Consider the following 57,243-nt stretch of genomic DNA (forward strand, 5'->3'; position numbering starts at 1 on the left):
TGACGTCCTGGGCCTCATGATGGCCGGCGTCCCGCTGGACGAGGCCCGCGCCCAGTCAGCCGAGCACCGCACGGCCCTCGCCGCGGTGGACCACACGAGTGAGGAGACCGCGCCGTGAGCGAGGAGCAGATCCGGCGTCGGGAGGACCACCCGGGCGACGTGGTCGCCCAGGCCGAGGAGTCACCCGCGTCGGAGAAGCAGGTCCCCGAGAAGGCCCCGGCCGGGAGGACCGCGCAGGTCGTCCGGGACATCCTCTCCGGCAGCTGGCTCGTCACGGTGCTGGCGATCGTCGTCGCGCTGGCCCTCAGCGCGGTGCTCATCGCCGCGGCCGACACCCGGGTCCAGGACTCGGCCGGCTACTTCTTCAGCCGGCCGGGTGACCTGCTCACGGCCGCCTGGGAGGCGATCTCCGCCTCCTACAACGCGCTGTTCCGCGGGGCGGTGTTCGACTACCAGGCAGAGACGTTCGCCCGCGCGATCCGGCCCCTGACGGAGACGATGGTCTTCTCCGTGCCCCTCGTCTTCACCGGCCTGGGCATCGCGATCGCCTTCCGCGCAGGCATGTTCAACATCGGTGGCCAGGGACAGATCATCTTCGGCGCCATCGTCGGCGGCTACGTGGGCTTCACCTTCACCCTCCCCGTCGTCCTGCACGTCGTCCTCGCGATCATCGGCGCCGCCCTCGGCGGGGCCTTCTACGGCGGGATCGCCGGCGTCCTCAAGGCCAGGACGGGCGCCAACGAGGTGATCGTCACGATCATGCTCAACAACATCGCCGTCTTCTTCATCGGCTGGCTGCTCACCCAGCCCGCCTTCCAGCAGGGTGGGTCCGCCCTGCCGCGGTCGCCCTACGTGAGGGACACCGCCCTCTACCCCCTGCTGCTCGGTGAGGGCTTCCGGCTCCACTTCGGTTTCATCCTCATGCTCGCCGTCACCGTGGCCGTGTGGTGGCTCGTGGAGCGCTCGACCTTCGGCTTCGAGCTGCGTGCAGTCGGCGCCAACCAGGAGGCCGCCCGCACCGCGGGGGTCTCGGTCGGCAAGGTCATCATCGTCGCGATGGTCGTCGCGGGTGCCCTGTCCGGCCTCGGCGGCTCCGCGCAGGTGCTGGGCACCGAGCAGCTACTCACCGCGGGGGTGGCGGCCAGCTACGGGTTCGACGCGATCACGGTCGCGCTGCTGGGCCGGGCGCGTGCGTGGGGGACGCTCGCCGCCGGGCTGCTCTTCGGGGCGCTCAAGGCCGGTGGCTTCCTCATGCAGTCGACCACGGAGACGCCGATCGACATCATCCTCGTCGTCCAGTCGATCATCGTGCTGCTCATCGCCGCACCCCCACTCGTCCGAGCGATCTTCCGCCTGCCGGCGCCCCAGCGGGCGCGGCGCAGCTCCTCGGTGCTCGTTGCGAAGGAGGTCGCGGCATGAGCCAGACGACGACGACCCGCGAGAAGTCGCAGGTGATCGTGCCCCCGGTGAAGTGGCGCGTGCCCGGCTTCATGATCGTGTTCACCCTCATCGCCCTCCTCGGCTTCGTGCTGTTCGCCGAGTCCGGGACGGTCACCACGTTCCGCACCGCCACGGGCGGGGAGGCCGCGGAGCTGCCCAACACCGCGGTGCCGACCGTGCCGGCGCTGTGGGTGCTCACGCTTCTCATGGCAGCCCTCGCGGCCTACGCCACGATGCGGGCCGTCCGCCGGGAGGACGTGGGCTGGTGGCCCCCGGCCGCCTTCGGCGCCGCCTTCGTCATCGCCTTCCTCACCTGGGTGGGGGCGGACGGGACGATCCCGCTGACCTCGCTGCTCATCGGCGGCCTGGCGCTGTCCGTGCCGCTCGTCTTCGGTGCGCTGTCCGGCGTCATGTGCGAGCGCTCCGGTGTCATCAACATCGCGATCGAGGGCCAGCTCCTCGCCGGAGCCTTCCTCGCCGCGGTCGTCGCCTCCGTGGCGGGCAACCCCTACGTGGGCGTGATCGCGGCGCCGATCGCCGGCGCGCTCGTCGGCGTGCTGCTCGTCTTCTTCAGCGTCAAGTACTGGGTCGACCAGATCATCGTCGGTGTCGTCCTCAACGTCCTGGTGCTGGGCCTGACGACGTTCTTCTTCTCCACGGTGCTCTCGGACAACCCCGGGCTCAACCAGCGGTTCCGGCTGCCCGACCTCCCGGTGCCGCTGCTGTCGGACATCCCGATCATCGGGCCCGTGCTGTTCAACCAGAACATCCTCGTCTACCTCATGTACGCGGCGATCATCCTGCTGCAGGTCATGCTGTTCCGCAGCAGGTGGGGCCTGCGGGTGCGCGCGGTCGGTGAGCACCCCAAGGCGGCGGACACCGTCGGCATCAACGTCATCCGCACCCGGTGGGTCACCCCCATCCTCGGCAGCGCGCTCGCCGGGCTCGGCGGGGCGTTCTTCACGGTCGGCTCCGGGCTCGCGTTCGGTCGGGACATGTCGGCGGGCAACGGCTTCATCGCCCTCGCGGCGATGATCCTCGGCCGCTGGAACCCCCTCGGGGCGATGGCGGCGGCCCTGCTGTTCGGCCTGTCCCGCAACCTCGCGAACATGCTGAGCACGATGGGCGGCTCCGGGATCCCCGGAGAGTTCCTGCTCATGCTGCCGTACGTCATCACGATCTTCGCGGTGGCCGGGTTCGTCGGTCGCGTCCGCGCCCCCGCCGCGGAGAACAAGCCCTACGTCAAGTAGCCCCGCCACGAGCTCCCGTCGGGCGCCGACAGCCGGGCCCCGAGGGAAGGAGACGCCATGATCGACGACGCCACCTGGGAGCGGCTGCGCGAGCTGGCACGCGGCATGCTCCCGAGTGCCTACGTCCCGTACTCCCACTACCCGGTGGGGGCGGCCGCGCTGGTCGACGACGGCCGCACCGTCGTCGGCTGCAACGTGGAGAACGCCTCCTACGGCATCGGGCTGTGCGCCGAGTGCGGCCTGGTCTCGGCGCTCCACGCCAGCGGTGGGGGGCGGCTGGTCGCCTTCACCTGCGTCGACGGCGAGGGCACCGTCATCGTGCCCTGCGGCCGGTGCCGTCAGCTCCTGTGGGAGCACGGGGGCCCGGACCTGCTCGTCGAGACACCGAGCGGGATCCACCCGATGACGGAAGTGCTCCCCGAGGCGTTCGGCCCCGACCACCTCGACGGCTGGGCGCGGCGCTGAGCCACGTCGTCGCCCCCGGCGGGCCGGCCGGGGCGAGCGCCCCTCACGACCGGTAGTCCCGGCGCGACCGCCCGGGCACGCGAGTCGTGCCCCGGTCCGGGAGCCGGGACACGCCTACAGTGGGGTCATGACAGAAGCCTTCGACGTCGTCGACCTCATCCGGACCAAGCGCGACGGCGGTGCCCTGGCCCCGGCCGAGATCGACTGGGTGATCGACGCCTACACCCGCGGCGCCGTCGCCGACGAGCAGATGTCGGCCCTGGCGATGGCCGTCTTCCTGCGCGGGATGGACCGGGACGAGATCGCCCGGTGGACCCGGGCGATGATCGCCTCCGGCAGTCGGATGGACTTCTCGGGCCTGAGCCGCCCCACGTCGGACAAGCACTCCACCGGGGGCGTCGGCGACAAGATCACCCTCCCGCTCGCCCCGCTCGTCGCCGTCTTCGACGTCGCCGTGCCCCAGCTGTCGGGACGCGGCCTGGGCCACACCGGCGGCACCCTCGACAAGCTCGAGGCGATCCCCGGCTGGCAGGCAGACCTGGGCAACGACGCCATCCTGCGCCAGCTCGAGGACGTCGGAGCCGTCATCTGCGCCGCCGGCAGCGGGCTCGCCCCTGCCGACAAGAAGCTCTACGCGCTGCGCGACACGACCGGGACGGTCGAGGCCATCCCCCTCATCGCCTCCTCGATCATGAGCAAGAAGATCGCCGAGGGCACCGACTCCCTCGTGCTGGACGTCAAGGTCGGCTCCGGCGCCTTCATGAAGGACCTCGACGCCGCGCGCGAGCTGGCGCGCACCATGGTGGCCCTCGGCAGCGACGCCGGCGTGCGCACGACGGCCCTGCTCACCGACATGTCCACGCCACTCGGCCTCACCGCCGGCAACGGGCTGGAGGTGCGCGAGTCGGTCGAGGTGCTGGCCGGCGGGGGACCGCAGGACGTCGTCGACCTCACCGTCGCCCTCGCACGGGAGATGCTCGACGCCGCGGGCCGCACCGACGCCGACCCGCGCGCCGCGCTCGCCGACGGCCGGGCCATGGACGTGTGGCGGCGGATGATCAGCGCCCAGGGTGGTGACCCGGACGCCGAGCTGCCCACGGCCAAGGAGACCGAGACCGTCACGGCTCAGTCCGACGGTGTGCTCAGCCGGCTCGACGCCTACGCGGTCGGTGTGTGCGCGTGGCGGCTCGGGGCCGGGCGGGCGCGGCAGGGCGACGCCGTCCAGGCCGCCGCGGGCGTCGAGCTGCACGCCAAGCCGGGGGAGACCGTCCGGGCGGGCCAGCCGCTGCTCACCATGCACACCGACACGCCCGAGCGGTTCGAGCGGGCCCGGCAGGCCCTCGAGGGCGGCATCGACGTCGGCGGCGACGGCGTGGAGCGCGGTGACGTCGTGATCGAGAAGATTGCGGGCTGAGATGGCGACGTCCTCCTGGCACCGCTGGCAGCTGACGGCCCCGCTCGCGGCACTGAGCCGACCGGTGCGCGCCACCCGCGTCCGGTCCGCCACGGTCCCGACGGGCCCGGCTGCTGCGTCGGGCGCACCGGGGGTTGGACCAGCCACGGCGCACACCGCTCCGGGACCGAGTGCTGCGGCCGGGGCCGAGACGGCGGTCGGCGGCCCGACAGCGGTCGGGCGCCCCGGTGCGCAGCGCGACGACGGTCTCCCGGTGCTCCTCGGCGAGGCCCGGGCGCGCCAGGTCGACGGCACGACCTGCGGGTCCGCGGTGCTCGTCATGCTGGCGGCCACCGGGGACCCTGCGCTCGCGGAGTGGCTCGAGACCGGCCGGCTGCCCGAGGGGCACCGCCCTCCCGAGGTGCCCGCCGGGGAGGTCGGTGCCGAGGCGGCGGACCGCTTCGCGGCGGCGCAGCGCGAGGTCAAGCGCGCGACCGGCCGCCGTGCCCTCGGCCCCCTGCCGTGGCCCGCTGCCCTCGGGACGCCCCCGTGGACCGCCGCCCGGGCGGCTCGCTTCCCCGGCGTGCGGTACCGCGTCCGCCCGGTCGACGACTCGGCCGCCGACGCGCCTGCGATCCTCGGCCTGGTCGAGTCCGCGAACCGACGAGGACTGCCCGTCCCGCTGTACGTGGGCGGGGACCTGCGCGGAGGAGTGGCGCACGCCGTCCCCCGACACGTCGTCCTCGCGGTGCCACCCGCGCCCGGCGCGGCGCTCCCCGGCACCCTGCACCTGTACGAGCCGGCCGCCGGCTCGGTCTACTCGGTGCCGACCGCGGACCTCCTGAACCGCACGACCCCGCACCCCGCGCTCGGCGGCTGGACGCACGTCATGGCAGCACTGCTGCCGGTGCCCGCCTGACCTGCACCCGGGCCGGGAACGGGCCACACTGGGTAGGCCCGGACAGCCGACTGGACAGGACGTGACCATGAGCATCCCGCCCGACTCGACGAGTGCACGCGAGACCGATGTGCCGGAGGACCCCGAGGAGGCCGTCGCGGCCCTCGACCCGGGAACCGGCGAGGACTACGGGCCGCCGGAGGTCGTCGACCCGGACCGTGAGGCGAACGAGGCCGACCAGGCCGAGCAGGTCATCGAGGTGCCGCTGGTCGACGATCCCGAGGACGACGGCGACGAGCTCCCGCCCCGATAGGCTCGAGCCACCGACCCCAGGAGGACAGCCCCATGACCGCACGTCACGACGTCGCCCAGCTCATCGACCACACCCTGCTCAAGCCCGAGGCGACGAGGGAGCAGGTCGCGGCTCTCGTGGCCGAGGCGCAGGAGCTGGGGGTCCTCGCGGTCTGCGTCTCACCCTCCGTGCTTCCGCTGGACGACGCCGAGGGGCTCGTCGTCGCCACCGTGTGCGGCTTCCCCTCGGGTGCGCACCACAGCGACGTCAAGGCCGCCGAGGCCGCGCAGGCGGTGCGTGACGGGGCCGCCGAGGTCGACATGGTCATCAACCTGGGAGCGGCCCGCGAGGGGAACTGGGCGGCCGTCGAGGCCGACATCGCGGCCGTGCGTGCGGCTGCCCCCTCGCCCACCGTCCTCAAGGTCATCATCGAGTCCGCCGCCCTGGACGACGAGCAGATCATCGCCGCGTGCCGCGCCTCCGAGGCCGCCGGCGCCGACTTCGTCAAGACGTCCACCGGCTTCCACCCGACGGGCGGGGCGAGCGTGCACGCCGTCGAGATCATGGCGCGCACCGTCGGCGGGCGCCTGGGCGTCAAGGCCTCGGGCGGCATCCGCGACGCCGCGGCAGCGCAGGCGATGATCGACGCCGGCGCCACCCGGCTGGGCCTGTCCGGCTCCGCGAGCGTCCTCGACGGCTTCGGGGAGTCCTGAGCCACCGCCCCGCAACAACTCCGCTCTCGGCGACGAACGCCCCGCAACAACTCCGCTCTCGGCGACGAAGGGGGACCTGCGGTCAGCTGCGGCGGACGGCCGCGAGGAGGCCGGCGCCGCTGGGCAGCAGCGCACTGGTGAGCCGCTCGTCGGCCCGCACCGACTTGCCGAGCTCGCGCATCGCCACGGTCGACTCGTCGCGCCGCGCGGGGTCGGCGACGCGGTCGTACCAGAGCGTGTTGGTCACGGCGACCACCCCACCCACGCGAAGCATGCGGACGGCCTGCTGGACGTAGTCCGCGGCCTCCGCCGGGTCGGCGTCGACGAGCACGAGGTCGTAGGCGCCGTCGGCCATCCGCGGCAGCACGTCCATGGCACGGCCGGAGATGAGGCGGGTACGGGCGGACTTCACGCCGGCGGCGGTGAAGGCCTCCCGGGCGGCGCGCTGGTAGTCGGTGTCGACGTCGATCGTCGTCAGGACGCCGTCCGGGCTCATGCCGCCCAGCAGCCAGAGCCCGCTCACGCCGGTCCCGGTCCCGATCTCGACGACGGCGCGCGCCCGGACCGCGGCGGCGAGCAGACGGAGCGCGGCGCCGGTCCCGGCACTCACGGCCGTGGCGCCGAGCTCCTCGCTCCGGCGGCGAGCGGCGACGACGACGTCGTCCTCGGGGATGAACTCCTCGGTGTACGCCCAGCTGAGGGCCTTCTCGGCAGCGATGGTGGTGCCTCCCGTTGCTCGGCGCCCGCGTGGACGGCGGTGGACTGCCCCTGATCGTAGCGGTGCGACGGGATCGCGGCTCCCAGGTCGTCCTCAGGTTCGCCTCGTATCCTGGGAGCACCACCGCAGGGGAGACGGCCTCATGACGACGCACGACGAGACCACCTGGACGGCGCCGTCCTGGGAGGAGATCGTGCGCGACCACTCCGGGCGGGTCTACCGGCTCGCCTACCGGCTCACCGGCAACAAGGCCGACGCGGAGGACCTCACCCAGGAGACCTTCATCCGGGTGTTCCGCTCGCTGAACTCCTACCGCCCGGGCTCCTTCGAGGGCTGGATCCACCGCATCACCACCAACCTCTTCCTCGACGGTGCGCGCAAGCGTTCCCGGGTGCGCCTCACCCACCTCGGGGAGCACGCCGAGCAGCTGCCCGCCCCGCACGAGCAGCACGACCTCCACCGCCGGTTCGAGCACGAGAACCTCGACTCCGACATCCAGGCGGCGCTGGACGCGCTGCCGCCCCGCTACCGCGTCGCCGTCGTCCTGTGCGACGTCGAGGGGCTGTCCTACGAGGAGATCGCCGCGACGCTGGGGATCAAGATGGGCACGGTGCGCTCCCGAATCCACCGCGGACGGGCGATGCTGCGCGACCGGCTGGGGCACCTGCGCCCGGCGAGCGAGGTGGTCCGGTGAGCCACCTCGGGTCACGGGTCGCCGCCCTCGTCGACGGGCAGCTGCCGGCAGCCGAGGCCGAGGTCCTGCTCGCCCACACGGCCACCTGCTCGCGGTGCGCGTGGCTGCTGGCACAGGAGCGCAGGTCCCGGACGGTGCTCAGCGGCGCCGGGGACGTCCACCCCGACCCCCAGCTGACCGCCCGCCTGCTCGCCCTGTCGCCGCCACCGGAGGAGCGACCGAGCGGTCGACGGTGGGCGCTCCTCGCCGGCGCAGGCGTGGGCGCAGCGGCCGGGGCCGCCGCCATCGGGCTCGTCGTCGTCGGCAGCGCGGCGGAGCCGAGCACCGACCCGCACGCGATCCTCGACGCCGTCAGCGGCCAGGCCGGTGAGCGCCCGGCCGGGCTGCCCGAGGGACTGGGGACCGAGGAGGCGAGCGCCGACATCGTCGCCTGGCTGGCCGCCGAGGGGTGGAGCACGCCGGAGGCGCTGCCGCACGGGATGCGGGTGGTCGACGTGGAGGTCTACGACACCGAGTCCGGCGAGGTGCTCGAGGTGGAGGTCGCCGGGGCGATGGCCCACGTGCGGATGCTCCAGCAGCGCGGCGTGATGACGTCCGAGGTCGGCACGGAGCTGCGGACCGAGCTGGCGTCGACCCGACCGGACGCCATGGCGATGTCCACGGGTGTGCACGACGTCGCGCTGCAGAGCGAGGACTGCGTCGTCGTCGTGCTGGCCGCACCGGACGACGCGCCGTACAGTGACGCGATCCTCGACGCGCTGCCGGCCGGGGAGTTCGACACGTCCGTGGCCGCGCGCCTGGCGCGCGGCTGGCACGCCGTGACGGAGTGGTCGCAGGGCTGAGCCTGCCGGCCACCCTGGACCTGGAGGAGACTGTGGTCATGAACGAGCGACCCGGCGAGCACGAGCCCGGCTACCCGCCCTCACCCGCACCCCGGACCGAGCCCTACAGCAGCGACGACCCGCTCGCGACTGCGGCCGCGGAGGGCGCGGACGCGCCGGGCACGCCGTCCGGGGCCACCGGGGGCGCGACCCGGCCGCTCCCGGGCACCGCGACGCCACCCGGGGCCGCCGACGACGCGACCCGTCCGCTCCCGGCCACCGCGACGGCCGACGGGGCCGCCGACGGCGTCACCCGGCCGTTCTCGGGCACCCGTACGTCATGGGGGCAGCAGGACGGCCCCGCGGTGCCCGGGGGACGGGACGACGTCCCCTCCGGCCCGCTGGCCCGGGCCGGCGGCTCAGCGCCCGGGCAGGCCTGGTACGGGGGCTCGGGCCGGGACGGCGGGCTCACGGCGCAGCAGGGCCGGGACGCTCCCGCGCGGCACGGCCAGCACGCGACCGACGCGTCACGTCCGGCAGCGGCCGGCCTGCCGTGGTCGTCGCCCGGTCCGTCCGGTGACGGGACCCCGCACTACCCGCCGTCCTCCCCGCCCGCGGAGTTCACGACGAGCGGTGGCTCGGCGGCCTCGCCGGCCGCCGAGCCGTACGCATGGCGCGACCCCGCGGCGCGGCCGTGGCAGAGCCCGGCCGGCTACCCGCCGCCCCCGGAGGACCGGGCCGTTCGGGACCGGCGCACGCGGCGCCGCACGGTGGGCCTCGGCGTCGTCGTCCTCCTCGTCCTCGTCTCCCTCCTCGGAGGGGTCGTCCTCGGCGCGCTGGGGGCACGCGCCCTGTGGCCGACCACGACATCGGGTGCGCTGCCGGCCCCGGCCAACCCCGCGTCGACGGTGCGGGCGCCGGACTCCGTCGCCGGGATCGCTGCCGCCGCCCTGGACAGCACCGTGTTCATCGAGGTGCGGGGCGGGGGGAGCGGGTCCAGCGGCAGCGGGATGGTGCTGCGCGAGGACGGGTACGTCGTCACCAACAACCACGTCATCGACGCTGCCGGTGACGGTGACGGCGAGGTGAGCGTCACCTTCGCCGACGGTGCGCAGGAGCGTGCCGACATCGTCGGCCGCACCGCGGACTACGACCTCGCCGTCCTCAAGGTCGACCGCGACGGCCTCACACCGCTTCCGCTCGCCGACTCCGACGCCGTCGTCGTCGGGGACCCGGTCGTCGCCGTCGGCGCCCCGCTGGGTCTGGAGGGCACGGTCACGAGCGGGATCATCTCCGCGCTCAACCGGCCCGTGCAGGCCGGCGGCTCGAGCGAGGGCACCTCGTTCATCAACGCGATCCAGACCGACGCGGCGATCAACCCCGGCAACTCCGGCGGGCCGCTCATCAACACGGCCGGGGAGGTCATCGGCATCAACACGGCGATCGCCCAGGCCGGCGGCCAGCCGACGGGCAGCATCGGGCTCGGGTTCGCGATCCCGTCCAACCAGGTGCGCCGGACCGCGGAGCAGCTCATCGAGACGGGACGCGCCACCTACCCGGTCATCGGCGTCGCGCTCGACACGCGCTACCAGGGCGAGGGCGTCCAGGTGCTCGAGGACGGCGCCGCGGACACCCCGGCCGTCACGCCCGACGGGCCGGGGGCCGAGGCCGGGATCGAGCCGGGGGACGTCATCACGCACTTCGACGGGCAGCCGGTGACGTCGCCCTCCGAGCTCATCGTCGCCGTGCGGTCACGGGCGCCGGGGGACACGGTCGTGCTCACCGTCCGCTCCGACGACGGGCAGGAGCGTGAGGTCGAGGTCGTCCTCGACGAGGCCGGCAGCGAGTAGCGCTCGGCCTATCCTGGGAGCGTGCCGATCAACGGGTCCGAGCTTGCGGTCATCGCCCTGCTGGCGATCGTCCTCATCGGTCCCGAGCGCCTGCCGCAGTACGCCGAGCAGCTCGGGAGACTGGTGCGGAACCTGCGCCGGTTGTCCACGGACACCTCCGAGCGGGTCCGCGCGGAGCTCGGGCCGGAGCTCGACGACCTCGACCTCAAGTCCCTCGACCCGCGCCAGTACGACCCGCGCCGGATCGTGCGCGACGCGCTGCGCGAGGAGCCCGGGACGCGGCCGAGGTCGGCGCCCCGGGCACCGGCCGGGCGGGCGCCCTTCGACGACGAGGCGACGTGAGGTCCCGCGTCAGAGCGGGCTGATCCCCAGCGAGCGACCGGCCAGCCCACGTGCTCGGCGGCTGAGACCGGCGGCGATGTCGCGCAGCACCTGCGCAGCGGCGGAGGAGTCGGTCCGCACGAACGGCACGCCGGAGTCCCCGCCCTCGCGGAGCTTGATGTCCAGCGGCACCTGCCCGAGCAGCGGGACGTCGTAGCCGAGACCGGCGCTGAGGTTGTCCGCGACCATCTGGCCGCCGCCGGAGCCGAACAGCTCCACCCGCTGGCCGTCCGGCTGCTCCAGCCACGACATGTTCTCGATGACGCCGACGACGTGCTGGTTGGTCTGCCCGGCCAGCGACCCGGCGCGCTCGGCGACCTCGGCCGCCGCCGTCTGCGGAGTCGTGACGACGAGCAGCTCGGCGTTCGGGAGCAGCTGGCCGACCGAGATCGCGATGTCACCGGTCCCGGGCGGGAGGTCGAGGAGCAGGACGTCGAGGTCGCCCCAGAACACGTCGGCGAGGAACTGCTGCAGGGCCCGGTGCAGCATGGGGCCGCGCCACACGATCGGGCGGCCGGGAGGGGCGAACATGCCGATCGAGATGACCTTCACGTCACCGGCGACCGGCGGCAGAATCATGTCGTCGACCTTGGTGGGGGAGTGCTCCACCCCGAGCATGCGGGGGATGGAGAAACCGTAGATGTCGGCGTCGACGACCCCGACCTTGAGGCCGTCGGCAGCCATGGCCGCCGCGAGGTTGGCGGTCACCGAGGACTTGCCCACGCCGCCCTTGCCGGAGGTCACGGCGTACACACGGGTGAGGTTGCCGGGCTCGGAGAAGGGGATGGTGGGCTCGGCGACGCCGCCGCGCAGCTGGGAGCGCAGCGCCTTGCGCTGCTCCTCGCTCATGACCCCCATGTCGACGCGGACGTCGGCGACGCCCTCGACGCGCTGGGCGGCCGCGGTGACGTCCTTGGTGATGGTCGAGCGCAGCGGGCACCCGGCGGTGGTGAGGTCGATCCCGACGACGACGTCACCGGCGCCGGCGACCTCCACGGAGCGGACCATCCCGAGCTCGGTGATGGGGCGGCGGATCTCGGGGTCGAGGACCTTCTCCAGCTCGCTGCGGATCGCTTCGACGGTAGGGGCACTCATGCCTCCCATGGTAGGTGGCCGGTGCGCCGGGTCCCAGCGGCCCTAGGTCCGTGTGACCGGAGCCACCACGGGCTAGCGCCGGCTGCGCTCCTCGTCCTCGTCGCGCAGCTCCTCGAGCACGCTGCGCAGCTCGGAGCGGACGAAGTCGCGGGTGGCCACGTCCCCCAGGGCCAGGCGCAGCGCCGCCAGCTCGCGGGCGAGGTACTCGGTGTCGGCGAGGTTGCGCTCGGCCCGCTGACGGTCCTGCTCGGCGGTCACCCGGTCCCGGTCGTCCTGCCGGTTCTGCGCGAGCAGGATGAGGGGCGCGGCGTAGGACGCCTGGAGGGAGAGCATGAGCGTGAGAGCGGTGAAGCCGAGCGCCGCGGAGTCGAAGCGCAGGCTCTCCGGGGCCCAGGTGTTCCACGCGAGCCACACGATGACGAACGCCGAGAGGTAGACGAGGAAGCGCGGCGTGCCCGTGAACCGGGCGATGCCCTCGGCGGCGCTGCCGACGACCTCGGAGTCGACCTGCGGCCGGCGCAGCCAACGCCGGCGGGTGGGCAGGGGGGTGTCGAGCCGCTCAGCCATGGGCACTCCTCGTCATCGCGATGTCGGTCGCCTCGTTGTCGGCGTCGCGCCAGTCCTCGGGAAGCAGGTGGTCGAGGACGTCGTCGACGCTGATGGCCCCCAGGAGGCGGCGCTCCTCGTCGACGACGGGGAGCGCGGTGAGGTTGTAGGTCGCCAGCAGGCGGGTGATCTTGCCGATGTCCGCGTGCGGTCCCACGGTCTCGATGTCGGTGTCGAGCATCGAGCCGAGCTGGGCGCTGGGTGGCTCGCGCAGCGCGCGCTGGATGTGGACGACGCCGAGCAGGCGGCCCGAGGGCGTCTCCAGCGGGGGCCGGACGACGAAGATCATCGTCGCCAGCGCGGGTGTGACGTCCACCCGGCGGGCGCTGGCCAGGGCGACGGCGACCGTCGACTCGGGGGGCAGGATGAGCGGCTCGGTCGTCATGAGGCCGCCGGCCGCTCGTTCGTCGTAGGCGATGAGGCGACGCACGTCCTCGGCCTCCTCCGGCTCCATGAGCTCGAGGAGGGAGCGGGCGACGTCGGGCGGCAGCTCGTTGACGAGGTCGGCGGCGTCGTCGGGCTGCATGACGTCCAGGACGGCGGCGGCCCGGTCGGCGTCGAGCCCGGACACGATGGCGACCCGGTCGTCCTCGCTCAGCTCCTCCAGGACGTCGGCCAGTCGGTCGTCGCCCAGCTCGGCCGCGACCTCGATCTGCCGGTCCGGGGGCAGGTCGTGCAGGACGTCGGCGACGTCGGCGGGCTTGAGGTCCTCCATGGTGGACAGCAGCGTGGTCGCGGGCTGCGGCCCTGCGTCACCGGCGAGGTCGACGACGTCCTGCACGTCGACGATGAGCTGCTCCCCCCGCCGGCGGCGCAGGCCGCGCCCAGCGGTGCTCCGCTCGACGAAGAGCTGGGTGACCAGCCAGTCGCGGTTGCGCTGCTGCTCGATGGCGACGTCGGTGATGAGGACCCGCCCGCTCCCGTCGGCCAGCGGGACCTTCCGGTCGACGAGCTGGCCGATGACCAGCGTCTCGCTCGCCCGCTGGGTGAAGCGGCGGATGTTGAGGAGTCCGGTGGTGATGACGGCACCGGTGGCGATGCTCACGACCCGGGTGATCGGCAGGAACACCCGACGCTTGCCGGGGACCTCGACGACGAACCCGACGGCGCGGGGAGGGGCGGACGTGCGCAGCAGGACGACGACGTCGTGTACTTTGCCGACCTGGTCACCGAGGGGGTCGAAGACGTTCGTCCCCGCCAGTCGGCCCACGAAGACCCTGCTGATCGCGCTCCTGCTCACCGGTGTGCTCACGTCGGCAAGCCTATGAGCAACGGTGCGCCCCCGCCGGAGCCGGGGACCGAATGGCCGCACCGGTTTCGCGAGAACCGCACGACCGCGCAGGGTGAGGGGGGCGCGCGTAGCGGTTGCAGCGCCGAAGGGAGACAATCGGCCCATGGCCTTTTCGAGCAGCAGGGGCGGAGTGCCTCCGACACCCACCCTGCCCACCGGCGTCCAGATCGCCTCCTTCGACACCTACCTGGAGGCTCAGCGGGCGGTCGACCTCCTGTCCGACAAGGAGTTCGAGGTCCAGCACACGACCATCGTGGGCACGGACCTGCGGATGGTCGAGCGCATCACCGGGCGGCTGTCCTACCCGCGCGTGGCGCTCGCCGGAGCGATGTCGGGCGCCTGGTTCGGCCTGTTCGTCGGCCTCCTGTTCGGTCTGCTCTCCGAGGGGAGCATCCTCATCATGCTGCTGCCCGCGCTCGTCATCGGCGCCGCCTTCGGGATGCTCTTCGCGCTAGTCTCCTATGCTTTCACGGGCGGCAAGCGCGACTTCACCTCCTCCAGCCAGGTCGTGGCGAGCAGGTACGGCCTGCTCTGTGAGCAGAGCCGGGTCGGGGAGGCCCTGCGGCTGCTCAACGAGGCCGGCATCCGCGCCCGGGTCGGCGCCGACCTCCAGCCGGCCGGCGCGCCCGGCTGGCAGCCCCGGCAGCCGCCCGGCCCCTACGGCGCCCGGGACCAGCAGGGCGTGCCCGCTCCCCAGCCGCCGGACCGGCCCGGCGCGACGTCCGGCCCGGCACAGGAGCCGCGTCCGGCCGAGGCCCCACGCCCCTCCGCGACGCCGGACGAGCCCGAGGCCCCGGCGCGCGGGTTCACGCCCTGGGAGGACGAGCACGGCAACCCGAGGTACGGACGCCGCCGGCCGGACAGCCCGCAGGACGGCGGGGAGCCCACTCCGTGAGGGTCCCCCCGATCCTCCTGTCGACGTCCTCGTGCTACCCGGAGAGCACGGAGTCGTGCTTCGCCGACGCCGCGCGGCTCGGCTACGACGGCGTTGAGGTCATGGTCTGGAAGTGGCCGGAGACCCGTGACCCCGGGCGGCTCAACGCGCTGGCGGAGCAGTACGGCATGCCCGTGCTCGCGATCCACTCCCCGACGCTGCTGCTCACCCAGCGCGTGTGGGGCTCGGACGCCTGGGGCAAGATCGACCGTTCCGTCGAGCTCGCCGAGGCGGTGGGGGCGGAGGTCGTCGTCGTCCACCCGCCGTTCCGGTGGCAGCGGGAGTACGCGAGCGGCTTCGTCGAGGGCATCGCCCGCCGCCAGGCCGCCACCGACGTCAAGCTCAGCGTGGAGAACATGTTCCCGTGGAAGGCCCGTGCGAAGGACGCGAGCCGCACCAAGGAGCGCCACGCCTACCTCCCGCACTGGGACCCGGTCGAGCTCGGCTACGAGAACGTCACCCTCGACCTGTCGCACGCCGGCATCGCCGGGCAGGACTCCCTGGAGATGGCCGCACAGCTGGCCGGACGCCTCGCCCACGTCCACCTCACCGACTCGACCGGCTCGAACCGCGACGAGCACCTGACGCCGGGCCGCGGCACCCAGCCCTGCCGGGAGCTGCTCCAGGCCCTCCCCGGCCTCGGCTTCACCGGCTCGGTCGCCGTCGAGGTGACGACGCGCAAGATGGGACCCGCTGACCGCGAGGCCGCGCTGACCGAGTCGCTCGCCTTCGCCCGGGACCACCTGCCGAGCTTCGGCTAGCTGCGACGGGTCGCCGTCACCGAGTCCGCCGACGGGTCACGGAAGCGTCCCGTCACGGCGTAGAGCACCACGCCGAGCACCATCATCCCCGCCCCGAGGAGCCACACCTGCGCGGTCTGCTGACTCAGCAGCACCGCGCAGGTGAGCAGCGCGAGCACCGGGAGTGCCCGCGGGGTACGGAAGTGCTCGTGGTCGACCGCGTCCTTGCGCAGCACGAGGACGGCGAGGTTGGTGCTGACGAACACGAGCAGCAGGAGCAGGACGACCGTCTCGGCGAGCATCCCCAGGTCCCCGACGAGCGTGAGCCCGACCGCCACGAGGGTGGTGACGACGATCGAGACCCAGGGGGTGCGCCGCTCCGGCAGCACGCGGGTGAGCCCGGAGGGCAGCAGGCCCTCGTCCGCCATCCCGTAGGCCAACCGGCTGGACATGATCATCGTGAGCAGGGCGCCGTTGGCGACGGCGATGAGGGCGATGAGGGAGAACGCCCAGTCGGGGACCCCGACGCCGGACTGCTCGACGACGTCGAGCAGCGGGCTCGAGGACCCGGCGAGGTCGCCCGGCGGCATGATGAGCGCCGAGCCGACGCCGATGAGCGCGTAGACGACGCCCGCCACCGCCAGCGCGCCGAACAGGGCCCGCGGGTAGACGCGGCTGACGTCCTGCACCTCCTCGGCGACGTTGGCCGACACCTCGAAGCCGACGAAGGAGTAGAAGGCGAGGATCGCGCCGGCGAGGACCGCCGAGGCGGCGCCCGTCTCCGGCGGGAGCTCGACCAGCCGGCTCGCGTCGCCCGCCCCGCCCCCCACCGCGACGGCGACGACGACGATGACGAGCACCAGGCCCGAGACCTCGATGACGGTCATGACGACGTTCGACCGGACCGACTCCTTGATACCCCGCGCGTTGAGGAGCGCGAGGAGCACGAGGAAGACGGGCGCGGCGACGCTCGTGGGGACGTCGACGAAGGTGGACAGGTAGTCACCGGCGAAGGCGATGGACAGGCCCGCCGCGCTGGTGACACCGGCGGCGAGCATCGCGAAGCCGACGAGGAAGGAGATGACGGGGCGCCGGAAGGCGCGCTGGGCGAAGATCGCCGCTCCGCCGGCCTTCGGGTACTTCGTCACGAGCTCGGCGTAGCTCGCGGCGGTGAGCAGTGCCATGAGGAAGGCGAGCATGAGCGGCGCCCACATGGCCCCGCCGGACTCGCCGGCGAGCTCGCCGACCAGGGCGTAGATCCCCGCCCCGAGCACGTCACCGAGGATGAACAGGAAGAGCAGCCAGGGAGTGATCCGCCGCGCCAGGCGCGTGGTGTCCGCCGTCGCGGCGTCGGTCGTCATGGGCACAGGATCGGGGTCCCGCGACCACCCGGCAACCGCACGCTCCTCCACGTGCGGGCACCTGTGCCCGGTGCCACAGTGGCCCCATGAGCGAGCAGAGTGAGAACACGCCCACACCGTCCGAGCAGCCCTACGACCCCGCCGAGGACCCGGACGCCGACCCCGAGCAGCTCGAGCGTGAGGAGTCGTTCGACCAGCCGTCCCAGGCGGAGGGGAACGACACGTCCGGCGCCGAGCCCACGAGCTGACCGGTGCGGGCGCTCACGTGGCAGGGTCGGGAGGACGTCCGGGTCGAGGACGTCCCCGACCCCAGGATCCAGCTCCCGACGGACGCGATCATCCGGATCACCTCGACCGCGATCTGCGGCTCCGACCTCCACCTGTACAGCGTGCTGGGGCCGTTCCTCGAGCCCGGTGACGTCCTCGGCCACGAGCCGATGGGTGTCGTCGAGGAGGTCGGCAGCGAGGTGACGGGCCTCAAGGCCGGGGACCGCGTCGTCGTGCCCTTCGTCATCGCCTGCGGCAGCTGCTGGATGTGCTCCCGGGGGCTCCACTCCCAGTGCGAGACCACCCAGGTCACCGAGCACGGCAAGGGTGCCTCGCTGTTCGGGTACACCAAGCTCTACGGGCAGGTCCCCGGCGGCCAGGCCGAGTACCTGCGGGTGCCGCACGCGGACGTCGGTCCCGTCGTCGTGCCCGACGACGGCGAGCCCGACGAGCGGTACCTCTACCTCTCCGACGTCGTGCCCACCGCGTGGCAGGCCGTCGACTACGCGCAGGTGCCACCCGGCGGGACCGTCGTCGTCCTCGGTCTGGGGCCCATCGGCCAGCTCAGCGCCCGGATCGCCCGCCACCGCGGCGCGGAGCAGGTCATCGGCGCCGACCTCGTGCCCGAGCGGCTGGACATGGCACGGCGCCACGGCGTCACCACCATCGACATGCGCGGGGTCAAGGACCTCGCCGGCGCCGTCCGGGAGATCACCGGCGGCCGGGGCGCGGACTCCGTCATCGACGCCGTCGGCATGGAGGCGCACGGCTCGCCCATCGCCGCCGGGATCCAGGCCGGGGCGGGCCTGCTGCCCGACTTCCTGGCGCGGCCGCTGTTCACCAAGGCGGGCGTCGACCGGCTCGCCGCGCTGCACACCGCGATCGAGGTCGTCCGGCGCGGCGGCACGATCTCGCTGTCCGGTGTCTACGGCGGGGCGCAGGACCCGATGCCCATGCTCGACCTGTTCGACAAGCAGGTGACGCTGCGCATGGGGCAGGCCAACGTCCACCACTGGATCGACGAGGTGCTGCCGCTCGTGAGCGATCCCGCAGACCCGCTCGGCGTGCTCGACCTGCGCACCCACCGGATGTCCCTCGAGGACGCCGCACACGGGTACGACATCTTCCAGAAGAAGGAGGACGGCGCGATCAAGGTCGTCCTCGACCCGGCGATGGCGTCGACCCGAGGGGACGCCCGGCCATGAGGGTCGTCGTCGTCGGGGCCTCCGGTCACACCGGGACGCTCCTGCTGGAGGCGCTCGCCACGGAGCCGGAGGTCACCGACGTCGTCGGGGTGGCGCGGCGCGCCCCCGAGGCGGTGCCGCCCTACGACACGGCCCGGTGGGAGCAGGTCGACATCGCCGTGCCCGCACTCCGGGACCGGTCGGAGGAGATCATCCTCGACCGGCTCACCGACGTGGTGCGCGGCGCGGACGTCGTCGTGCACCTTGCCTGGCTCATCCAGCCGAACCGCCAGCGGGACCTGCTGCGCCGGGCCAACGTCGAGGGCACGCGGCGCATCGTGCAGGCGTGCCTGCACGCCGGGGTGCCCCACCTCGTCGCTGCGTCGTCGGTCGGGAGCTACTCCGCCGTCGACGACGACGACCCACGCGACGAGTCGTGGCCCACCGGCGGGATCCCGACGTCGCACTACTCGGTCGACAAGGTCGCGCAGGAGAAGATCCTCGACGAGGCCCAGTCGGCCGGCCTGTCCGTGGCCCGTGTCCGGCCGGCGCTCATCTTCGACACGGACGCCGGCGCCGAGGTCATGCGCCTGTTCCTCGGCGGCGTCGTCCCGCCCGGCCTGCTCCGCCCCGGCGCGCTGCCCGTGCTCCCACTCCCGGCCGGCCTGCGCCTCCAGGCGGTGCACGGCCGCGACCTCGCGGACGCCTACCGCCGGATCGTCGTCCAGCGGGCGACCGGAGCCTTCAACATCGCGGCCGACCCGGTCCTCCACGGACGTGACCTCGCCGAGGTGCTCGACCACGGACGCGTCGTCGAGGTGCCGTCCCGCGCGTTGCGGCCACTCGTCTCCCTCGGCTGGCAGGCCCACCTGGTGGCCAGCGACGCCGGGTGGCTCGACATGGGGATGAGCGTGCCGGTCATGGACACCACCCGCGCACGGACCGAGCTCGGCTGGGCGCCCGAGCGCGACGCCCGTGAGGCGCTGCGCGACATCCTCACCGGGATGGCCGAGGGGGTGGGCCGCCCGAGCGCGCAGATGCGCCCGCGCCGCACGTGGCCGCAGGACCAGCTCCCGCCCGGAGGCATCCACCCCGACGGCGTCGTCGGCCTCGACGACGACTCGCCGGCGCACCGGGTCCCGCCCGGCCTCCAGCGCGACATCCTCGGGCTCTACCTGTCCGACCACCTCACCGGGTCCACCGCCGGCCTCGAGCGGGCGCAGCGGATGGCCGAGGTGTACGCGGACACCGACCTGGGCCCCGACCTCGCGAACGTCGCAGCCGAGATCGAGGACGAGCGCACCTTCCTCAAGCAGCTGATCGACTCCCTCGAGCTGCGGCGGCGCCCGTACCGGCAGGCCGCTGCGTGGGTGGGGGAGAAGGTCGGCCGGCTCAAGCTCAACGAGCGGGTGACCGGCTCACCGATGACCCCGCTGCTCGAGACCGAGCTCATGCGCAGCGCCGTCATGGGCAAGCTGGGCATCTGGCAGACCCTCACCGAGCTCGCCCCCGACCTCGCGCTGCCGCCGAAGCTGTTCGAGGCGCTCGCCGACCAGGCACGGCAGCAGGCCAGCACCTTCGAGCGGCTCCACCAGCACATCATCGGTGAGACCTTCCGCGAGGGCCACGTCGACTGAGCGCGGCGAGGTGCGGGCGTCCCGCGCAGGCCCGGGCTCAGCCCTCCCGCAGGCCGGCCATCCACGCCTCGACGTCCTCGGCGCGGCGAGGCAGGGCCGCACTGAGGTTCTCCACGCTGCCGTCCTGTCGCACGAGCACGTCGTCCTCGATCCGCACCCCGATGCCACGCAGCTCCTCGGGCACCGTGAGGTCGTCGGCGCGGAAGTACAGTCCCGGCTCGATCGTGAACACCATCCCGGGACGGAGCTCGGCGTCGAGGTACATCTCCCGGCGCGCCTGGGCGCAGTCGTGGACGTCGATGCCCAGGTGGTGGCTGGTGCCGTGCACCATCCACCGGCGGTGGAACTGCCCCTCGGGGGCGAGTGACTCCTCCGCGGTGCCGGGCAGCAGGCCCCACTCGGCGAGCCGGTGCGCGAGCACGTCCATCGCCGCGGCGTGGACGTCGCGGAAGCGCACGCCCGGCTCGGCGGCGCGGGCGAAGGCGGCGTCGGCGGCCTCGAGCACGGCGTCGTAGACCGTGCGCTGCGGGGCGGTGAAGACGCCGTCGACCGGCAGGGTCCGGGTGACGTCAGCGGTGTAGAGGGAGTCGACCTCGACGCCGGCGTCCACGAGCACGAGGTCCCCGGGCCGCACGGCGCCGTCGTTGCGGATCCAGTGCAGGGTGTTCGCGTGGTTCCCCGACGCGGCGATCGTGTCGTACCCGACGGCGTTGCCCTCCTCGCGCGCCCGCGCGCCGAAGACGCCCTCGATGACCCGCTCGCCCCGGGGGTGGCTGACGGCGCGCGGGAGGGCGCGGACGATGTCGGCGAAGCCCTCGACCGTGGCCGCCACGGCCTGGCGCAGCTGGTCGACCTCGAAGTCGTCCTTGACGAGGCGCAGCTCGGACAACGCCTCGGCGAGCGCCGCGTCGGCCTCCTCGGGCTGTGCCTGGCCGGTGCGTGCGGTGCTCACCTGGGCCTCGACGGCGGCGTCGACGCCCCGCACGACGCGCAGCTGGACGCCGCCCGCCCCGGCGTCCTTGGCGAGCTCGTCGGCGAGGGAGTCGATGTGGGCGGTGCGCAGCCCGGTGAGGGCGGCCACCTCCTCCAGGCTCGGGCGTTCACCGACCCACAGCTCGCCGTAGCGCGAGTCGGCGTAGAACTCCTCGCTGTCCTTGCCGGCGCGGGGACGGAAGTACAGGACCGCCTCGTGGGTCGTGCCCTCGTCACCGGCTCCGACGGGGTGCAGGACGAGCACGGCGTCGGGCTCGTCGTCGGTGCCCAGGCCGGTGAGGTGGGCGAAGGCCGAGTGCGGCCGGAACCGGTAGTCCGTGTCGTTCGAGCGGGTGACCAGCGTCCCCGCCGGGAGCACGAGCCGCTCGCCCGGGAACAGCGCCCCGATGCGCTCGCGGCGGGCGGCCGCGAACGGCGCCGCGGGGCTCTGGTCCGGCAGCGACTCCTGCGACCCGGCCCACCCGGAGGCGATGAACGCGCGGAAGGCGGGTGAGGAGGGGCGCTGGGACCGGTTCGATCCGCGCTCGCTCAGCGGTTGGGTCTCCGTGCGGTCCGTCTCGCTCATGTGCCCATGGTCGCACGCGGCGCACGTCCACGGCCCGTGCGGCAGGCCTTACGCTGGGCCTCGTGCCCGCCCGCCCCGTCGTCGACCTCCACACCCACTCGAGTCTCTCCGACGGCACGGAGCTCCCTGCCGAGCTCATGTCCGCGGCGCGCACGGCCGGGCTCGACGTCGTCGCCCTCACCGACCACGACACCTGGGACGGGTGGGCCGAGGCCGCCGACGCCGTCGGACGAACGGGGGTCGCCCTCGTGCGCGGCGCGGAGCTCTCCACCTCCGCCGGGGGCGTGAGCGTCCACCTCCTGTCCTACCTGCACGACCCCGCCGCGCGCGGACTCAACGCCGCCGTCGCGCGCGCACGTGACTCGCGGCTCGGGCGGGCGCGCCGCATGGTCGACCGCATCGCCATGGACTTCGACCTCACGTGGGAGGAGGTCGAGGCGCGGCTCGAGCCCGGCGGGACGGTGGGACGGCCGCACATCGCCGACGCGCTCGTCGACCGCGGGTACGTCACCGACCGGTCGGCCGCCTTCCTCGAGATCCTCCACACGGGCGGCCCGTACTACGTGCGGTACGACGCCCCGGACGTCGTCGAGGCCGTCGAGCTCGTCCGTCGGGCGGGTGGGGTGCCCGTCATGGCCCACCCGCGCGCCGCCACCCGTGGCAGGGTCGTCGCGGACCACGTCATCGAGGAGATGACGGCCGCGGGACTGGCCGGCCTCGAGGTGGACCACCGGGACCACGACGAGGGCGCCCGCGCCCAGCTCCGTGACCTCGCGGCGTCGCTCGGGCTGTTCGTCACCGGGTCGAGCGACTACCACGGTGCCGGGAAGCCGAACCGGCTCGGTGAGCACGTCACCGACCCGGCGGTGCTCGAGCAGATCGAGAGCGAGGGCTACCTGCCGGTGGTCCGCCCGTGAGCGATGTCCTCGACGTCTCCCTGCTGGCGACGAGCTTCTTCACCCTGTTCGTCATCATGGACCCGCCCGGCACGGTCCCGATCTTCCTCGCGCTGACGTCGACGAACACGGCCAGGGAGCGCAAGCGGGCCGCTCGGCAGGCGACCGCCGTGGCGCTGGGCGTCATCACGGTCTTCACCGTGCTCGGCCCCTACATCCTGGACTTCCTCGGCATCTCGGTGCCGGCGCTCCAGCTCTCGGGAGGGCTGCTGCTCCTCCTCGTGGCGATGGAGCTGCTCACCGGCAAGGCCGAGGAGCCCCGGCCCGCCGGCGGCGGGAAGGTCAACGTCGCCCTGGTCCCGCTCGGCACGCCGCTGCTCGCCGGCCCAGGCGCGATCGTCGCCGCGATGCTGGCCGTGCAGGACGCCGACGGACCACCCGGCTGGCTCGCGATCGCGCTGGCGATCCTCGGGGTCCACGTCTGCCTGTGGCTGGCCATGCGGTTCTCCCTCGTCATCCACCGGGTGCTCGGGGACGGCGGGACGACGCTGGTCACGCGGCTCGCCGGTCTCCTGCTCGCGGCGATCGCCGTCCAGCTCATGTCCGACGCCGTCTTCGCCTTCATCGCCGCCCACGCCTGAGCCGGCTCCACCCACCCGCCGGTACGGGCGCCGAGCGGCGAGTGCGCCTCGACCGTCGGACGAGCAACGCCCCCGCCCGTGGTGGGCGAGGGCGAGTGGCTCGGCTGGCGAGACCTCAGCTGTCGGACGCGGCGCCCTCGCTCGGCTTGCGGGTGCGACGCCGGCGCCGCGGCTTGGAGCTGCCGCCCTCGCGCGCCTGGCCGTTACCGCTCTCGCGCGGCTGGCTCGGACCGCCCTGGCGGCGGCCGCCGCGGCCCGAGTCGCCGCGGCCGGACCCGCCGGACCGGGCGGTACCCCGCCCGGCGCTCTTGCCGGTCTCCCCTAGGTCCTCGATCGCCTCGGCGTCGAGCCCGGCCCGGGTGCGGGCGCTGCGGGGCAGGCGGCCGGTGACCTCGGTGGAGATCCCGAGGTCGGTGTAGAGGTGCGGCGAGGTGTGGTAGGTCTCGACGGGATCGGGCTGGCCGAGGCCCAGGGCCTTGTTGATCAGCGTCCAGCGCGGGACGTCGTCCCAGTCGACGAAGGTGACCGCGGTTCCCTTCTGCCCGGCGCGGCCGGTGCGGCCGATCCGGTGGAGGTAGGTCTTCTCGTCCTCGGGGCACTGGTAGTTGACGACGTGGGTGACGTCGTCGACGTCGATCCCGCGGGCCGCGACGTCGGTGGCGACGAGGACGTCGACCTTGCCGGCGCGGAAGGCGCGCAGCGCCTGCTCGCGGGCGCCCTGGCCGAGGTCCCCGTGGATGGCGGCGGAGGCGAAGCCGCGCTCGGCGAGGTCGTCGGCGACCTTGGCCGCCGTGCGCTTGGTGCGCGTGAAGACGATGGTCAGGCCGCGGCCGTCCGCCTGGAGGATGCGGGAGAGCATCTCGACCTTGTTCATCGCGTGGGCGCGGTAGACGACCTGGCGGGTGGCCTTGACGGTCGCGCCGTCGTCGCCCGGGTCCTGCGCGCGGATGTGCGTCGGTCGCGTCATGTACCGCCGGGCGAGCGCGACGACGGCGCCGGGCATGGTGGCGGAGAAGAGCATGGTGTGCCGGCCGGCCGGGGTGCTGGCGAGGAGGGTCTCGACGTCGGGCAGGAAGCCGAGGTCGAGCATCTCGTCGGCCTCGTCGAGCACGACAGTGCGCACGCGGGACAGGTCGAGGATGCGCTGCTTGAGCAGGTCGATCATCCGGCCGGGCGTGCCGACGACGACCTCGGCGCCCCGCTGGAGCGCCTCGACCTGCGGCTCGTAGGCGCGCCCGCCGTAGACCTGGACGACGCGCAGCGAGGGGCGGTTGCGGGCGGCGGCGACGAGGTCACCGGCCACCTGGACGGCCAGCTCGCGGGTGGGGACGATGACGACCGCCTGCGGCTTGCCGGCGTCCGGGAGGCTGTCCCAGCCGTCCTCGCCGGGGGCGACGAGGTTCTGCAGGGCGGGGATGCCGAAGCCCAGGGTCTTCCCGGTGCCCGTCTTCGCCTGACCGATGATGTCGTGCCGGGACAGGGCGACGGGCAGCGTGAGCGCCTGGATGGGGAAGGGGTGGATGATCCCGGCGTCGGCCAGGGCCTCGACGATGGGCTGCTCGACGCCGAAGTCGGCGAAGGTCCGCTCCGGCGCCAGGGCCTCGTTGGACGTGTCGGTGACGTCGGTGTCGATGGTGTCGATGCCGGCGTCGCCGAGCGCAGCGGTGTCCGCGGCGGTGGAGATGTCGAGACGGCCGTCGTCGTCGGCGGAGGGCGTGATTACGCCCGAGTAGGTGTCAGTCACGTGGGTGGTACCAATCGGTGTGTGGCGGGGCAGCGAGATCTCGCCGGCGTTTCCCGCGTGGTCGTGGCAGCCGATCGTGGATGAGCAGCCGCGTCAGCGGCGGGGATCTGCGTGCGTACGTGACGACCGGTCAACCGTATGGACCTCGCCAGTGTAGCCCCATGGGCCCGGCATGCGCTGTGACATCGCCCGCAGGCCCGCCGACGGTCCCCCCGGAGCCGGGCGAACTACCCTGAGGCGCATGTCCAGCCCTGAGCCGTCCCTGCCCGTCCTCGAGCAGCCGGGGCAGGTGGTCACCGTGCTCGGGCTCGTGGCCGCGAGCCGGCTCACGGCCTTCGACTGGCTCGCCGAGGACACCGCGCACGCGCCGCGTGCGCAGACGCGCGAGGCGCTGGCCCTCCTCGCCACGCGGCAGCTCGGCCGGTACGCGGACCTTGCGGCGGCCGCCGAGGAGCACGACGCCGTGCTGGTCGCGGCCGCCGAGCCCTACCTCGAGATCATCGACGAGATCGGCCGACGGACGCGCTCGGGGGACTGGTGGGAGCGCGTGGTGCGCACGGTCGTGGCGGGCGGCATGGTCCGTGACCTCGCGCGGCTGGTCGCCGACCAGCTCCCCGACGGGCCGCGGGAGGTCGCCGAGGTGGCGCTCGCGGGGCAGGGCCTCACCGGTCTCGTCGCCGCGGAGGTCACGCGCGCGACGACGGCCGACGAGCGCCTCGACGCGCGCCTGGCCCTGTGGGGCCGGCGCGTCGCCGGGGAGGCGCTCGGTGCGGTCCAGCCGGTGCTCGGGGTGGTGGAGTCCGTCGGAGGCACCGACGTGTCCGGGCTGGCGGCGCCCGCCCTGGGGACGATCTCCGCCGGGCACGCGCGCCGGATGAACCGCCTGGGTCTGTCTGCCTAGACGCCGAAGCCCACGCGGCGAGGAGTCTCGGAGCCGAGCCGGACGTAGCCGAGCGCGCCGCCGGGGACCAGGACCTGCGTGCCGTTCTCGTCGGTGAGCTCGAGCGACGTGCCGGCGTCGACCGCGGCCTTGACGGTCTCCTTGAGCTCCTCGGCGGACAGCGGCGACTCGATCGTGATCTCGCGGGCGATGTCTCGCACGCCGATGGTGATCTCCAAGGTGGCTCCTTCGGGTGCGGCCTGGGGCCGCGGCTGGGACGGGCTGTCGCCCCATCGTAGGCGCGACCGGTGTGCGGGGCGGTCCGGTGTTCGCGGACGGCGTGACCGCGCCGGTGCACGGCGATGTCGGTGCTGCGTGGTTCCATCGTCGTGTGACACAGACGGCGGTTCGGCTCAGCGTGCCCGCGGCGCACGCCCAGGTCGCCCTGGACGCCGACCAGCAGCGCGTCGTCACGCGCCCTGCTGGCGGGGGACACCTGCTCGTCGTCGGGGCACCGGGGAGCGGGAAGACGACGACGGCGGTCGAGACCTTCCTCGCGCGGGCCCAGGTGGGCGCGGCCATGGGCACGCACCCACTGAGCAGCCCGGCGCTCCTCCTCACGCCCTCCCGGCGGTCCGCGGACCGCGTGCGTGACGCCGTCGGCACCCGCCTCGTGGCCGGTGGGGGCAGCACGCGCGGTCTCGTGCGCTCGGTCGCCTCCTTCGCCTACGCCGTCGTCCACGCGCGCGCGGCCGCCCTGCGCCAGCCGGCCCCCACCCTCGTCACCGGCCCGCAGCAGGACGCGATCCTCGCCGAGCTCCTCGCCGGGCACGCCGACGGCCTGGGCCGCGACCCCGGCTGGCCCGCGTCCATCGGCGCCGACACCCGGGCTCAGCACGCCTTCCGTGGACAGCTGCGCGACCTCCTCACCCGGGCCGTCGAGCTCGGGCTCAGCCCGGCCGACCTCGCCGCGCTCGGCCGCCGCGCCGGGCGCCCGGAGTGGGAGTCCGCCGCCGTCGTCCTTGAGGAGTACACCGACGTCACCGTCCTCGGTGAGAGCCCGGCCGACCGCGGGGCGCGGTACGACGTCGCCGCGATCGTCGACGTCGCCACCCAGGCCCTGCGCCGCTGGCGGACCGAGCTGCCCGACCTGTCCCCGCCCCGGTGGGGCACCGTCGTCGTCGACGACTACCAGGACGCTACGCTCGCCACCGCGCGGCTGCTGCACGCCCTCGCCGACGACGGCGCCGAGCTGGTCCTCCTCGGGGACCCCGACGCCGGGGTCCAGGGCTTCCGCGGCGGGACGCCCGCGCTCGTGGGCCGGGCGGTCACCGGTGACCCGATCGGCGGCTTCCGGGCCGAGCGTGAGGTGCTCGGCACCGTGTGGCGTGCGACCCCCGAGCTGCGCGAGGTCACCCGCAGGGTGACGAACGAGGTCTCGGTCGTCGGTGGAGCGCGGCACCGGACCGCGCCGCACGCCACGGAGCGCGCCGGCCTGCTCCCGTTCACCCCGCCGCACGAGGACGGGGCACCGCACGGCGTCGAGACCGCCGTGCTGCGCAGCACGAGCCAGCAGGCCGCGCACATCGCCCGCCGGCTCCGCGAGGAGCACCTCCACCACGGCACGCGGTGGTCGCAGATGGTCGTCGTCGTGCGGTCGACCGCGCAGGTCGCCGGCCTGCGCAGGCAGCTGCGGGACGCCGGCGTGCCCGTCGCCCAGGACGGCGCGCGGCAGGCGCTGCGCGACGAGCCCGCGGTCCGCCCCCTGCTCACCGCCCTGCACGCGGTGACGGCGGGGCTGGACGCCGAGGCTGCCGTCACCCTGCTGTGCTCCCCGGTCGGCGGGATGGACGCCGTCTCGCTGCGCGGGCTGCGCCGGTCCCTGCGGTCCTCCGTCGCCGCCGAGCTCCCGGACGCGAGCGCCCCGGCGGCCGTCCGCGCCGCCACCGACGAGCTGCTCCTCGAGCTCCTCGCCGAGCCGGCGCGCGCCGAGCACGTCCCCGGCCCCTACCGCGGCGGACCCCTGCGCGTCGCCCGGGTGCTCGCTGCCGGGCGGGCCGCAGCGGCGCGCGGCGGCGGGGCGACGGACGTGCTGTGGGCGGTGTGGGACGCCACCGGGCTCGCGGAGCCGTGGCGGCGCCGGGCGCTCGCCGGCGGCGCGGCGGGGGAGCGCGCGGACGCCGACCTCGACGCCCTCATGGCCCTGTTCCGTGCCGCCGAGCAGTTCGACGAGCGGCAGGCGGGCGCGGGGCCGGCGGGCTTCGTGGCCGACGTCCTGGCCCAGGACATCGCCGCGGACACCCTCGCCGCCCAGGCGCAGCGCCGGGAGACCGTCGCCATCCTCACCCCGGCCGGGACGGGAGGCGGGCAGTGGGAGGTCGTCGTCCTCGCCGGGCTCCAGGAGGACGTGTGGCCCGACCTCCGCCTGCGCGACACGCTCCTGGGGGCCGGTGAGCTCGCGGAGATCGCCTCCGGGCGCCGGGAGCCCGGCACGGCGGTCCCGCGCAGCCAGGCGCGTCGCGACGTCCTGGACGACGAGCTGCGGATGCTCGCCGTCGCCGTCTCCCGTGCCACGCGCCGGCTGGTCGCCACCGCGGTGCTCGACCTCGACGACCGCCCCTCCTCCTTCCTCGAGCTGCTCGGCGCCGACGACGCCGGGGAGGCCGTCGGCCACGTGCCCCCGGCCCTCGACCTGCGCGGCCTCGTCGCCGAGCTGCGCGCCGCGCTGGACGAGGAGCTGGCGGCGGACGCGCGCGGCGAGGCGCGGGTGGCGCGCCGGGAGGCCGCCGCCGCCCTGCTCGCGCACCTCTCGGCGGAGGACGTGCCCGGGGCCGACCCGGACGAGTGGCACGGGCTGGCGGCTCCCAGCAGCACGGCGCCGCTGCACGGGCCGGAGGCGCAGGTGCCGGTGACACCGTCCACGGTCGAGACGGCCGACCGCTGCCCGCTGCGGTGGGCGCTGCAGACCGCCGGCGGGCGCCGGGAGGACTCCCTGGACCAGTCGCTGGGCACCCTCGTCCACGAGATCGCCGCCGACCACCCGCACGGCACCCTCGAGGAGCTGCGCTCCGCCCTGGACGCCCGCTGGTCCTCCCTCGGACTCGGTGACGGCTGGGTCGGGCGGCGCTCGCGGGCAGAGGCGGAGCGCATGGTCGAGCGGCTGGCGCAGTACATCGCCGGGGTGCCGGGCGACGTCGACGTCGAGACCTCGTTCACCGCCGACGTCGGGCGCGCCCGCCTCGTCGGTCGGATCGACCGCGTCGAGCGCCTCGGCCCCGCGCCCGAGGACGACGGCGAGGGGGACACGCCACGCGAGCTCGTGCGCGTCGTCGACCTCAAGACCTCCAAGAGCCCGGTGAGCGAGGACGAGGCCCGCACCAACGCCCAGCTCGCCACCTACCAGGTCGCCGTCGAGGCGGACGGGCTGGACCGGCCCGCGACGTCGGCCGGCGCACGGCTCGTCTACCTCGGCGCGGGCCGGACCGCACCCACCGCCCGCCAGCAGGTGCCGCCGCGGGACGCCGAGGAGCCCGGCTGGGCGCACGACCTCGTCGCGCGGGTCGCCGACACCATGGCCGGGTCGTGCTTCGACGCCCGGCTCAACCCCGGCTGCACGCACTGCCCCGTGCGGCGCAGCTGCCCGCTCCAGTCCGAAGGGCGTCAGGTGACGCAGTGACCCAGGCACCCACGACGACGATCCGGCACAGCCCCGCGGACATCGCCCGGGCGCTGGGCCAGCACGTGCCCACCGAGGAGCAGCAGGCGGTCATCGAGGCGCCGCTCGCGCCCCAGCTCGTCGTCGCCGGAGCGGGCTCCGGCAAGACCGAGACGATGTCCGCGCGGGTGGTCTACCTCGTCGCGAACCGCCTGGTCCGCGCCGACGAGGTCCTCGGCCTGACCTTCACCCGAAAGGCCGCGGCCGAGCTGTCCGACCGCGTCCGCCTCCGCCTGCGCCAGCTGCGCCGCGCCGGGCTCCTCGACGACGCCGACGCCCCCCGCATGGACGTCGACCGGCCCACCATCGCCACGTACAACTCCTTCGCCGCGGACATCGCCAAGGAGCACGCGCTGCGGGTCGGGATGGACCCCGAGGCCCGGCTCGTCACCGAGGCCGGTGCCTGGCAGCTCGCCGACGGCGTCGTCCAGGGCTGGCACGCCGTGCTCGACGTCGACGCCTCACCCGCGTCGGTGACCGAGGCGGTGCTCTCGCTGTCCGGCGCGCTCGCCGAGCACCTCCTCACCACCGACGAGGCCCGTGAGCAGCTCGAGCACCTCGCCGGCTCGCTCACCGAGGCCGCGCCCGCCGGCCGCACGAAGGACCCCTACGCCGACACCCGCAAGGTCGTCGCGTCGCTGCGGGAGCGACTGGCCCTCCTCGACCTCGTCGACGCCTACGCCCGTACCAAGCGCGAGCACGGGGTGATGGACTTCGCCGACCAGGTCGCGATGGCCGCCCGCATCGCCGAGACCGTGCCCTCCGTCGGGCAGGCGCTGCGTGAGCAGTACCCCCTCGTCCTGCTCGACGAGTACCAGGACACCTCCGTGGCCCAGCTGCGGCTGCTGTCCACCGTCTTCGGCGGGGGGCACGCCGTCACCGCGGTCGGCGACCCCAACCAGGCCATCTACGGCTGGCGCGGCGCCGCGGCCGCCGCACTGGCCGACTTCCCCGGCCAGTTCCCCAGCCTCGGCCGCGCCGGCCAGGACCAGACCCCTACGCGCTACCTGCGCACCTCGTGGCGCAACGACGCCCGCATCCTCGCCGTCGCCAACCGGGTCTCGGGACCGCTGCGCGTCGCCGAGGACGGTGCACCCTCGCCGGTCGAGGTACCCGAGCTCGTCGCGCGGCCAGGGGTCGCGGACGGGCACGTGCTCGCCGCCTACGCCGAGTCCGTGGAGGAGGAGGTCGGCGAGATCGCCGCCTTCTTCGCCGAGCGCTGGGCACCGGAGGAGACGGCCGCGGTGCTGTGCCGCACGCGGTCCCAGTTCACCGCCGTCGTCGACGCCCTGCGTGGACGAGGTGTGCCGGTCGAGGTGCTCGGCCTGGGCGGCCTGCTCTCCGCGCCCGAGGTGGTCGACGTGCGCGCAGCCCTCGAGACCGCCCACGACGCCTCGCGCGGCGACTCCGCCATGCGGCTGCTCACCGGCGCCGGCCTGGGCGCCGCGGACCTCCACGTCCTCGGCGCCTGGGCACGCGCGCTCGCCGCCGGGGCCGGCGCCCGTGGAGAGGCCAGCGTCGTCGAGGCGGTCGACAGCCCTCCGCCGCCCGGGTGGCGCTCCCCGTCCGGCGCCACCCTCACCGGCGACGGGCTGCGCCGCGTCCAGCGAATCGGTGGGCTGCTGCGGCAGGTGCGCTCCCTGAGCTACCTGTCCCTCGCGGAGGTCGTCGCCCACACCATCACGCTCATGGGCCTGGACATCGAGGTCGCGGCCCGCGCGGGACGCGTCGCTGCCCACGCCCGCGGCAACCTCGACGCCTTCGTCGACGTCGCCGCCTCCTTCGCCGCCGACACCGGCGGGGCCGGGCTCGGGACCTTCCTCGGCTGGCTGGACGCCGCCGAGGAGCGCGAGCGCGGACTCGAGCCGGTCGACGCCGACCCCCAGCCCGGAGCGGTCCAGGTGCTCACCGTCCACGCCGCGAAGGGCCTGGAGTGGGACGTCGTCGCCGTGCCCGGCCTCGTCGAGTCCCAGTTCCCCAGCTACCGCGGGACGCCGGCCGCCGACGGCGCGGTGTCCGCCTCCGGCTGGCTCACCGACCGGTGCGCGCTGCCCTCCCCCCTGCGTGGGGACGCCGACAGCCTGCCGGCGCTCGACATCCCGCCCGCGCCCACGCACGCCGACGTCCGCGACGCCCTCACCCAGCTCAAGCGGGACGGCGGCCGGCACACCGTCGCCGAGGAGCGGCGGCTCGCCTACGTCGCCGTCACCCGGGCGCGCCACACCCTGCTGCTCACCGGCTCCTGGTTCCGTACCGGGAAGACGCCGCTGCCGCCCTCACGTTTCCTCGCCGAGCCCCGCGACGCCGGGCTGGTCGAGGACGGCCGGCTGGGCTGGGCGGCCGAGCCGGACGCCGAGGCCGTCAACCCGAGCCTCGAGCGGGTCGTCACGGCGAGCTGGCCGCTCGACCCCCTCGGTGAGCGCCGCGACCGGCTCGAGGCGGCGGCGGTCGCCGTCCGCACGGCCGCGGGACCGCCCGACCCCGCGACCCTGCCGGCCGGCACCACCGCCACGGCCGACGTCCACCGGTGGGTGCGGGACACCGGGCTGCTGCTGCGGGAGCGGGCGGAGTCGCGCACGGCGGGGCTCGAGGTGTCCCTCGGCAGCCACCTCTCGGCGTCCGGCGTCGTCGGTCTGGCCCACGACCCGCAGGGCTTCGCCCTCGACCGCCGTCGACCCATGCCCGGCGCCCCCAGCGAGCACGCGAGCGTCGGCACGCTCTTCCACGCCTGGGTGGAGGAGTACTACGGCGCACCGAGCCTCCTCGACGTCGACGGCGCGGAGGACCTCGCCGAGGAGGACGAGCCCCCGGGCGACGCCGGCCCGGAGGCCACGCGCGCGGCCCCGCCACGCCGGGCAGCGGGCACGCCGCCGGATCTCGGCGCCCTCAAGCGCGCCTTCACGGACTCCGCGTGGGCGACGCGTCGACCCGTCGCGGTGGAGGTCGACCTCGAGACCGCCGTCGCCGGGACGGTGGTCCGCTGCCGGATCGACGCGGTCTTCGACGACGAGCACGGCGTCGACGTCGTCGACTGGAAGACCGGCGCCCCACCGCGGGACGCGCAGACGCTGGCGGCGCGTGAGCTCCAGCTCGCGCTGTACCGGCTGGCGTGGGCCCGGCACACCGGGCGGCCGCTCGAGGAGATCGGGGCCTCGTTCTACTACGTGGCGGCCGACCGGACCGTCGCGGCGGGCCGGCTCACGGAGCGGGAGATCGAGCAGCGCGTCGCCGCCGCGCTGAGCGACGTCGGCTCCGCCGGCTGACCCCACCGACCGGAGCCGCCGGGCAGTGCCCGGTCTCACCCGCGCACGATGCGCGGTCGACGGGCCCGGTGGTGCACCATGGCGGACGTGTCAGACCTCGCCGCGCGGTCCCCGCGCCCCAGTGCGAAGTTCATCCTTCTCGTCGGGGTCATGGCCGCGCTGCCCGCGGTCACCACCGACATGTACCTCCCGTCGCTGCCCGTCGTGGTGACCGAGCTCGACACCACGCCCGCCCTCGTGCAGGGCACCATCACCGGGGTGCTCATCGGCGGTGCCGTGGGCCAGCTGCTCGCCGGCCCACTCTCCGACCGCTTCGGCCGGCGTCGGCCGGTGATGATCGGTGTCCTCCTGCACGTCGTCGCCTCGCTGCTGTGCATCGTCGCCGCCGGCATCGTCCCGCTGCTGGTGCTGCGGGTCATCCAGGGCGTCGGCAACGCCGCCGCGACGACGACGGCGATGGCCGTCATCCGCGACAGGTACAGCGGTGCCACCGCCTCGGCCATCCTGTCCCGGCTCATGCTCGTCATCGGCGTCGCGCCGCTGCTCGCACCGACCGCCGGGAGCCTGGTGGCCGACATCGCCGGATGGCGCGCGATCTTCGCGGTGCTCGCCGCCCTGGGTGTGGCGCTCATGCTCTTCATGTGGCGCTTCCTGCCCGAGACCCTCCCGCCCTCCCGGCGTCGCACCGAGGGGATCGGTGGAGCGCTGCGCAGCTACCGCGTGCTCCTCCGCGACCGGCAGTTCGTCGCTCTCGCCGTGCTCCCCGGGCTCGGCCTGGGGGCGCTGATGAGCTACGTCGCCGGCTCCCCGTTCGTCTTCCAGGAGCAGTACGGGCTGGGGGAGACGCAGTTCGCGCTGCTCTTCGCGGTCAACGGACTCGGCCTGGTGCTCGGCGCGCAGGTCAACGCCGCGATCGTGCGTCGCTTCGAGCCGCTGCACATCATGCGGGTCGCGGTGCCGATGGCCCTTGCGCTGGCCGTCGTGCTGTACGTCGTGGCCTCCCGGGAGATCGCCGGCCTGGCCGGCATCGTCGTGCCCCTGTGGTTGCTGCTCGCGGTGAACTCGGTGGTCCCGCCCAACGCGGGAGCACTCGCGCTGAGCCGGCACGGTGAGCGGGCCGGCGCCGCCGCGGCGCTCATCGGCTGCTCGCAGGCCGGTCTGGCCGGCGTCGTGAGCCCCCTCGTCGGGGTCTTCGGCGCGGACGGGGTGGCGATGGCTACGGTGATCATCGGGGTCATGGTGCTGGCCTTCTTCGTGCTGGCCCTGGGCACCCCGGCCTACCGACGGAAGGAGCGGAGATGAGTGACGACGTCCCACCCGAGCTGCGGGGGCCGGACGACGGCGTGGGGCACCGCCGGGTGCAGCCGCTGTGGTGGCGGGTGACCTCGGTGGTCATCGCGCTCCTGCTCATCGGCATGCTCGTCGTCGCCTACACGTTCTGACGCGCCCACCCGCCTGCTGGGCCACGGGGCGTTGACCCGCCGCGTCATCGCGTAGCCTGGGTGACCGTGGCAACCGACTTCCCGACCGAGATCCAGAACCTGCGCTCCACCTACCGGGCCATCAGCGCGGTGACGGACCCTGACGCGCTCCGGGCGCAGATCGCCGAGCTCTCCGAGAAGGCAGCCGCGCCGGACCTCTGGGACGACCCCGACCGCGCCCAGGAGGTCACCAGCCGCCTGTCCCACGCCCAGCACGAGCTGTCGCGGGTGGAGCGGATGGGGGAGCGGATCGCCGACCTCGAGGCGCTCGTCCAGCTGGGCGAGGAGGAGGACGGCGCCGACGCCGACGCCTTCCTCCAGGACGCCGAGGGCGAGCTGAACGCGATCCGCAAGGACCTCGCCGACCTCGAGGTGCGCACGCTCCTGTCGGGGGAGTACGACCAGCGGGAGGCCGTCGTAACGATCCGCGCCGGCGCCGGCGGCGTCGACGCCGCCGACTTCGCCGAGATGCTCATGCGGATGTACCTGCGCTGGGCCGAGCGGCACGGGTACCCGACCGCCGTCCTGGACACCTCCTACGCCGAGGAGGCCGGGCTCAAGAGCGTCACCTTCGAGGTGAAGGCGCCCTACGCCTTCGGGAACCTCTCGGTCGAGGCGGGCACCCACCGCCTCGTGCGGATCTCACCCTTCGACAACCAGGGCCGGCGCCAGACCTCCTTCGCCGCCGTCGAGGTCATCCCCCTGATCGAGCAGACCGACCACGTCGAGATCCCGGAGTCGGAGATCAAGGTCGACGTCTTCCGGTCCTCCGGCCCGGGCGGCCAGAGCGTCAACACGACCGACTCCGCGGTCCGGATGACGCACATCCCCACGGGGATCGTCGTCTCGATGCAGAACGAGAAGTCCCAGATCCAGAACCGGGCGGCCGCCCTCAGGGTGCTCCAGTCACGGCTCCTCCTCGTGCGGCAGCAGGAGGAGAACGCTGCGAAGAAGGCGCTCGCCGGTGACGTCAAGGCGAGCTGGGGCGACCAGATGCGCTCCTACGTCCTCCAGCCCTACCAGATGGTCAAGGACCTGCGCACCGAGCACGAGCAGGGCAACCCGCAGGCCGTCTTCGACGGCGAGATCGACGACTTCATCGAGGCCGGGATCCGCTGGCGCAAGCAGCAGGAGAGCGCCGACTGAGGCGCCGGCCCTCCTCGTCCGGCGTGTCGGCGCCGAGGCCGGGAGCCCGGGTGCCTACCCTCGACAAAGGCCAGAGTTCCGCCTTCCCCCACTTCCGAGACTGGCCGCAGAGCATGATTCGATTCGAGAACGTCTCCAAGGTCTACGCCAGGGGCGCACGGCCCGCGCTCGACCAGGTGACCCTGGAGGTCGAGCGCGGGGAGTTCGTCTTCCTCGTGGGCCAGTCCGGCTCCGGGAAGTCGACCTTCCTGCGCCTCGTGCTGCGTGAGGAGCGTGCGACGTCGGGGCAGGTCTTCGCGCTGGGCCGGGACCTGTCCAAGGTCAGCCAGTGGCGCGTCCCGCAGCTGCGCCGGCAGATCGGCATGGTCTTCCAGGACTTCCGGCTGCTGCCGAACAAGACCGTCTTCGACAACGTCGCGATCGCACTCCAGGTGATCGGCAAGCCACGGCACCACGTCCTCACGACCGTCCCCGAGGTGCTGGAGACGGTCGGCCTCGAGGGCAAGGAGAAGCGCATGCCGCACGAGCTGTCCGGCGGGGAGCAGCAGCGGGTCGCGATCGCCCGGGCCTTCGTCAACCGCCCGGCGATCCTGCTCGCGGACGAGCCGACCGGCAACCTCGACCCGACGACGTCCATCGGGATCATGCGGCTGCTGGACCGGATCAACCGCATCGGCACCACCGTGGTCATGGCCACCCACGACGACGAGATCGTCGACCAGATGCGCAAGCGCGTCGTCGAGCTCGAGGACGGCCGGACCGTGCGCGACCAGTCCCGCGGCGTCTACGGCGCGGCGAGGTAGGGGGCGGTCATGCGGCTACGGTTCGTCCTCTCCCAGCTCGCGTCGGGCCTGCGGCGCAACGTCTCGATGACCGTGTCGGTCGTCCTCGTCACCTTCATCTCCCTCGTCTTCGTCGGGGCCGCCGCCCTCCTGCAGATGCAGGTCGGGAACATGAAGGACGACTGGTACGACCGCGTCGAGGTCTCGGTGTTCATGTGCCCGCAGGACTCCGCGGTGCCCACGTGCGCGTCCGGGGAGGTGAGCGACGAGCAGCTGGCCGAGGTCGAGGACCTCCTGGCCTCGGACGCGCTCGCGCCCTACGTCGACGAGGTGTTCTTCGAGACCAAGGAGGAGGCCTACGAGGCCTTCCAGGAGCAGATGCCGGACACGGTGTGGACCCAGTCCCTCACCCCGGACCAGATGCAGGTCTCCTTCCGCATCAAGCTGGTCGACCCGGAGCAGTACCAGGTCGTCGCCGACGAGCTCACCGGCCGACCGGGGGTGGAGGACGTCGTCGACCAGCGGGCGCTCCTCGAGCCCCTCTTCCTCATCCTCGACCGCGCGACGCTCCTCGCCGTCGCGCTGGGCGGTGTCATGATCCTCACCGCCGTCCTGCTCATCACGACGACGATCCGGCTCTCCGCGATGAGCCGCCGCCGGGAGACCTCGATCATGCGGCTCGTCGGCGCCTCGAACCTCTTCATCCAGCTGCCGTTCATGCTCGAGGGGGCGCTGGCCGCGCTCGCCGGTGCCGCGCTCGCCGTCGGCGGGCTGTGGCTGGCTGGCCGCTACCTCATCGAGGGCTGGCTGGCGACGGAGTTCCAGTGGGTCCAGTTCGTCGACACGGGCGACGTGCTGCTCATCGCACCGCTGCTCGTGGCGGCCGCCATCCTGCTCGCCGGCATCAGCTCCCTGGTGTCCCTCAGCCGCTACACGAGGGTGTGACATGACGACGCCGAACCGCGCTCCCCGGAGCCCGCGCCACCTGGTCAGGGGGCTGCTCTCCGCCGCCACCGCGCTGGCCCTGCTCGCCGGGGGAAGCGCCGCCGTCGCCGACTACGACGACGAGATCCGCGAGTACGACCGGCAGCTGCAGCGCCAGCGCGAGCAGCGCGAGCAGAACGCCCAGGAGCGGGAGTCGCTGGAGTCCCGCCTCGAGGGCACCAACGCCAACCTCGCCGAGGCCTACCTCGCGCTGGAGGATGCCAACACCCGGCTGCCCGTCGCCGAGGCGGCCCTCGCCCAGGCGCAGGAGGACCTTGCGGCCGCCGAACGTGAGGAGCAGGCCGTCGCCGACCGGCTCGCCGTCGCCGAGACCGAGCTCGGCGACCTCGGCGAGGAGCTCGCCGAGGGGGACGCGCAGATCCAGTCCACCCGCTCCTCGATCGGGGAGCTGGCACGCAGCACCTACCGGGGCGGCGCCTCGCTCAACGGGCTCGCCGTCGTGATGAACGCGAGCTCGAGCGAGGAGTTCATCCGGCAGACCGCCATCGTCGACACGGCGGTGCGCACCCAGACCAAGGTCATCACCGACCTCGAGACCATCACCGCCGTCAACCGCAACCGTGAGCTGCGGCAGGAGGCGGTGCGCGACCGCATCGACCAGCTGCACGCCCAGGCCGAGGAGGCGGTGGCCGCCGCCGACGCTGCCCGCGCCGCCGCGGACGAGCACCGCCGGGAGATCGTCGCCATCCAGGCCGAGCAGACGGCGCTCGCCGCCGAGCTCGAGAGCCTGCGCGGACAGCTCAACGAGGACCTCGCCCAGAAGCAGGCCGACGACGACCGCCTCGCGGGGATCATCGCCGGCATCGAGGCGGAGCGCGCGGACACGGTGGCCGAGCGGGAGCGCGAGCGCCAGGAGCGGGAGCGCCGCGAGCGCGAGGAGCAGGAGCGCCGCGCACGCGAGGAGGCCTCACGCAACCGCGAGAACTCCGGTGGCGGCTCGAGCAGCGGCGGCGGTGGGTCGGGCAGCAGCGGCGGCGGCGCGAGCAGCGGTGGCGCGGGTGTCTCGTCCGGCATCTCCCCGCCGGTCCCCAACCCCCTCTACGTCACCTCCCCGTACGGCTACCGCATCCACCCGATCGCGGGCTACCGCTGGTGGCACGCGGGAGTGGACGTCCGGTCCGCCTGCGGGGATCCCCAGTACGCCGGCGCGAGCGGGACGGTCAAGGCCACGGTCCCCGCGCCCGGCAACGCCTCGCACGGCAACCAGGTGATCATCGACCACGGCGTCATCGGTGGCAGCGGCTACATCACCGTGACCAACCACCTCAGCCGCTTCAACGTGAGCGTCGGCCAGTGGGTGAACAAGGGCGACGTCATCGGCTTCACCGGCCAGACGGGCAACGTCACCGGCTGCCACGTCCACTACGAGGTGTGGCGCAACGGCGCGACGATCGACCCCATGAACCTCCCCGGCTGGTCCCGCCGCTGACACCCCACCCCTCGCCGAGCGCGGGATTGTTGCAGGAGCGCCTGTCGCCGGGAGAGGGGACCGGGGCGCGCGGTAGGTCTCTCCCACCCCTCGCCGAGCGCGGAGTTGTTGCAGGAGCGCGTCGACAACAACTCCGCTGTCGGCGGGGGGGAGGACCGGGGCGCGCGGTAGGTCTCTCCCACCCCTCGCCGAGCGCGGAGTTGTTGCAGGAGCGCGTCGACAACAACTCCGCTGTCGGCGGGGGGGAGGACCGGGGCGCGGCGCGCGCGGTGGGCCTCTCCCACCCTTTCTCGAGCGCGGGGTTGTTGCAGGAGCGCGTGGGCAACAACTCCGCTGTCGGCGGGGGAGAGGGCCGGGGCGCGGCGCGCGCGGTGGGCCTCTCCCACCCTTTGTCGAGCGCGGGGTTGTTGCAGGAGCGCGTGGGCAACAACTCCGCTGTCGGCGGGAGAGAGTACCGCGGCAGGGCAGGGCAGGGCAGGGCGGGGCGGGGCGGGGCGGGGCCGGGCTGGGGGTGTCAGGCGTGTTGGGGGAGGCCGAGCCAGTCGTGCCAGCCGTTGTGGAGCACCAGCCACGCGAGGAGGCCGTAACCCGCCTGCCCCGGGTGCAGGCCGTCGCCGGCGGCGACGTCGGCCAGCCACTGGTCGTGGGTGCGCAGCGGCGCGAACGTCTCCACGTACCGGACCTGGCGACGGTTTGAGACGTCGGCGAACGCGTCGGACAGCGCGCCCAGCGCGTCGGCGTCGACGTCGGGACGCGGTGGGGGTCCGACGACGAACACCTCGATCTGCTGCGACCGGGCGCTGTCGAGGATGTTGGCGAGGTTGAGCCTGCTCCGGGCGATCGACAGCCCGGCGGTGAGGTCGGCGGAGCCCAGCGCGACGACGAGCCGGTTGTCGTCACCGGGGGCGAAGCGCCGGTGGCACTCGCTCTCCCAGCGGCTCGACAACGCGGTCGAGGTCTCGTCCGGCACCGGTAGCGAGGCGACGAACAGCGGGTCCTCGCTCGCCGTCCGGGCGACCACCCGGCCCACCCAGCCGAGCCCGCGGGCATCTCCCATCCCCGCGGACAGCTCGTCGCCGACGACGCAGATCCGCATGTGCCGCTCGCTCACGCTCGCTCCCTTCTCGTGCCTGCCCGAAACCTACCGCGGGCCGGCCCCGAAGGACCGGCCCGCGTGTCGTCGTCCGATCAGCCGAAGGCCGCGTCGATGAGCGCGGCCGCCTGCTCCTTGTGCACCCTGCCCACGCCGGTGGCCGGCGACGCCGCAGCCGGCCGGGAGACGAGCCGCAGCTCGCGCCCCCCGAGGGCCTCGGACGACAGGTGGTCCGACAGGAACGTCCACGGCCCCTGGTTGGCGGGCTCGTCCTGGACCCAGACCAGCTCCGCTCCGGCGAAGCGGTCGAGCTCGGCGCGGATCGCGTCCTCGTCGAGCGGGTAGAGCTGCTCGAGGCGGACGATGGCGGTCGACGTCGCACCGGCCTTCTCGCGGTGTGCCGCGAGGTCGTAGTACACCCGTCCCGAGCACAGCAGCACCCGGCTGACGTCGCCCTGGGCGCCGTCGTCGCCGATGACCGGCTGGAAGGTGCCCTTGGTGAAGGCCTCGAGCGGGGAGGCCGCGGCCCGCAGCCGCAGGAGCTGCTTGGGGGTGAAGGCCACCAGCGGCACCCTGGGCCGGTTGTAGGCCTGCCTGCGGAGCATGTGGAAGTGGTTCGCCGGCGTGCTCGGCTGCGCCACGATCATGTTCTCCTCGGCGCACATCTGGAGGAAGCGCTCGATCCGAGCCGAGGAGTGGTCCGGGCCCTGGCCCTCGTAGCCGTGCGGCAGCAGGAGCACGAGCGAGGACCGCTGGCCCCACTTCTGCTCCGAGGAGGAGAGGAACTCGTCGATGACGATCTGCGCGCCGTTGACGAAGTCACCGAACTGGGCCTCCCACAGCACCAGGGCGTCCGGGCGCTCCACCGAGTAGCCGTACTCGAACGCCATCGCGGCGTACTCCGACAGCGAGGAGTCGTACACCCAGAACTTGGCCTGGTCCCCGGTGAGGTACATGAGCGGTGTCCACTCCGCGCCGGTCTCGGCGTCGTGCAGCACGGCATGGCGCTGGACGAACGTGCCGCGGCGGGAGTCCTGCCCGGCGAGCCGCACCGGCGTGCCCTCCATGAGGAGGGAGCCGAAGGCGAGCAGCTCACCGAAGCCCCAGTCGACGCCGCCCTCGCGGGACATGGCCTCGCGCCGCTCGAGGAGCTTGGCCAGCTTGGGGTGGACGCTGAAGCCCTCGGGGGGCCGCACGTGCGCCTTCCCGATCCGCTGGAGCACCGGCTCCGGCACGGCGGTCTGCCACCCGACCATCGTCCCCGCGTCGACCTGCTGGGACTCGGGCAGCTCGAGCCCGGCGACCTGCTCGTCGTCGCGGACCGGCGGGCGCCAGCCGACCTCACGGGTCTCGGTGAAGGCCTTCTCCAGCTCGGCCTGGTAGTCGTGCAGCGCCTCCTCGGCCTGCTCGGGCGTGATGTCCCCGCGCCCGACCAGCGCCTCGGTGAACAGCTTGCGGGTGCTGCGCTTGTTCTCGATGAGGGAGTACATCACCGGCTGGGTCATCGACGGGTCGTCGCCCTCGTTGTGGCCGCGGCGGCGGTAGCACACGAGGTCGATGATGACGTCCTTGTGGAACTCCTGCCGGTACGCGTAGGCCAGCTCGGCGACGCGGGCGACGGACTCGGGGTCGTCGCCGTTGACGTGGAAGATCGGGATCTGCAGGCCCTTGGCCACGTCGGTGGGGTAGTGCGTCGACCGGGAGCTCGCCGGACCGGTGGTGAAGCCGATCTGGTTGTTGACGAGGATGTGCACCGTCCCGCCCGTCCGGTACCCGCGCAGCTGGGACAGCTGCAGGGTCTCGGTGACCACTCCCTGCCCCGCGAAGGCGGCGTCGCCGTGGACGAGGATCGGCAGGACCGAGAAGCCCTGGGGGCCCAGGTCGATGCGGTCCTGCTTTGCGCGCGTGACACCCTCGAGGACGCCGTTGACGGCCTCGAGGTGCGAGGGGTTGGCGGCGAGGTAGACGCGGGTCTGCTCCCCGGTGGGGGCGGTGAACTCACCGACCGTCCCCAGGTGGTACTTGACGTCGCCGGAGCCCTGGATGGACCGCGGATCCTGGTTGCCCTCGAACTCCGAGAACACCTGCGCGTAGGACTTGCCCGCGATGTTGGCCAGCACGTTGAGCCGCCCGCGGTGGGCCATGCCGATCGCGACCTCGTCCAGACCGTCGCGGGCGGCACCCGTGAGGATGACGTCGAGCATCGGGATGAGCGACTCACCGCCCTCGAGGCTGAAGCGCTTCTGCCCGACGTACTTGGTCTGGAGGAAGGTCTCGAAGGCCTCGGCCTGCCCGAGCTTGTGCAGGATCTGCAGCTGCTCCTCGACGCTGGGCTTCTGGTAGGGCGTCTCGAGCCGCGCCTGCATCCACCGCCGCTCGACGGGGTCCTGCAGGTGCATGTACTCGATGCCGATGGTGCGGCAGTAGGTGTCCCGCAGGGTGCCGAGGATGTCGCGCAGCGGCAGCCGGCTGGCACCGGCGAAGCCGCCCGTGGGGAAGGTCCGGTCCAGGTCCCACAGCGTGAGGCCGTGGTTGGTGATGTCGAGGTCCGGGTGACGGCGCTGCCGGTAGGTCAGCGGGTCGGTGTCCGCCATGAGGTGGCCGCGTGAGCGGTAGGAGTGGATGACCTCGGCGATCCGGGCGGGCTTGCCCAGCTCGGTCTCGGGGTCGACGTGGACGTCACGCTGCCAGCGCACGGGCTCGTAGGGCACCCGGAGCGAGGCGAAGACGCGGTCGTAGAAGCCGTCCTGGCCGAGCAGCTTCTCCTCGAGCACCCGGAGGAACTCACCGGACGCGGCTCCCTGGATGATCCGGTGGTCGTAGGTGGACGTCAGGGTGAGGATCTTGGAGACGCCGGCCCGGGCCAGCGTCTCCTCCGAGGCACCCTTGTACTCGGCCGGGTAGTCCAGCGCACCGACGCCCACGATCGTGCCCTGGCCCACCATGAGGCGCGGCATCGAGTGCACGGTCCCGATGGTGCCGGGGTTGGTCAGCGTGATCGTCGTGCCGGAGAAGTCCTCGACGGTGAGCTTGCCGCCCCGCGCCTTGCGCACGAGGTCTTCGTAGGCGACGCGGAACTGGTTGAAGTCCATCTCGTCGGCCGCCTTGATGGACGGGACGAGCAGCTGGCGGGTGCCGTCCGGCTTCGGCAGGTCGATGGCCAGGCCGAAGTTCACGTGGGCCGGCTGCGTCACGGCGGGCTTGCCGTCCAGCTCGGCGTAGGTGGCGTTCATCTCGGGCAGCTTCGCCAGCGCCTCGACCACGGCGTAGCCGATGAGGTGGGTGAAGGAGATCTTCCCCCCGCGGCCACGGGCGAGGTGGTTGTTGATGACGATCCGGTTGTCCACGAGCAGCTTGGCGGGCACCGCACGCACGCTCGTCGCGGTCGGCACCTCCAGGCTGGCGTCCATGTTCTTCACGACGCGGGCGGCGGGGCCGCGCAGCTTGACCGTGCCGTCGCTCGGTGCGGGGCCGGTGGACTGACGCGCGGACGGCGTCGAGGTGTACCCGGCGACGGCGGGCTGGGCGGCAGCCTCCGGGGCGGGCGCCTCGCTCACCGCCTCGGCGGCCGTCTTCGCCTGGGGCGCCGGCGGGGGGTTGTCGGTGGTCGTGTCGGAACCGGGCCGGGAGGTCGGCGTCGCCTCCGCGCCGCCGCTCGTCGAGCGTGCCGACGGGGCGGGCGAGGGGTCGGCCTCCGGTGCGTCCTGGCTGTCGGTGGTCCCGGCCGAGGAGCGCTGCGGCGTCGCGGTCGGCTGCGTCGCCGGGGCCGGCTGCTTCGTCGCGGCGGGCGGCTGCTTCGCCGCGCGCCCCGCCGAGTCCCCGCCCTGCGCTGGGGGTGAGGACGTCGCTGCGCCGTTGGCCGGCTGGTAGTCCTTGAAGAAGTCCCACCACGCTGGGTCGACCAGTGCGGGGTCCTTCTTGTACTGCTCGAACAGCTCTTCGATGAGCCATTCGTTCGTGCCGAAGGCATCGGCGACGGGGTCAGGGAGCTCCTGAGTGGACACTTCGGGGATCGCCCTCTTCCGAGACGGTATGGGTGGAGGAGAAAGTGCTCTTCAAGCGTAGGCGATCGGGCCCGACGAGGCCGCGCCCAGCGGGCGAATCGGGCGGTATCAGCCGACCCGCCCGGTGCCTCGGGACGTCAGTCTCAACCGGCGGTCAAGGCAGCGTCAGGCGGGACCCTGCAACGTCCCCGGGGACCGTGGGACGCGTGGACCGCGGGCGGGCAGCCGCAGCCGGATGGTCGTCCCCTCACCCTCCTGGGAGTCGACGACCTGGATCGTGCCGCCGTGGATGGCCACCGCCCAGCGGGAGATCGCCAGCCCCAGACCGGTCCCGCCGGTGCTCACCCTCCCCGTCACCGAGGGGCTGTTCCCTCGCTGGAACCGCTCGAAGACGCGTTCCCGGTCGGCGACCGGGATGCCCGACCCGGAGTCGACGACGTCGATGACCACCTCGCCGCGCAGCACCGCGGAGAACGCCCGGACCGACACGAGCGTGCCCGGTGGTGTGTGACGCACCGCGTTGTCGAGCAGGTTCGCCAGCACCTGGGAGATCCGGACGGGGTCCACCCGCAGCCGCAGCTCCGCGGGCTCGACCCGTACCTCCCAGCGGACGTCGCGCCCCGCGGCCTGCGCCGCGGTGGCCGCCACGGTCACGGCCTCCTCGACGAGCTCGCGCACCGGGACGTCCTCCACCTCCAGGCCGACGACGCCGGCCTCCACCCGGGACAGGTCGAGCAGGTAGCCGACGAGCCGCCCGAGCCGCTGGGTCTGCCGGAGCGCACTCTCGAGGGACTCGGGGGTGGCCGGGACGACGCCGTCGGCCAGGTTCTCCAGCTGGGCCTGCAGTGCCGCCACCGGCGTGCGGAGCTCGTGGGACACGTTCGCGACGATCTCACGGTGCGCGGTGTCCACCGAGGCGAGGTCCTCCGCCATCTGGTTGAAGGCCTTGGCGAGCTCGCCCACCTCGTCGTTGCTCGTGGCGGTCACCCGCCGGGAGTAGTCGCCGCGCGCCATCGCCCGGGCAGCCGCGGTCATCTCCCGCAGCGGTGACGTCATGCCGTGGGCGAGCACCTGGGTGACGACGAGCGCCGAGATGATCGCGAGCGGGAAGGTGCGGGTGGGGCCGAGCTCGTAGCGGAGGCCGAGCCAGGTGATGAACGCCGCGGCCGTCACCGTCACGGCGACGAGCACGCCGAGCTTGATCTTCAGGGAGCGGAAGCGGTCGAGCGGCCGCGACATCCGCAGGCCGCCGCGGGCGTGCCGCGCGCTGCCGTCGCTCATCGCGTTCCCGTGGCGTCCCCGGTCGGTTCCAGCGCGTAGCCCACGCCGTGGACGGTGCGCACGAGGTCCGCGCCGAGCTTGCGCCGCAGCGCCTTGACGTGGGAGTCGACGGTCCGCGTGCCGGAGGCGTCTGCCCAGTCCCAGACCTCCGCGAGCAGCTTCTCCCGGGAGAAGACGGTGCGCGGGCTGGAGGCCAGGCACACGAGCAGGTCGAACTCGGTGGGGGTGAGGTGTGCCTCGCTCCCGGCCCGGCGGACCCGGCGCTGGCTGCGGTCGACCTCGAGGTCGCCGAGCTGGAGCGGCGGCTCCGCGGTCTCGGCGGTCTCCTCGACGGCGGTGCGCCGTGCCCGCTCAGCCCGCCGCAGCAGGGCCTTGAGCCGCGCGAGCAGCTCCCGCATGGAGAACGGCTTGGTCATGTAGTCGTCGGCGCCCACGCCGAGCCCCACGAGGATGTCGGTCTCGTCGTCACGGGCGGTGAGCATGAGCACCGGGACCTCCCGTTCGGCCTGGATCCGGCGGCACACCTCCAGACCGTCGATCCCCGGGAGCATGACGTCCAGCACGACGACGTCGGGCAGGAAGGTCCGCGCGGTCTCCACGCCGCCCAGACCGTCGCCGGCGATCTCCACCCGCCATCCCTCCGCGGCCAGGCGGTGGGCGATCTGCGCAGCGATGTCGGGCTCGTCCTCGACGACGAGCACACGGGTCTGGTCGTTGCTTCCGGGACCGGTGGGCGCCATGAGTGCACTGTGGCACACGAGCGCCCCGGGGTAGCCGTCCACGTGCCGTGTACCGGTATCGTGTGCCCACTATGCCCGAACGAACGACCCCACCGGCTCCCGCCGCGAGCACCGCCGCGCAGAAGCCCGACGCCGAGCCCCGAAGTCCCGGGGGCGAGGCGGACGCCGGTCGCCCCGGCGGCGAACCGGACGCCGAGCCCCGAAGTCCCGGCGGCCGTCCGGCCGCCTCCTCTCAGCCCGGGGCGTCCCGGTGCTGACCGAGTGGCTGATGGTCCTGCTGGGTGTGGTGCTCACCGCGGGGACCGCCGTCTTCGTGGCGGCCGAGTTCTCCCTCGTCGCCATGGACCCGGCCACCGTCGACCGGCGCGTCGCCGCCGGTGACCGTCGCGCGCTCGGGGTCCAGCGCGCGCTCCAGCACCTGTCCACCGAGCTCTCCGGGGCGCAGGTCGGCATCACGCTGACCACGGTGCTCCTCGGCTACACGGCCCAGTCGGCGCTCGTCACCCTGCTGAGCGGGCCGCTCGGGTCCACCGGCCTGGCGACGGCGGCCGCCGGGGCGACGGCCGTCGTCGTCTCCCTCGTCCTCGTCAACGGCTTCTCCATGCTCTTCGGGGAGCTCGTGCCCAAGAACCTGGCGTTGGCCGACCCGTTCGCGACCGCCGGTGTCGTCGCGCCCCTGCAGCGCGCCTTCACCCGGGTGCTGCGCCCCGTCATCTCCCTGCTCAACGGCAACGCGAACGCGATCCTGCGCACCTTCGGCGTCGAGCCGGTCGAGGAGCTCGCGGGCGGCCGGTCCGCCAGCGAGCTCGCTGCGCTCGTGCGCCGCTCGGCCGAGCAGGGCACGCTCGACATCGGGACCGCCACCCTGCTCACCCGGTCGATCGGTATCGGCTCGCTCACCGCCGTCGACGTCATGACCGACCGGGTGCGGATGACGGCGCTGCCCCGGACGGCGACGGCCGCGGACGTCGTCACGGCCGCGCGGACGACCGGCCACTCGCGCTTCCCCGTCGTCGGTGACGACCACGACGACGTGGTCGGGCTGGTCAACCTGCGGCGCGCGATCGCCGTGCCCTACGAGCGGCGCGGCGAGGTCCCGGTGACGTCGACGAGCCTGATGATCCCGGCCCCGCGCGTGCCCGAGACCCTCGGCCTGGCGGCCCTGCTCGTGTCCCTGCGTGACGACGGCATGCAGATGGCCGTCGTCGTCGACGAGTACGGCGGCACCTCCGGGATCGTCACGCTCGAGGACGTCGTCGAGGAGCTCGTCGGCGAGGTCTCCGACGAGCACGACCGGCGCCGGACCAGGGCACACACGACCGCGGACGGCAGCTGGATCGTCCCCGGGGTGCTGCGTCCCGACGAGCTCGCCCACGTCGCGGGCCTGGTCGTGCCCGACGACGGTCCCTACGAGACCCTCGGCGGTCTCGTCATGGCGCGGCTGGGTCGCATCGCGACCGTCGGGGACGAGGTCGAGCTGCCGGGCGTCGTCCTGCGGGTCGAGCAGATGGACGGACGGCGCATCGAGCGCCTGCGGGTGCGCGGTGTGGAGGTGGACGCGTGAGCTCGGGTACCGCACTCGGCGTCGGCCTCGTCCTGCTCCTCGCCAACGCCTTCTTCGTCGGCGCGGAGTTCGCGATCATGTCCGCCCGGCGCAGCCGTGTCGAGCCGCTCGCCGCGACGTCGCGGCGCGCCCGGACGGTGCTGTGGGCGATGGAGCACGCCACGCTCATGATGGCCTGCGCGCAGCTCGGGATCACGGTGTGCTCCACCGGGATCGGCGCGGTGGCCGAGCCGGCCATCGCCCGGCTGGTCGAGGGGCCGCTGACCGACCTCGGCCTTCCTGCGGCGTCCGCGCACGTCGTCGGCTTCGCCGTCGCGCTCGCGATCGTCATCTACCTGCACGTCGTCGTGGGGGAGATGGTCCCCAAGAACCTGGCCGTCACTAGCCCGGAGAAGGCGGCCATGTGGTTCGGGCCGCCGCTCGTGCTCATCGCGCGGGTGCTGTCCCCGCTCGTGCGCGCGCTCAACGAGCTCGCCAACCTCATCCTGCGTGCCGTCGGCGTGGAACCGAAGAACGAGGTGACCTCGGCGTTCACGGCGGAGGAGGTCGCCGCGATCATCGAGCGCTCGCAGCGGGAGGGGGTGCTGCACGACGAGCTCGGCCTGCTCTCCGGGGCACTGGAGTTCTCCGCCAAGGATGCCGCGGAGGTCATGGTCGCCGATGAGAGGCTCATCACGCTGGACGACGGTGCGACCCCCGAGACCTTCGAGTCGGCCGTCGCGCGGACGGGTTTCTCCCGTTTCCCGGTGCGCAACGCTGACCTGGTTGTGCACGGGTACCTCCACATCAAGGACGTGCTCTACGCGGACGGCCCGGCGCGTGAGCAGCCGATCCCGCACTGGCGGGTGCGTGCGCTGCCCGCAGTCGCGCCGTCGGACGAGATCGAGGACGTCCTGGCGGTCATGCAGCGGACGGGCACCCACCTCGCACGGGTCGTCGAGGCCGGTGGACGGACGGTCGGCGTGGTCTTCCTCGAGGACATCCTCGAGGAGCTCGTCGGCGAGGTCTCTGACTCGATGCAGCGACACAGCGCGCGGTCCTGAACCACTTGTGCACAGGGTTCGGCGCGATTATGGACGCCGGACACGCCGGTCGTTACTGTTTCGTGACAAGCGCCGGTCCTCCGGCCACCCCCCTCCGCTCCTTCGAAAGGTTCCCTATGCCCGTGCGCGCCTCGATGCCCACCACGGCACCGTTGACGCGACGGCAGATCCGGGAAGCCGAGCGCCTCGCCGAGCAGGCCGCGCTCCGCAGGTCCGCCACTCGCTTCAGCCGTGGCGCCCGCGTCGCCACCGTCCCGCTCGACGGCCGGATCGCCCGGGTCGAGGCACGCAGCGACGTCGGGGTCACCTCGGTGGCCGACGGTGCCGGCGAGACGCAGACCGCGGCAGCAGTGGCCGAGACGGCCACCGGCTCCTCGGAGCCGCAGCACGACAGCACGCCGGCCGACACCGGTGCGGTGTACCGCACCCGCGCGGAGCGGCGGGCGGCCGAGCAGGAGCGCGCCCGCGCCGAGCGCCGCACCGCCGGACGCCGCCCCGCCCGGGTGCAAGCACCTCGCTGGATGCCCCGCGCCGCGGTGGTCGGCGCCCTCGGTGCCGTCACGATCGTGGCACCGATCGCCGGCTTCGCCGGCCCCGCCGAGCAGGTCCCCGAGGCGGCACCGTCGGTGGCCACCGTCCCCGCCGGCGCCACCGTCCTCGACTCCCTCGACGCGGCCGCGACACAGTTCGACACCGACCGCGCCGGGAGCGTCTCCGCGCTGCTCGCCGACTCCGGTGCGGCGGCCCGGGCACTGGTGCAGAGCTCGCGCAGCAGCGACCGCAGCGCCGCGATGTGCCGGTCCGTCGCCGGCAGCGGGGCCAACGGCGCGGGAGCAGCTCTGGGCGGTGAGCGCGTCGTCATGCCGCTCGTCGTCGGCTCCTACTCGCAGAGCTCGCTGTACGGGAACCGGGTCCACCCGATCTTCGGCACCTACACGATGCACGCGGGCCTCGACTTCGCCGCCCCGCTCGGCACCGACATCCACGCCGTCGCCGACGGGGTCGTCGTCCACGCCGGTGAGGGTCTCGACGGCCGCTCGAGCATGCTCGTCATCATCGAGCACGAGGTCGAGGGCGAGACGTTCTACAGCTGGTACGTCCACATGTACCCCGACGGCGTGTTCGTCACCGAGGGGCAGCAGGTGCGCGCCGGCGAGGTCATCGGCGAGGTCGGCAACAACGGCAACTCCACGGGCCCGCACCTCCACCTCGAGATCCACCTCGACGAGCAGGGCACGACGACGGACCCGGGGGCGTTCCTCGCCGACCGCGGTGCCGTCCCGCTCGCGGCCGACTGCTGAGTCACCCCCGGCGGCGGGCCGGGTCACCCCCGCGACGGCCGACCGTCTCGCGAGACGGCACCCGGGGGCGATAGACCCGCCGTGTGAGCTCCGTTACTCTGGGGCGAGCCGCGCAGACGCGGCCGTGGAGTCGAGGGGACGTGCATGTCTGAGCCAGGGAAGCCGCCGGCGCCGAGCGCCGATGCCCCTGCGACGGACGCCCAGCCCGCGGGTGACCAGCTGCTGGGCGCGCGGCTGCGTCGCGCCGGCGTGGCCGGTTGTGCGGCCCTCCTCCTCGGTGCGACCGCGCTGACCGGCGTCGGGACCGCCGGCCCGAGCACCGCCAAGCTCACGGGCAGTGCCTTCGTCCAGGCGAGCCTCAGGCTCGAGGCGGACGTCACCGAGGAGCCGGAGTCCTTCGGGCTCGGCGGCGGCGTGGTCCTCGTCAGCGAGTCGGTCGCGACCCTCAAGGCCGCGACCGGTGACGTGATGTCCGGGACGACGATGTCCGGGACGACCACGCAGGCGGAGGCGCCGGTGTGCGCGAGCTCCCCCGTCGCCCCAGGGAGCTACCGCCTCACCTCCCCCTACGGGTTCCGGACGCACCCGATCTTCGGCACCTACACGATGCACACCGGCAACGACTACGCGGCGCCACTCGGCACGCCGATCCACGCGGTGACCGACGGCACCGTCGTCTACACCGGTGCCGGGCGCCTCGGACGGTCGAGCGAGCTCGTCATCATCGAGCACACGGTCGAGGACACGACGTTCTACAGCTGGTACGTCCACATGTACCCGGACGGTATCTTCGTCGAGCCGGGCCAGCAGGTGCGCGCCGGCGAGGTCATCGCCGAGGTGGGGAACAACGGCAACTCCACCGGACCCCACCTGCACTTCGAGATCCACACGTCCGACGCCGGGCTGGGCCTGAGGAAGAACGCCCCGGCGCGCACGCTGACGGCGCTCACCGGCGACGTCACACCGAGCCCGACGGACGAGCCGGGTGAGGAGCCGACCCCGGACCCGACGGAGCCAGGTGAGGAGCCGACCCCGGACCCGACGGAGCCGGGCGCGGAGCCCACCCCGGACCCGACCGAGCCGGGCGCGGAGCCCACCCCGGACCCGACCGAGCCGGGCGCGGAGCCCACCCCGGACCCCACCGAGCCGGGCGCGGAGCCGACCCCGGACCCGACCGAGCCGGGCGCGGAGCCGACCCCGGACCCGACCGAGCCGGGCGCGGAGCCCACCCCGGACCCGACCGAGCCGGGCGCGGAGCCGACCCCCGACCCGACCGAGCCGGGCGCGGAGCCCACCCCGGACCCGACCGAGCCGGGCGCGGAGCCCACCCCCGACCCGACGGAGCCCGCTGAGGAGCCCACCCCCGACCCGACCGAGCCGGGCGCGGAGCCCACCCCCGACCCGACCGAGCCGGGCGAGGAGTCCGAGGACTCCACCGACGACCCCGCCGACGAGACACCCCGGCCGCGTCACCCCTTCCCGACCCGCGCCTACGGCACGACCGTCGACCCGGTGGCCTTCCTCGCCTCGCTCGGCCTCACGATGGTCGCGCCCAGCCAGTGCACGGCCTCCTGACCGAGGACCGGTCGAGGGGCAGTGGCTACCTCGGCCTGCCCGGCCCGATCGCGCTGGCGCACCGCGGCGGGAGCGCGGAGGTGCCGGAGAACTCGCGGGCTGCCCTCGAGCACGCCGCCGGGCTCGGCTACCGCTACTTCGAGACCGACCTGCACCGCACCGCGGACGGCGTCGTCGTCCTGCTCCACGACCCCACGGTCGACCGCACCACCGACGGGCACGGCCCGCTCGCCGAGCTCAGCTGGGCGCAGGCGGCGCGGCTGCGCGACCGGTCGGGTGGGCGCCTCGTGCGTCTCGACGAGGCGCTGTCCGACTTCCCCCGGCTGAGGTTCAACCTCGACCTCAAGGAGGACTCGGTCGTCGGTCCCGCCCTGCGGGTCGTCGCGGAGGCCGGGGCCGGCGACAGGGTCTGCCTCGCCTCCTTCTCCGACCGGCGGCTGAGAGTCGCGCGCCGGGTCACCGACGGCCGGGTCGCGACGAGCCTGGGACGCCGGGAGACCGCACTCCTCCTGACGGCCGCCGGGGTCGGCGGTCCCGTGCGTGCGGTCCCCACTCCGTCGGGCGAGGGACCGCGCCGGGCTGTGTGTGTGCAGGTGCCGCCCAGCCATCGCGGCATCCCGGTCGTCACACCCGCCTTCGTCCGGCGCGCCCACGAGCTGGGCCTCGCCGTCCACGTGTGGACCATCGACGACGCGCCGACCATCCACCGCCTGCTCGACCTCGGGGTCGACGGGATCGTCACCGACCGCCCGACGGCGCTGCGTGACGTGCTCCGCGCGCGCGGCGAGTGGATCGCGGACGAGGGGTTCTAAGGCAGGACATTCGCCCTTCCAAGGGACGAGCCGTGGTGCACAATTGGGCGATGACCCTCCACGAGCCGCCGACGGACCCGCGCACGCGGCGGACTCTGTCGCTCCTCGAGCGCGCGATGGGCTCCCTGCTGGAGACCCAGTCGATCAGCGAGATCAACGTCTCCGAGCTCTGCCGGGTGGCCGGCATCCACCGGACCACCTTCTACAAGCACTTCTCCTCCGTCGCGGAGTTCGCTGCGTACACCTTCGCGCGGCTCGTCGACGAGCTCAGCAGCGTCACCGACGACGACGTCCCCGACGCCGCCGAGGACGTGCCCGAGCACTACCGGCGGGCGCTCGTGAGGATGCTCGACCACATCGCCGAGAACCGCTCCGTCTACCGGCGGCTGTTCGCCTCGGGCGGCGACCACCACTTCCAGCGGATCTCCGCGGACGTCCTCGCGCAGCAGGCGGTGGAGGCCAACAGCCGGCTCGGGGACCGGGGGAGGGGCATCGACGTCGACCACGAGACCGCGGCGCGGATGGTCGGGGCGGCCTGCGCCGCCGCGCTCGGGGTCTGGTCGGAGCAGGACGAGACCGACTCCGAGCGGCGGTCCCGCGAGATCATGTCGCTGCTGCCGTCGTGGTGGCACCCGCGCTGAGCCCCGCGACGCCTCGGCCGCGAGCTGTGGCCGGCGCCGACCCTCGAGCGACCACGCTCGTCCCGGCACCGACCTCGGTGCCCCCGACTGGATTCGAACCAGCGACCTTCTGCTCCGGAGGCAGACGCTCTATCCACTGAGCTACAGGGGCAATGACCCCGGCGATGCTATCACCGACGGTCGGTCGGTCCGGACACCGGCCGCCGTGGCGAGCGCCACGTCGGCGGCTCGCCGTGCGACAGGCGGGGCGACACGCCATAGTGTGGTCGCCGCAGGACCGGGTGTGTGCCGCGCCCGGTGCCGGACGCGTGAGGAGACGACATGAGCCAGCAGCCGCCGACGGGCCCCACGGGCACGCCGGGAGACGCCGACGGTCCCCGCACGCCGGGGACGCCGGACGAGGCCGGTGGCGAGGCGACAGAGAGCTTCGCCCGCTCGCCGTACGACGTGCCCGACACCCGGCCGGGGACTCCGGCCGAACCCACCTACGGCCAGGCCCCGGACCCGGGCCGCACGATCTACTCCGAGGCCAGCACGACGGAGCCCGAGCCCGACGCGGTGCCCGAGGAGGGCCGCCGCCGCTGGGTCGTGCCCGTCGTCGTCGCGGTCATCCTCCTGCTGATCGCCGGTGGGATCGCCGCCGCCCTGCTCCTGAACGACGACGACGGCGAGCAGGACCCGGTCGCCCCCGCGACGGTCGAGGCGACCACCGACGCCGAGCCCACGACCGCCCCGACCACCGAGGACACGGCGGCCCCCACCGACGAGCCCACCGAGGAGCCGACGACGCCGGCCGCGACCCCCGAGCCGACCGAGCCCAGCACCGAGCTGCGCGAGGACCTCGAGGAGACCGTCTCCGTGGAGGACCTCACCTTCGAGCTGAGCGAGGAGGGCTTCGTCCCCGACGAGGGCATCGAGGGGGCCGTCGAGGCGTGGCGCGGCGTCTACGTGGCGGGTGAGTACCGCATCGAGATGCTCGCGACGCTCTGGCCGGACAACGAGGCCGCGGACGCCTTCGCGACGCGGCTGGTGGAGCGCACCGACGGTGAGCAGGTGGACACGGGCTCCACCTACACCAACGACACCGGCACCTACTGGGCCTTCTTCCCGGTCGACGGGGACCGTGAGCGCGGACGGTACGTGTGGACGACCGACCGCGGGCACGTCCTGGAGATCACCGGGCACTCGGACTACATCAGCCCGTTCTACTCCAGCTTCCCGCTCTGACGGACCGCCGTGGGCGGCGGCGCCGCCCGGACGCGGGGTGAGCCGGGCAGCGCGGGTACGCTGGCCGGCGTGACTCCGACCGAACTCGCCGCGCTCATCCGCTCCTGCCTGCTCGACGCCGTCGCCGACGGCACGCTCTCGCTGCCCGCCGAGGAGATCGGCGCCGTCAAGGTCGAGCGGCCGCGCCAGCGCGAGCACGGGGACTGGGCGACGAACGTCGCCATGCAGCTGGCGAAGAAGGCCGGGACGGCGCCCCGGGCGCTCGCCGAGACCCTCGCCGAGCGGCTCGGCCGGGCCGCCGGGATCGCGGCGGCCGAGGTCGCCGGTCCCGGCTTCCTCAACATCCGGCTGGAGGCGGGTGCTGCCGGCGAGCTCGCCCGCAGCATCGTCGAGGCCGGTCCGGCCTACGGCCGCAGCGAGACCCGCCGCGGCACCCGGATCAACCTCGAGTTCGTCTCGGCCAACCCCACCGGCCCCATCCACATCGGTGGCGTGCGCTGGGCGGCGGTCGGTGACTCCCTGGCCCGGGTGCTCCAGGCCACCGGCGCCGAGGTCGCCCGCGAGTACTACTTCAACGACCACGGTGCGCAGATCGACCGCTTCGCGCGCTCGCTGCTCGCCCGGGCCCGGTTCCAGGAAGCCCCGGAGGACGGGTACGGCGGCCAGTACATCAGCGACATCGCCGCCGCCGTCGTGGCCGACGCCGAGGCGGACGGCGACCCCGACCCGCGGACCCTGCCCGACGCCGAGGCCCAGGAGGTCTTCCGGGCCCGCGGCGTCGCGCGCATGTTCGCGGAGATCAAGGCGGCGCTGCACGACTTCGGCGTCGACTTCGACGTCTACTTCCACGAGGACTCCCTGCACGCCTCCGGCGCCGTCGACCGCGCCGTCGAGCGCCTCCGGGAGGCCGGGCACGTCTACGAGGACGCCGGCGCGACGTGGCTGCGCACGACGACCTTCGGCGACGACAAGGACCGCGTCGTCATCAAGTCCGACGGTGAGGCCGCCTACATCGCCGGTGACATCGCCTACTACCTCGACAAGCGCGAGCGTGGATTCGACGAGGTCATCATCATGCTCGGTGCCGACCACCACGGGTACGTCGGCCGGATGATGGCGGTGTGCGCCGCGTTCGGCGACACCCCGGGCGTCAACCTGCAGATCCTCATCGGCCAGCTCGTCAACCTGCTGAAGAACGGTGAGCCGCTGCGGATGTCCAAGCGGGCCGGCACCGTGCTGACGATCGACGACCTCGTCGACGCGGTCGGCGTGGACGCCGCCCGGTACGCGCTCACCCGCTCGTCCACCGACTCGATGCTCGACATCGACCTCGACCTGCTCGTCCAGCACTCCAACGACAACCCGGTCTACTACGTCCAGTACGCGCACGCCCGCACCCGCAACGTCATGCGCAACGCCGCGGAGCACGGCGTGCGCCGCGAGGACGGCTTCGCGCCCGAGCTGCTCGACCACCCGGCCGACGGCGCGCTCCTCGGGGTGCTGGCGCAGCTGCCGGAGACCCTCGAGCAGGCCGCCACGCTACGGGAGCCGCACCGGGTGGCGCGCTACCTCGAGACCGTCGCCGCCACCTACCACAAGTGGTACGACCAGTGCCGGGTCACCCCCCGCGGGGACCAGCCCGTCGACGACACCCACCGCACCCGGCTGTGGCTCAACGACGCGACCACCCAGGTGCTCGCGACCGGCCTCGGCCTGCTCGGCGTCTCCGCCCCGGAGCGGATGTGAGCGCCCCGACGGCGGCCCCCGAGCCGGTGGCCGGCGACCCCCGCACCCCGTGGTCGGGCACCGTGCGCCGGACCGCGGAGGGCAGCATCGAGGTCGGCGGCCTCGATGTGCGGGACATCGCCGTCGAGCACGGCACGCCCGTGTACGTGCTCGACGAGGCCGACCTCCGCCGTCGGGCCCGGGCCTTCGTCACCGCCTTCACCTCGGCGTTCGCCGACCTCGCCGGAGCCGACGTCTACTTCGCGAGCAAGTCCTTCGCGTCGGTCGCCGTCGACAGGTGGGTGCACGAGGAGGGGATGCACGTCGACGTCTCCACCGGCGGAGAGCTCGCGGTCGCACTGCGGGCCGGGGTGCCGGGCGACGCGATCGCGCTCCACGGCAACAACAAGTCCACCGCCGAGCTGGAGCGGGCGCTGCGCGCCGGGGTTGGCCGCATCGTCGTGGACTCCCTCGGCGAGATCGAGCACCTCGCCCACCTCGCGGGCGCCCTGGGACTGCCGGCCCCGGTGATGATCCGCGTGACGACCGGTGTGCACGCCGGCGGCCACGACTTCATCTCCACCGCCCACGAGGACCAGAAGTTCGGCCTCTCGCTCGCCAGCGGAGCCGCGCGCGCCGCCGTCGACGCCGTCCTCGCCCGGCCCGAGCTCACCCTGCTCGGCCTGCACTCCCACATCGGGTCCCAGATCCTCGACCTGGCGGGCTTCGAGGTGGCGGCCGGTGCCCTCCTCACGCTGCGCGCCGAGGTGGCGGCCGACACCGGCACGCTCATGCCCGAGCTCGACCTCGGCGGCGGCTACGGCATCTCCTACACCGGCGCCGACGTGCCACCGACGCCCGAGGAGATCGCGCCGGCGCTCGCGGCCGTCGTACGGCGCGCGTGCGAGGAGCTCGGCAGCGCCCCGCCGCGTGTCTCGGTCGAGCCGGGCCGCGCCGTCGTCGGCCCCGCCGGACTCACCCTCTACCGGGTGGGGACCGTCAAGCCGGTCGTCCTCGACGACGGGTCCGCCCGCCGCTACGTCTCCGTCGACGGCGGGATGAGCGACAACATCCGCACCGCCCTGTACGACGCCGAGTACACCGCGACCGTCGCCGGCCGCCGCAGTGAGGCCCCCACCGTCCTGTCCCGCGTCGTCGGCAAGCACTGCGAGAGCGGGGACATCGTCGTCCGTGACGTCCTGCTCCCCGACGACGTGGCGCCCGGGGACCTCCTCGCCGTCCCGGCGACGGGGGCGTACGGACGGTCGATGGCCTCGAACTACAACCTGCTGCCCCGCCCCGGGGTGCTCGCGGTGCGGGAGGGGCGGGCACGGTTCATCGTGCGGCCGGAGACCGAGGAGGACCTCCTCGCCCTCGACCTCGGCTGATCCACCTGACGGAAGTGTTCTTCCGAAAGTGATTGCCCGGCGGTGGCGGTACCAGTAGTGTGCGTCACGTGCCGGGGTCGTCGTTCGGCATGGATAACCTAGCGACCCCGCCGTCGACCGGACACAAAACCATGCCTCGGCCACGGGACCACCCGTGGTCGTAGCGTGGCTGTGCCGGGCTCGACGAGGAGCACCTGTGACCATCTTCCGTGCGACCGTCCTGGACACGCCGGGTGCGCTGGGCGACGGGCTGCGTGCCGACGAGGACTGCGCGATCGT

Annotated in this window: 50 protein-coding genes and 1 tRNA gene (2 of these 51 running past the window's edge); 38 read left to right on the forward strand and 13 right to left on the reverse strand. The window is 73.7% G+C overall.

What is annotated here, in order from left to right:
* The 8 genes from VR894_RS02395 to deoC all read left to right on the forward strand — a co-directional run.
* Positions 1-118 carry the end of an ABC transporter ATP-binding protein gene (locus VR894_RS02395; protein ID WP_324649707.1) on the forward strand. It extends 1,460 nt beyond the left edge of the window, so the window shows 118 of its 1,578 coding nt (coding positions 1,461-1,578); its start codon lies beyond the left edge, outside the window; it ends in the stop codon at positions 116-118.
* Positions 115-1,419 carry an ABC transporter permease gene (locus VR894_RS02400; protein ID WP_416380789.1) on the forward strand — a complete coding sequence of 435 codons (1,305 nt, stop codon included), beginning with the start codon at positions 115-117 and terminating at the stop codon, positions 1,417-1,419. Before VR894_RS02395 ends, VR894_RS02400 begins: the two co-directional genes overlap by 4 nt.
* Entirely contained in the window at positions 1,416-2,690 is a 1,275-nt protein-coding gene (locus tag VR894_RS02405) for an ABC transporter permease (protein WP_324649708.1), read from the forward strand. Before VR894_RS02400 ends, VR894_RS02405 begins: the two co-directional genes overlap by 4 nt.
* Before the next feature lie 57 nt (positions 2,691-2,747).
* Positions 2,748-3,155 (forward strand): cytidine deaminase, encoded by a 408-nt coding sequence (locus VR894_RS02410; RefSeq protein ID WP_324649709.1) that lies wholly within the window; start codon positions 2,748-2,750, stop codon positions 3,153-3,155.
* A 127-nt stretch (positions 3,156-3,282) separates the two neighbouring features.
* The gene (locus tag VR894_RS02415) at positions 3,283-4,569 is read left to right on the forward strand and encodes a thymidine phosphorylase (RefSeq protein ID WP_324649710.1); all 1,287 of its coding nucleotides are present in this window, start codon (positions 3,283-3,285) and stop codon (positions 4,567-4,569) included.
* Between the two features lies 1 nt (position 4,570).
* The gene (locus tag VR894_RS02420; protein WP_324649711.1) at positions 4,571-5,467 is read left to right on the forward strand and encodes a hypothetical protein; all 897 of its coding nucleotides are present in this window, start codon (positions 4,571-4,573) and stop codon (positions 5,465-5,467) included.
* A gap of 67 nt (positions 5,468-5,534) precedes the next feature.
* Complete coding sequence (locus VR894_RS02425; RefSeq protein ID WP_324649712.1) at positions 5,535-5,759, forward strand: hypothetical protein; 225 nt, start codon at positions 5,535-5,537, stop codon at positions 5,757-5,759.
* A 32-nt stretch (positions 5,760-5,791) separates the two neighbouring features.
* Positions 5,792-6,451, forward strand: coding sequence for a deoxyribose-phosphate aldolase (gene deoC / locus VR894_RS02430; protein WP_324649713.1), 660 nt, complete (start codon positions 5,792-5,794; stop codon positions 6,449-6,451).
* A gap of 82 nt (positions 6,452-6,533) precedes the next feature.
* Here deoC and VR894_RS02435 read toward each other — a convergent pair whose 3' ends face one another.
* Entirely contained in the window at positions 6,534-7,169 is a 636-nt protein-coding gene (locus VR894_RS02435) for an O-methyltransferase (protein WP_324650040.1), read from the reverse strand.
* A gap of 142 nt (positions 7,170-7,311) precedes the next feature.
* Here VR894_RS02435 and sigE point away from each other — a divergent pair, with 142 nt between their 5' ends.
* From sigE to VR894_RS02455, 4 genes are read left to right on the forward strand one after another with little or no spacing between them, the layout of a single operon-like run.
* Entirely contained in the window at positions 7,312-7,863 is a 552-nt protein-coding gene (gene sigE / locus VR894_RS02440) for an RNA polymerase sigma factor SigE (protein WP_324649714.1), read from the forward strand.
* Entirely contained in the window at positions 7,860-8,705 is an 846-nt protein-coding gene (locus VR894_RS02445; RefSeq protein ID WP_324649715.1) for an anti-sigma factor, read from the forward strand. Before sigE ends, VR894_RS02445 begins: the two co-directional genes overlap by 4 nt.
* A gap of 38 nt (positions 8,706-8,743) precedes the next feature.
* Positions 8,744-10,534: a trypsin-like peptidase domain-containing protein gene (locus tag VR894_RS02450; protein WP_324649716.1), complete on the forward strand. Its 1,791-nt coding sequence runs from the start codon at positions 8,744-8,746 to the stop codon at positions 10,532-10,534.
* A gap of 21 nt (positions 10,535-10,555) precedes the next feature.
* Positions 10,556-10,876: a twin-arginine translocase TatA/TatE family subunit gene (locus VR894_RS02455; RefSeq protein ID WP_324649717.1), complete on the forward strand. Its 321-nt coding sequence runs from the start codon at positions 10,556-10,558 to the stop codon at positions 10,874-10,876.
* Positions 10,877-10,885: 9 nt separating this feature from the next.
* Here VR894_RS02455 and VR894_RS02460 read toward each other — a convergent pair whose 3' ends face one another.
* From VR894_RS02460 to VR894_RS02470, 3 genes are all read right to left on the reverse strand, one after another.
* Positions 10,886-12,010: an Mrp/NBP35 family ATP-binding protein gene (locus VR894_RS02460; RefSeq protein ID WP_324649718.1), complete on the reverse strand. Its 1,125-nt coding sequence runs from the start codon at positions 12,008-12,010 to the stop codon at positions 10,886-10,888.
* 72 nt (positions 12,011-12,082) lie between these two features.
* Positions 12,083-12,577 (reverse strand): DUF1003 domain-containing protein, encoded by a 495-nt coding sequence (locus VR894_RS02465; protein WP_324649719.1) that lies wholly within the window; start codon positions 12,575-12,577, stop codon positions 12,083-12,085.
* The gene (locus VR894_RS02470; protein WP_324649720.1) at positions 12,570-13,868 is read right to left on the reverse strand and encodes a magnesium transporter MgtE N-terminal domain-containing protein; all 1,299 of its coding nucleotides are present in this window, start codon (positions 13,866-13,868) and stop codon (positions 12,570-12,572) included. The genes VR894_RS02465 and VR894_RS02470 overlap by 8 nt, the downstream gene beginning before the upstream one ends.
* A gap of 142 nt (positions 13,869-14,010) precedes the next feature.
* On the opposite strand from VR894_RS02470, the gene VR894_RS02475 reads away from it, so the two are divergent.
* Together VR894_RS02475 and VR894_RS02480 are read left to right on the forward strand one after the other, a co-directional pair.
* Positions 14,011-14,802 (forward strand): general stress protein, encoded by a 792-nt coding sequence (locus VR894_RS02475; protein ID WP_324649721.1) that lies wholly within the window; start codon positions 14,011-14,013, stop codon positions 14,800-14,802.
* Positions 14,799-15,602 (forward strand): sugar phosphate isomerase/epimerase, encoded by an 804-nt coding sequence (locus VR894_RS02480; RefSeq protein WP_324649722.1) that lies wholly within the window; start codon positions 14,799-14,801, stop codon positions 15,600-15,602. Before VR894_RS02475 ends, VR894_RS02480 begins: the two co-directional genes overlap by 4 nt.
* Here VR894_RS02480 and VR894_RS02485 read toward each other — a convergent pair.
* On the reverse strand, positions 15,599-16,942 hold the full coding sequence (locus VR894_RS02485; protein WP_324649723.1) for an APC family permease: 1,344 nt from the start codon (positions 16,940-16,942) through the stop codon (positions 15,599-15,601). The two genes, VR894_RS02480 and VR894_RS02485, sit on opposite strands and share 4 nt — an antisense overlap.
* 86 nt (positions 16,943-17,028) lie before the next feature.
* Here VR894_RS02485 and VR894_RS02490 point away from each other — a divergent pair, with 86 nt between their 5' ends.
* Genes VR894_RS02490 through VR894_RS02500 form a run of 3 tightly spaced genes read left to right on the forward strand, consistent with a single transcriptional unit; the run spans position 17,029 to position 20,030 of the window.
* Positions 17,029-17,190: a hypothetical protein gene (locus VR894_RS02490; RefSeq protein ID WP_324649724.1), complete on the forward strand. Its 162-nt coding sequence runs from the start codon at positions 17,029-17,031 to the stop codon at positions 17,188-17,190.
* Positions 17,191-17,193: 3 nt separating this feature from the next.
* On the forward strand, positions 17,194-18,414 hold the full coding sequence (locus VR894_RS02495; protein WP_324649725.1) for a zinc-dependent alcohol dehydrogenase: 1,221 nt from the start codon (positions 17,194-17,196) through the stop codon (positions 18,412-18,414).
* Positions 18,411-20,030 (forward strand): NAD-dependent epimerase/dehydratase family protein, encoded by a 1,620-nt coding sequence (locus VR894_RS02500; protein ID WP_324649726.1) that lies wholly within the window; start codon positions 18,411-18,413, stop codon positions 20,028-20,030. The genes VR894_RS02495 and VR894_RS02500 overlap by 4 nt, the downstream gene beginning before the upstream one ends.
* Before the next feature lie 37 nt (positions 20,031-20,067).
* Here the strand turns inward: VR894_RS02500 and VR894_RS02505 are convergent, their stop codons facing one another.
* A complete protein-coding gene (locus VR894_RS02505) occupies positions 20,068-21,588 on the reverse strand; it encodes an aminopeptidase P family protein (protein ID WP_324649727.1) in 1,521 nt (506 codons plus the stop codon).
* Positions 21,589-21,650: 62 nt separating this feature from the next.
* Here VR894_RS02505 and VR894_RS02510 point away from each other — a divergent pair, with 62 nt between their 5' ends.
* Together VR894_RS02510 and VR894_RS02515 are read left to right on the forward strand one after the other, a co-directional pair.
* Positions 21,651-22,505: a PHP domain-containing protein gene (locus VR894_RS02510; protein ID WP_324649728.1), complete on the forward strand. Its 855-nt coding sequence runs from the start codon at positions 21,651-21,653 to the stop codon at positions 22,503-22,505.
* Positions 22,502-23,125, forward strand: a complete 624-nt coding sequence (locus VR894_RS02515; protein ID WP_324649729.1) for a MarC family protein — start codon at positions 22,502-22,504, stop codon at positions 23,123-23,125. The genes VR894_RS02510 and VR894_RS02515 overlap by 4 nt, the downstream gene beginning before the upstream one ends.
* Before the next feature lie 115 nt (positions 23,126-23,240).
* On the opposite strand, the gene VR894_RS02520 is transcribed toward VR894_RS02515, so the two are convergent.
* Entirely contained in the window at positions 23,241-24,869 is a 1,629-nt protein-coding gene (locus tag VR894_RS02520) for a DEAD/DEAH box helicase (RefSeq protein ID WP_416380790.1), read from the reverse strand.
* Positions 24,870-25,110: 241 nt separating this feature from the next.
* Here VR894_RS02520 and VR894_RS02525 point away from each other — a divergent pair, with 241 nt between their 5' ends.
* Positions 25,111-25,770: a ferritin-like fold-containing protein gene (locus VR894_RS02525; RefSeq protein ID WP_324649730.1), complete on the forward strand. Its 660-nt coding sequence runs from the start codon at positions 25,111-25,113 to the stop codon at positions 25,768-25,770.
* Here VR894_RS02525 and VR894_RS02530 read toward each other — a convergent pair.
* Positions 25,767-25,988, reverse strand: a complete 222-nt coding sequence (locus tag VR894_RS02530; RefSeq protein WP_324649731.1) for a DUF3107 domain-containing protein — start codon at positions 25,986-25,988, stop codon at positions 25,767-25,769. The two genes, VR894_RS02525 and VR894_RS02530, sit on opposite strands and share 4 nt — an antisense overlap.
* Before the next feature lie 152 nt (positions 25,989-26,140).
* On the opposite strand from VR894_RS02530, the gene VR894_RS02535 reads away from it, so the two are divergent.
* The 8 genes from VR894_RS02535 (at position 26,141) to VR894_RS02570 (ending at position 38,570) form a co-directional block, all read left to right on the forward strand.
* Complete coding sequence (locus tag VR894_RS02535) at positions 26,141-29,425, forward strand: PD-(D/E)XK nuclease family protein (RefSeq protein ID WP_324649732.1); 3,285 nt, start codon at positions 26,141-26,143, stop codon at positions 29,423-29,425.
* The gene (locus tag VR894_RS02540) at positions 29,422-32,727 is read left to right on the forward strand and encodes an ATP-dependent DNA helicase (RefSeq protein ID WP_324649733.1); all 3,306 of its coding nucleotides are present in this window, start codon (positions 29,422-29,424) and stop codon (positions 32,725-32,727) included. The genes VR894_RS02535 and VR894_RS02540 overlap by 4 nt, the downstream gene beginning before the upstream one ends.
* Before the next feature lie 78 nt (positions 32,728-32,805).
* Entirely contained in the window at positions 32,806-34,029 is a 1,224-nt protein-coding gene (locus VR894_RS02545) for a multidrug effflux MFS transporter (RefSeq protein WP_324649734.1), read from the forward strand.
* Positions 34,026-34,169, forward strand: a complete 144-nt coding sequence (locus tag VR894_RS02550) for a hypothetical protein (protein WP_324649735.1) — start codon at positions 34,026-34,028, stop codon at positions 34,167-34,169. The genes VR894_RS02545 and VR894_RS02550 overlap by 4 nt, the downstream gene beginning before the upstream one ends.
* Positions 34,170-34,235: 66 nt before the next feature.
* Positions 34,236-35,354: a peptide chain release factor 2 gene (gene prfB / locus VR894_RS02555; protein ID WP_324649736.1), complete on the forward strand. Its 1,119-nt coding sequence runs from the start codon at positions 34,236-34,238 to the stop codon at positions 35,352-35,354.
* Between the two features lie 113 nt (positions 35,355-35,467).
* On the forward strand, positions 35,468-36,157 hold the full coding sequence (gene ftsE, locus VR894_RS02560; protein WP_324649737.1) for a cell division ATP-binding protein FtsE: 690 nt from the start codon (positions 35,468-35,470) through the stop codon (positions 36,155-36,157).
* Positions 36,158-36,166: 9 nt separating this feature from the next.
* Positions 36,167-37,081, forward strand: a complete 915-nt coding sequence (gene ftsX, locus VR894_RS02565; RefSeq protein WP_324649738.1) for a permease-like cell division protein FtsX — start codon at positions 36,167-36,169, stop codon at positions 37,079-37,081.
* 1 nt (position 37,082) lies between these two features.
* The gene (locus VR894_RS02570; protein ID WP_324649739.1) at positions 37,083-38,570 is read left to right on the forward strand and encodes a peptidoglycan DD-metalloendopeptidase family protein; all 1,488 of its coding nucleotides are present in this window, start codon (positions 37,083-37,085) and stop codon (positions 38,568-38,570) included.
* Positions 38,571-39,084: 514 nt separating this feature from the next.
* Here VR894_RS02570 and VR894_RS02575 read toward each other — a convergent pair.
* The 4 genes from VR894_RS02575 to VR894_RS02590 all read right to left on the reverse strand — a co-directional run bounded on the left by VR894_RS02575 (position 39,085) and on the right by VR894_RS02590 (position 45,688).
* Complete coding sequence (locus tag VR894_RS02575) at positions 39,085-39,666, reverse strand: GDSL-type esterase/lipase family protein (protein WP_324650042.1); 582 nt, start codon at positions 39,664-39,666, stop codon at positions 39,085-39,087.
* 92 nt (positions 39,667-39,758) lie between these two features.
* The gene (locus VR894_RS02580; protein ID WP_324649740.1) at positions 39,759-43,667 is read right to left on the reverse strand and encodes a multifunctional oxoglutarate decarboxylase/oxoglutarate dehydrogenase thiamine pyrophosphate-binding subunit/dihydrolipoyllysine-residue succinyltransferase subunit; all 3,909 of its coding nucleotides are present in this window, start codon (positions 43,665-43,667) and stop codon (positions 39,759-39,761) included.
* Between the two features lie 165 nt (positions 43,668-43,832).
* Positions 43,833-44,948: a HAMP domain-containing sensor histidine kinase gene (locus tag VR894_RS02585; protein WP_324649741.1), complete on the reverse strand. Its 1,116-nt coding sequence runs from the start codon at positions 44,946-44,948 to the stop codon at positions 43,833-43,835.
* Positions 44,945-45,688: a response regulator transcription factor gene (locus tag VR894_RS02590; protein WP_324649742.1), complete on the reverse strand. Its 744-nt coding sequence runs from the start codon at positions 45,686-45,688 to the stop codon at positions 44,945-44,947. The genes VR894_RS02585 and VR894_RS02590 overlap by 4 nt, the downstream gene beginning before the upstream one ends.
* Before the next feature lie 250 nt (positions 45,689-45,938).
* Between VR894_RS02590 and VR894_RS02595 the strand changes: the two genes are divergently transcribed.
* From VR894_RS02595 to VR894_RS02620, 6 genes are all read left to right on the forward strand, one after another.
* Positions 45,939-47,252, forward strand: a complete 1,314-nt coding sequence (locus tag VR894_RS02595) for a hemolysin family protein (RefSeq protein WP_324649743.1) — start codon at positions 45,939-45,941, stop codon at positions 47,250-47,252.
* Positions 47,249-48,295, forward strand: a complete 1,047-nt coding sequence (locus VR894_RS02600) for a hemolysin family protein (RefSeq protein ID WP_324649744.1) — start codon at positions 47,249-47,251, stop codon at positions 48,293-48,295. The genes VR894_RS02595 and VR894_RS02600 overlap by 4 nt, the downstream gene beginning before the upstream one ends.
* Before the next feature lie 116 nt (positions 48,296-48,411).
* A complete protein-coding gene (locus VR894_RS02605; RefSeq protein WP_324649745.1) occupies positions 48,412-49,596 on the forward strand; it encodes a M23 family metallopeptidase in 1,185 nt (394 codons plus the stop codon).
* 144 nt (positions 49,597-49,740) lie between these two features.
* A complete protein-coding gene (locus VR894_RS02610) occupies positions 49,741-51,171 on the forward strand; it encodes a peptidoglycan DD-metalloendopeptidase family protein (protein ID WP_324649746.1) in 1,431 nt (476 codons plus the stop codon).
* The gene (locus tag VR894_RS02615; protein WP_324649747.1) at positions 51,156-51,983 is read left to right on the forward strand and encodes a glycerophosphodiester phosphodiesterase; all 828 of its coding nucleotides are present in this window, start codon (positions 51,156-51,158) and stop codon (positions 51,981-51,983) included. The genes VR894_RS02610 and VR894_RS02615 overlap by 16 nt, the downstream gene beginning before the upstream one ends.
* A 50-nt stretch (positions 51,984-52,033) precedes the next feature.
* Complete coding sequence (locus tag VR894_RS02620) at positions 52,034-52,624, forward strand: TetR/AcrR family transcriptional regulator (RefSeq protein WP_324649748.1); 591 nt, start codon at positions 52,034-52,036, stop codon at positions 52,622-52,624.
* Between the two features lie 78 nt (positions 52,625-52,702).
* Here VR894_RS02620 and VR894_RS02625 read toward each other — a convergent pair.
* Positions 52,703-52,775: transfer RNA gene (locus VR894_RS02625), tRNA-Arg, on the reverse strand.
* A 170-nt stretch (positions 52,776-52,945) separates the two neighbouring features.
* On the opposite strand from VR894_RS02625, the gene VR894_RS02630 reads away from it, so the two are divergent.
* The 4 genes from VR894_RS02630 to VR894_RS02645 form a co-directional block, all read left to right on the forward strand.
* Entirely contained in the window at positions 52,946-53,851 is a 906-nt protein-coding gene (locus VR894_RS02630) for a hypothetical protein (protein ID WP_324649750.1), read from the forward strand.
* 69 nt (positions 53,852-53,920) lie between these two features.
* The gene (gene argS / locus VR894_RS02635) at positions 53,921-55,597 is read left to right on the forward strand and encodes an arginine--tRNA ligase (RefSeq protein WP_324649751.1); all 1,677 of its coding nucleotides are present in this window, start codon (positions 53,921-53,923) and stop codon (positions 55,595-55,597) included.
* Positions 55,594-56,964, forward strand: a complete 1,371-nt coding sequence (lysA, locus tag VR894_RS02640; protein ID WP_324649752.1) for a diaminopimelate decarboxylase — start codon at positions 55,594-55,596, stop codon at positions 56,962-56,964. Before argS ends, lysA begins: the two co-directional genes overlap by 4 nt.
* A gap of 196 nt (positions 56,965-57,160) precedes the next feature.
* Positions 57,161-57,243: the 5' end (the start) of a guanine deaminase gene (locus VR894_RS02645; RefSeq protein WP_324649753.1), read on the forward strand. The gene runs 1,246 nt beyond the window's last position; 83 of the gene's 1,329 nt are visible here — the first part of the coding sequence; it begins with the start codon at positions 57,161-57,163; its stop codon lies beyond the right edge, outside the window.

The sequence above is a fragment of the Georgenia sp. H159 genome (assembly GCF_035607575.1).
GTDB lineage: Bacteria > Actinomycetota > Actinomycetes > Actinomycetales > Actinomycetaceae > Oceanitalea.

Bases quoted from the DNA above. Each gene is read 5' to 3' on its own strand.
- VR894_RS02405 (WP_324649708.1), top strand. From the start codon at position 1,416: ATGAGCCAGACGACGACGACCCGCGAGAAGTCGCAGGTGATCGTGCCC.
- VR894_RS02410 (WP_324649709.1), top strand. From the start codon at position 2,748: ATGATCGACGACGCCACCTGGGAGCGGCTGCGCGAGCTGGCACGCGGC.
- VR894_RS02415 (WP_324649710.1), top strand. From the start codon at position 3,283: ATGACAGAAGCCTTCGACGTCGTCGACCTCATCCGGACCAAGCGCGAC.
- VR894_RS02420 (WP_324649711.1), top strand. From the start codon at position 4,571: ATGGCGACGTCCTCCTGGCACCGCTGGCAGCTGACGGCCCCGCTCGCG.
- VR894_RS02425 (WP_324649712.1), top strand. From the start codon at position 5,535: ATGAGCATCCCGCCCGACTCGACGAGTGCACGCGAGACCGATGTGCCG.
- deoC (WP_324649713.1), top strand. From the start codon at position 5,792: ATGACCGCACGTCACGACGTCGCCCAGCTCATCGACCACACCCTGCTC.
- sigE (WP_324649714.1), top strand. From the start codon at position 7,312: ATGACGACGCACGACGAGACCACCTGGACGGCGCCGTCCTGGGAGGAG.
- VR894_RS02450 (WP_324649716.1), top strand. From the start codon at position 8,744: ATGAACGAGCGACCCGGCGAGCACGAGCCCGGCTACCCGCCCTCACCC.
- VR894_RS02460 (WP_324649718.1), bottom strand. From the start codon at position 12,010: ATGAGTGCCCCTACCGTCGAAGCGATCCGCAGCGAGCTGGAGAAGGTC.
- VR894_RS02465 (WP_324649719.1), bottom strand. From the start codon at position 12,577: ATGGCTGAGCGGCTCGACACCCCCCTGCCCACCCGCCGGCGTTGGCTG.
- VR894_RS02475 (WP_324649721.1), top strand. From the start codon at position 14,011: ATGGCCTTTTCGAGCAGCAGGGGCGGAGTGCCTCCGACACCCACCCTG.
- VR894_RS02485 (WP_324649723.1), bottom strand. From the start codon at position 16,942: ATGACGACCGACGCCGCGACGGCGGACACCACGCGCCTGGCGCGGCGG.
- VR894_RS02490 (WP_324649724.1), top strand. From the start codon at position 17,029: ATGAGCGAGCAGAGTGAGAACACGCCCACACCGTCCGAGCAGCCCTAC.
- VR894_RS02500 (WP_324649726.1), top strand. From the start codon at position 18,411: ATGAGGGTCGTCGTCGTCGGGGCCTCCGGTCACACCGGGACGCTCCTG.
- VR894_RS02505 (WP_324649727.1), bottom strand. From the start codon at position 21,588: ATGAGCGAGACGGACCGCACGGAGACCCAACCGCTGAGCGAGCGCGGA.
- VR894_RS02525 (WP_324649730.1), top strand. From the start codon at position 25,111: ATGTCCAGCCCTGAGCCGTCCCTGCCCGTCCTCGAGCAGCCGGGGCAG.
- VR894_RS02545 (WP_324649734.1), top strand. From the start codon at position 32,806: ATGGCGGACGTGTCAGACCTCGCCGCGCGGTCCCCGCGCCCCAGTGCG.
- VR894_RS02550 (WP_324649735.1), top strand. From the start codon at position 34,026: ATGAGTGACGACGTCCCACCCGAGCTGCGGGGGCCGGACGACGGCGTG.
- ftsE (WP_324649737.1), top strand. From the start codon at position 35,468: ATGATTCGATTCGAGAACGTCTCCAAGGTCTACGCCAGGGGCGCACGG.
- ftsX (WP_324649738.1), top strand. From the start codon at position 36,167: ATGCGGCTACGGTTCGTCCTCTCCCAGCTCGCGTCGGGCCTGCGGCGC.
- VR894_RS02570 (WP_324649739.1), top strand. From the start codon at position 37,083: ATGACGACGCCGAACCGCGCTCCCCGGAGCCCGCGCCACCTGGTCAGG.
- VR894_RS02575 (WP_324650042.1), bottom strand. From the start codon at position 39,666: ATGCGGATCTGCGTCGTCGGCGACGAGCTGTCCGCGGGGATGGGAGAT.
- VR894_RS02585 (WP_324649741.1), bottom strand. From the start codon at position 44,948: ATGAGCGACGGCAGCGCGCGGCACGCCCGCGGCGGCCTGCGGATGTCG.
- VR894_RS02590 (WP_324649742.1), bottom strand. From the start codon at position 45,688: ATGGCGCCCACCGGTCCCGGAAGCAACGACCAGACCCGTGTGCTCGTC.
- VR894_RS02605 (WP_324649745.1), top strand. From the start codon at position 48,412: ATGCCCGTGCGCGCCTCGATGCCCACCACGGCACCGTTGACGCGACGG.
- VR894_RS02610 (WP_324649746.1), top strand. From the start codon at position 49,741: ATGTCTGAGCCAGGGAAGCCGCCGGCGCCGAGCGCCGATGCCCCTGCG.
- VR894_RS02620 (WP_324649748.1), top strand. From the start codon at position 52,034: ATGACCCTCCACGAGCCGCCGACGGACCCGCGCACGCGGCGGACTCTG.
- VR894_RS02630 (WP_324649750.1), top strand. From the start codon at position 52,946: ATGAGCCAGCAGCCGCCGACGGGCCCCACGGGCACGCCGGGAGACGCC.